Annotated in this window: 42 protein-coding genes, 1 tRNA gene and 1 rRNA gene (1 of these 44 only partly in view); 17 read left to right on the top strand and 27 right to left on the bottom strand. The window is 39.1% G+C overall.

Annotation, left to right across the window (positions count from 1 at the left end; all coding sequences use genetic code 11):
• Window positions 1-84 (bottom strand): 16S ribosomal RNA (locus tag FAZ15_RS12570); the annotation flags it as partial.
• A 669-nt stretch (window positions 85-753) separates the two neighbouring features.
• Here FAZ15_RS12570 and FAZ15_RS12565 point away from each other — a divergent pair.
• Window positions 754-1,179, top strand: coding sequence for a hypothetical protein (locus FAZ15_RS12565; RefSeq protein WP_136901647.1), 426 nt, complete (start codon window positions 754-756; stop codon window positions 1,177-1,179).
• A 250-nt stretch (window positions 1,180-1,429) separates the two neighbouring features.
• Here FAZ15_RS12565 and FAZ15_RS12560 read toward each other — a convergent pair whose 3' ends face one another.
• From FAZ15_RS12560 to spt, 5 genes are read right to left on the bottom strand one after another with little or no spacing between them, the layout of a single operon-like run.
• Window positions 1,430-1,825, bottom strand: coding sequence for a GtrA family protein (locus FAZ15_RS12560; protein WP_136901646.1), 396 nt, complete (start codon window positions 1,823-1,825; stop codon window positions 1,430-1,432).
• Window positions 1,826-1,828: 3 nt separating this feature from the next.
• Window positions 1,829-2,515: a CDP-alcohol phosphatidyltransferase family protein gene (locus FAZ15_RS12555; protein WP_136901645.1), complete on the bottom strand. Its 687-nt coding sequence runs from the start codon at window positions 2,513-2,515 to the stop codon at window positions 1,829-1,831.
• 12 nt (window positions 2,516-2,527) lie between these two features.
• Window positions 2,528-3,526 carry an NAD-dependent epimerase/dehydratase family protein gene (locus tag FAZ15_RS12550; protein WP_136901644.1) on the bottom strand — a complete coding sequence of 333 codons (999 nt, stop codon included), beginning with the start codon at window positions 3,524-3,526 and terminating at the stop codon, window positions 2,528-2,530.
• Window positions 3,523-4,644 carry a GNAT family N-acetyltransferase gene (locus tag FAZ15_RS12545; protein WP_136901643.1) on the bottom strand — a complete coding sequence of 374 codons (1,122 nt, stop codon included), beginning with the start codon at window positions 4,642-4,644 and terminating at the stop codon, window positions 3,523-3,525. The genes FAZ15_RS12550 and FAZ15_RS12545 overlap by 4 nt, the downstream gene beginning before the upstream one ends.
• A gap of 5 nt (window positions 4,645-4,649) precedes the next feature.
• Window positions 4,650-5,858 (bottom strand): serine palmitoyltransferase, encoded by a 1,209-nt coding sequence (gene spt / locus FAZ15_RS12540; RefSeq protein ID WP_136901642.1) that lies wholly within the window; start codon window positions 5,856-5,858, stop codon window positions 4,650-4,652.
• Window positions 5,859-6,219: 361 nt separating this feature from the next.
• On the opposite strand from spt, the gene smpB reads away from it, so the two are divergent.
• On the top strand, window positions 6,220-6,675 hold the full coding sequence (gene smpB, locus FAZ15_RS12535) for an SsrA-binding protein SmpB (RefSeq protein WP_136901641.1): 456 nt from the start codon (window positions 6,220-6,222) through the stop codon (window positions 6,673-6,675).
• Between the two features lie 49 nt (window positions 6,676-6,724).
• Here smpB and FAZ15_RS12530 read toward each other — a convergent pair whose 3' ends face one another.
• From FAZ15_RS12530 to FAZ15_RS12520, 3 genes are read right to left on the bottom strand one after another with little or no spacing between them, the layout of a single operon-like run.
• A complete protein-coding gene (locus FAZ15_RS12530; protein WP_136901640.1) occupies window positions 6,725-7,129 on the bottom strand; it encodes an acyl-CoA thioesterase in 405 nt (134 codons plus the stop codon).
• A 13-nt stretch (window positions 7,130-7,142) separates the two neighbouring features.
• Window positions 7,143-8,960: a MutS-related protein gene (locus FAZ15_RS12525; protein ID WP_136901639.1), complete on the bottom strand. Its 1,818-nt coding sequence runs from the start codon at window positions 8,958-8,960 to the stop codon at window positions 7,143-7,145.
• A 23-nt stretch (window positions 8,961-8,983) separates the two neighbouring features.
• Window positions 8,984-9,640, bottom strand: coding sequence for a protein-L-isoaspartate(D-aspartate) O-methyltransferase (locus tag FAZ15_RS12520; RefSeq protein ID WP_136901638.1), 657 nt, complete (start codon window positions 9,638-9,640; stop codon window positions 8,984-8,986).
• A gap of 153 nt (window positions 9,641-9,793) precedes the next feature.
• On the opposite strand from FAZ15_RS12520, the gene blaOXA reads away from it, so the two are divergent.
• From blaOXA to FAZ15_RS12505, 3 genes are all read left to right on the top strand, one after another.
• Window positions 9,794-10,612, top strand: a complete 819-nt coding sequence (gene blaOXA, locus FAZ15_RS12515; RefSeq protein ID WP_136901637.1) for a class D beta-lactamase — start codon at window positions 9,794-9,796, stop codon at window positions 10,610-10,612.
• Between the two features lie 71 nt (window positions 10,613-10,683).
• Window positions 10,684-11,541, top strand: coding sequence for a DUF4886 domain-containing protein (locus FAZ15_RS12510; protein WP_136901636.1), 858 nt, complete (start codon window positions 10,684-10,686; stop codon window positions 11,539-11,541).
• A 50-nt stretch (window positions 11,542-11,591) separates the two neighbouring features.
• The gene (locus FAZ15_RS12505) at window positions 11,592-12,455 is read left to right on the top strand and encodes a DUF6265 family protein (RefSeq protein ID WP_136901635.1); all 864 of its coding nucleotides are present in this window, start codon (window positions 11,592-11,594) and stop codon (window positions 12,453-12,455) included.
• A 3-nt stretch (window positions 12,456-12,458) separates the two neighbouring features.
• On the opposite strand, the gene priA is transcribed toward FAZ15_RS12505, so the two are convergent.
• Together priA and FAZ15_RS12495 are read right to left on the bottom strand one after the other, a co-directional pair.
• Window positions 12,459-14,939: a replication restart helicase PriA gene (gene priA, locus FAZ15_RS12500; protein WP_136901634.1), complete on the bottom strand. Its 2,481-nt coding sequence runs from the start codon at window positions 14,937-14,939 to the stop codon at window positions 12,459-12,461.
• 89 nt (window positions 14,940-15,028) lie between these two features.
• Window positions 15,029-15,418, bottom strand: a complete 390-nt coding sequence (locus FAZ15_RS12495; RefSeq protein WP_136901633.1) for a DUF423 domain-containing protein — start codon at window positions 15,416-15,418, stop codon at window positions 15,029-15,031.
• 133 nt (window positions 15,419-15,551) lie between these two features.
• Between FAZ15_RS12495 and FAZ15_RS12490 the strand changes: the two genes are divergently transcribed.
• From FAZ15_RS12490 to FAZ15_RS12465, 6 genes are all read left to right on the top strand, one after another.
• Entirely contained in the window at window positions 15,552-18,179 is a 2,628-nt protein-coding gene (locus FAZ15_RS12490; RefSeq protein ID WP_136901632.1) for a PQQ-binding-like beta-propeller repeat protein, read from the top strand.
• Between the two features lie 48 nt (window positions 18,180-18,227).
• Window positions 18,228-19,238 (top strand): DHH family phosphoesterase, encoded by a 1,011-nt coding sequence (locus FAZ15_RS12485; RefSeq protein ID WP_136901631.1) that lies wholly within the window; start codon window positions 18,228-18,230, stop codon window positions 19,236-19,238.
• Window positions 19,239-19,257: 19 nt separating this feature from the next.
• The gene (locus FAZ15_RS12480; RefSeq protein WP_136901630.1) at window positions 19,258-20,241 is read left to right on the top strand and encodes an FKBP-type peptidyl-prolyl cis-trans isomerase; all 984 of its coding nucleotides are present in this window, start codon (window positions 19,258-19,260) and stop codon (window positions 20,239-20,241) included.
• A gap of 143 nt (window positions 20,242-20,384) precedes the next feature.
• Entirely contained in the window at window positions 20,385-21,164 is a 780-nt protein-coding gene (locus FAZ15_RS12475; protein WP_136901629.1) for a TatD family hydrolase, read from the top strand.
• A 3-nt stretch (window positions 21,165-21,167) separates the two neighbouring features.
• Window positions 21,168-22,190, top strand: a complete 1,023-nt coding sequence (locus FAZ15_RS12470) for an asparaginase (RefSeq protein WP_136901628.1) — start codon at window positions 21,168-21,170, stop codon at window positions 22,188-22,190.
• 17 nt (window positions 22,191-22,207) lie between these two features.
• Entirely contained in the window at window positions 22,208-22,552 is a 345-nt protein-coding gene (locus tag FAZ15_RS12465) for a DUF4180 domain-containing protein (protein WP_136901627.1), read from the top strand.
• Here FAZ15_RS12465 and FAZ15_RS12460 read toward each other — a convergent pair.
• The 10 genes from FAZ15_RS12460 to FAZ15_RS12415 form a co-directional block, all read right to left on the bottom strand.
• Window positions 22,544-23,839: a bifunctional folylpolyglutamate synthase/dihydrofolate synthase gene (locus FAZ15_RS12460; protein WP_136901626.1), complete on the bottom strand. Its 1,296-nt coding sequence runs from the start codon at window positions 23,837-23,839 to the stop codon at window positions 22,544-22,546. The genes FAZ15_RS12465 and FAZ15_RS12460 overlap by 9 nt on opposite strands.
• 6 nt (window positions 23,840-23,845) lie before the next feature.
• Window positions 23,846-24,670 (bottom strand): energy transducer TonB, encoded by an 825-nt coding sequence (locus FAZ15_RS12455; RefSeq protein ID WP_136901625.1) that lies wholly within the window; start codon window positions 24,668-24,670, stop codon window positions 23,846-23,848.
• Window positions 24,671-24,735: 65 nt separating this feature from the next.
• Entirely contained in the window at window positions 24,736-25,143 is a 408-nt protein-coding gene (locus FAZ15_RS12450; protein ID WP_136901624.1) for an ExbD/TolR family protein, read from the bottom strand.
• A gap of 1 nt (window position 25,144) precedes the next feature.
• Window positions 25,145-25,846, bottom strand: coding sequence for a MotA/TolQ/ExbB proton channel family protein (locus FAZ15_RS12445; RefSeq protein WP_136901623.1), 702 nt, complete (start codon window positions 25,844-25,846; stop codon window positions 25,145-25,147).
• A 40-nt stretch (window positions 25,847-25,886) separates the two neighbouring features.
• Window positions 25,887-26,948 (bottom strand): HU domain-containing protein, encoded by a 1,062-nt coding sequence (locus tag FAZ15_RS12440; RefSeq protein ID WP_136901622.1) that lies wholly within the window; start codon window positions 26,946-26,948, stop codon window positions 25,887-25,889.
• A gap of 41 nt (window positions 26,949-26,989) precedes the next feature.
• Window positions 26,990-28,714, bottom strand: a complete 1,725-nt coding sequence (locus FAZ15_RS12435; RefSeq protein WP_136901621.1) for a porin family protein — start codon at window positions 28,712-28,714, stop codon at window positions 26,990-26,992.
• A 79-nt stretch (window positions 28,715-28,793) separates the two neighbouring features.
• Window positions 28,794-31,823 (bottom strand): tetratricopeptide repeat protein, encoded by a 3,030-nt coding sequence (locus FAZ15_RS12430; protein ID WP_136901620.1) that lies wholly within the window; start codon window positions 31,821-31,823, stop codon window positions 28,794-28,796.
• Window positions 31,824-32,187: 364 nt separating this feature from the next.
• Entirely contained in the window at window positions 32,188-33,120 is a 933-nt protein-coding gene (locus FAZ15_RS12425; RefSeq protein ID WP_136901619.1) for an aspartate carbamoyltransferase catalytic subunit, read from the bottom strand.
• Between the two features lie 30 nt (window positions 33,121-33,150).
• The gene (gene pyrR / locus FAZ15_RS12420; protein WP_136901618.1) at window positions 33,151-33,696 is read right to left on the bottom strand and encodes a bifunctional pyr operon transcriptional regulator/uracil phosphoribosyltransferase PyrR; all 546 of its coding nucleotides are present in this window, start codon (window positions 33,694-33,696) and stop codon (window positions 33,151-33,153) included.
• A gap of 200 nt (window positions 33,697-33,896) precedes the next feature.
• Window positions 33,897-36,926: a glycosyltransferase family 117 protein gene (locus FAZ15_RS12415; RefSeq protein ID WP_136901617.1), complete on the bottom strand. Its 3,030-nt coding sequence runs from the start codon at window positions 36,924-36,926 to the stop codon at window positions 33,897-33,899.
• Between the two features lie 257 nt (window positions 36,927-37,183).
• Between FAZ15_RS12415 and FAZ15_RS12410 the strand changes: the two genes are divergently transcribed.
• Both FAZ15_RS12410 and FAZ15_RS12405 read left to right on the top strand, forming a co-directional pair.
• Window positions 37,184-37,254 (top strand) — tRNA-Gln (locus FAZ15_RS12410).
• Window positions 37,255-37,470: 216 nt separating this feature from the next.
• Entirely contained in the window at window positions 37,471-38,427 is a 957-nt protein-coding gene (locus FAZ15_RS12405; protein WP_136901616.1) for a ribose-phosphate pyrophosphokinase, read from the top strand.
• A gap of 138 nt (window positions 38,428-38,565) precedes the next feature.
• On the opposite strand, the gene FAZ15_RS12400 is transcribed toward FAZ15_RS12405, so the two are convergent.
• Window positions 38,566-41,958, bottom strand: coding sequence for a DUF1080 domain-containing protein (locus FAZ15_RS12400; protein WP_136901615.1), 3,393 nt, complete (start codon window positions 41,956-41,958; stop codon window positions 38,566-38,568).
• A 13-nt stretch (window positions 41,959-41,971) separates the two neighbouring features.
• Window positions 41,972-43,237 carry a Gfo/Idh/MocA family oxidoreductase gene (locus tag FAZ15_RS12395; RefSeq protein ID WP_136901673.1) on the bottom strand — a complete coding sequence of 422 codons (1,266 nt, stop codon included), beginning with the start codon at window positions 43,235-43,237 and terminating at the stop codon, window positions 41,972-41,974.
• Between the two features lie 380 nt (window positions 43,238-43,617).
• On the opposite strand from FAZ15_RS12395, the gene FAZ15_RS12390 reads away from it, so the two are divergent.
• From FAZ15_RS12390 to pth, 3 genes are all read left to right on the top strand, one after another.
• On the top strand, window positions 43,618-44,856 hold the full coding sequence (locus tag FAZ15_RS12390) for an ROK family transcriptional regulator (RefSeq protein WP_136901614.1): 1,239 nt from the start codon (window positions 43,618-43,620) through the stop codon (window positions 44,854-44,856).
• 157 nt (window positions 44,857-45,013) lie between these two features.
• Complete coding sequence (locus FAZ15_RS12385; RefSeq protein ID WP_136901613.1) at window positions 45,014-45,616, top strand: 50S ribosomal protein L25/general stress protein Ctc; 603 nt, start codon at window positions 45,014-45,016, stop codon at window positions 45,614-45,616.
• A 106-nt stretch (window positions 45,617-45,722) separates the two neighbouring features.
• Window positions 45,723-46,286, top strand: a complete 564-nt coding sequence (gene pth, locus FAZ15_RS12380) for an aminoacyl-tRNA hydrolase (RefSeq protein ID WP_136901612.1) — start codon at window positions 45,723-45,725, stop codon at window positions 46,284-46,286.
• Window positions 46,287-46,375: 89 nt separating this feature from the next.
• On the opposite strand, the gene FAZ15_RS12375 is transcribed toward pth, so the two are convergent.
• Window positions 46,376-48,427 (bottom strand): M56 family metallopeptidase, encoded by a 2,052-nt coding sequence (locus tag FAZ15_RS12375; RefSeq protein ID WP_136901611.1) that lies wholly within the window; start codon window positions 48,425-48,427, stop codon window positions 46,376-46,378.
• A gap of 5 nt (window positions 48,428-48,432) precedes the next feature.
• Complete coding sequence (locus tag FAZ15_RS12370) at window positions 48,433-48,795, bottom strand: BlaI/MecI/CopY family transcriptional regulator (RefSeq protein WP_136901610.1); 363 nt, start codon at window positions 48,793-48,795, stop codon at window positions 48,433-48,435.
• Window positions 48,796-49,168: 373 nt separating this feature from the next.
• Here FAZ15_RS12370 and FAZ15_RS12365 point away from each other — a divergent pair, with 373 nt between their 5' ends.
• Complete coding sequence (locus tag FAZ15_RS12365; protein ID WP_136901609.1) at window positions 49,169-50,455, top strand: citrate synthase; 1,287 nt, start codon at window positions 49,169-49,171, stop codon at window positions 50,453-50,455.
• Between the two features lie 108 nt (window positions 50,456-50,563).
• Here FAZ15_RS12365 and FAZ15_RS12360 read toward each other — a convergent pair whose 3' ends face one another.
• Window positions 50,564-51,619, bottom strand: a complete 1,056-nt coding sequence (locus FAZ15_RS12360) for an Ig-like domain-containing protein (protein ID WP_136901608.1) — start codon at window positions 51,617-51,619, stop codon at window positions 50,564-50,566.
• 36 nt (window positions 51,620-51,655) lie between these two features.
• On the bottom strand, window positions 51,656-52,279 hold the 3' portion of the coding sequence (locus FAZ15_RS12355; protein ID WP_136901607.1) for a BT_3044 domain-containing protein. It continues 345 nt past the right edge of the window; 624 of the gene's 969 nt are visible here — the last part of the coding sequence; the start codon falls outside the window, past its right edge; its stop codon occupies window positions 51,656-51,658.

Here is a 52,279-nt window from a genome sequence, read left to right as displayed (position 1 = left end):
CCGAAGTCCCGAATCCCGTCCGACTTGCATGTATTAGGCCTGCCGCTAGCGTTCATCCTGAGCCAGGATCAAACTCTCCATAGTAAAATGAAGTGTAAGACCAAGACTATTTATAATATAAACAGAACTGTCTTGTTTTTATATCTAATTCCGGACTGACCTGGCTGGTCAGTTATTGCTAACTTTATTGTTCTTAACTTTCGCCAAAAACTTCAGCTACTCGTTACGTTACATGATCATTTCCTTAAAGAACTTTCTCCGCATCCGCTTCGCGCTTCTGCTTCTATTTCTTGGCCCGAAGGCCATTTTTATCTCTTTTAAAACCCCCTTCGTTTCCGACGGGACTGCAAAGGTAGAAATCTTTTCCGAACTTCCAAAATAAATGTGAAATTTATTTCTTCGGCCCCTCTCCGGTTTCTGCGTCTAATTATTGTTAAACCCTCCTTTTTTCAGGTGACGGACCATCCGGCCCGACCGTTCCTCCCTTGCGGAGTGGTGCAAAGATAGGAACTTTATAATATTACCTCCAAGTAAAATAAACGTTATTTTTATAACTTTATTATAAACCGCTGATGCAGATAAAGATAAATTTGATTTTTTCGGAATCTAACTCCTTTGTACAATACAGATTCGATAATACCCAACCCCACGGCTATCGTTATATCCCCGACACAAAAAGGCGTATTCCTCGTGTGACATGCAATACACCCTGCGCGAAATGATGTGCGTCTACATCCACGAAGTGTACATCTTATGTCAGGAAGTATACATCCCACGCGAGATGACGCATACTTTAAACCAAATGATATACCGCATTTAAAAGAAAGCATATGCCATAATCCAGCGGGCATATCCCCCGAGCGAAATGAGGTACGTCCAAACACAGGAAGCGTACTCCTAAATCGATCAGATGCACCGCCTATACCACGAAGCATACACTTCCTACGGAATGACGTACCCCTTAAACGAAATGAGGTACGTCCTAAAGCACGGAATATATTTCTAAATACACCAAGTGTACGTCATATGCCACAAAGCATATACTTCGTGCGAGTTAACGTACATCATAAACGAAATGACGGAAGCCTAAATGCAGGACGTGTATTTCTAAATCCACCAAGTGTATGTCATATACCACAAAGCATATATTTCGTGCGAGTTAACGTATATCATAAATGAAATGACGTAAGCCTAAATGCAGGAAGTGTATTTCTAAATGCAGGAAGTGTATGTCATATACCACGAAGCATACACTTCCTACGGAATGAAGTATCCCTTAAATGAAATGACGTAAGTCTAAATGCAGGAAGTGTATGCCTAAATAGGCGAAATTTAGGCCCGATAGGAGGAATAGTATGCAATAAACTAACGGTAGTATGAGGTAAACTCAGGACAATAGGTATCAAAACAGTCTGTAACTGGCCCTTTCCTACGTGTCGATTTTTCTAAAAACCCAATATTTCTGTAGTGTAAAATTGAAACCTAATGACACCACAAGCTCTACCATCAACCGTGTAATTCTATAATCAATACCTGTTAATGTTGACAACAAGGGAGTTCCCTGGGATTTTAATATGATACTTCCAATGACAACTATTATGAATTTCCATAATTGATTCGCGACAGGAGCCTCTTCCTTTTTAAAGGTCCAAAAACGGTTAATGGCAAAATTAACTATCGCTCCTATTGCTCCTGAAATTACAATAGATGTGCTGATGGAAAAATTTAGAATCTCTTTACAAAAGAGCATAATCCCATAATCAACCATTCCACCGACAAAAGCAGATAACTGGGCTTTAAGGAACTCTTTTAATTTTGGAAGCATTTTTTATTGATTGTTCAATTTATTCTGTTTTTCATTAGCATCTCTAATGTCTCCCAAATCCAAAAGCTTTTTGGTGTCACCAAGGTTTATAAAAAACAAGGCAATGCAAATCAAAATCACTAAATAATTCATCGAACCAGGAATGATTACTTCCAAAAGCAAAACGATAGAAATTATAACTCTAACTTCCGTAGGACCTAAGATCCCAGCATCTATCGTATACTTATCTGTAATTTTATAACGCAATTGAGAAATAATCATCGCCCATCCGTACAATGCGACCAATGCAAATCCAGAATACTTAAAATCTCCGGGCGCATAAAATACATAACCCAGACCAATGAACACCGTACTTACCCAGTCCATAATAATGTCCAGCGCAAAGCCGTACCATTTGCGTGACTTATTTCGATAAAAGGCGATCCTCCCGTCTAATGAGTCCCCAAACCATTGCACAAAAAATCCAACGATACCAAACAACAGATAGGTCAAATGAACATACTCTGCTAGCAGAAAACTTGCTAAAATCATAAGCGACCCTAAAAAACCAATAGCAGTCAATCCATCCGAAGACAGCGAATTGGGAATACGCGGCACCAGATATGAAATAAATTTTTGTTCGGGATTACTCAATATATTCGTGCGCTTCCTATCTTGAAAAAGCTTCTTATTAATCTTCTGACCACTCATTATTTAAAGTTCTTACAACCAACTATTTTTCTTGTACCAAAGAAGACTTTCTCCTAGCCCCTCTTTAAGATTATATTTAGGATTAAAACCTAGTTTATTTTTAGCCTTCGATATATCACAACCCCAATTTTCCGCGGTCAACTCATTCAACCGTTCGGGATAAATAACAGGCGTTCTCTTCGAATTCTTATAAATGGTTTCGGATATTTGAGCAACTTTTTTAACTATGCCAAAGGGGATATGAATACGAAGCAGCTTTCTACGTAGTGTCTCCTTGAAAATATCCGCCATTTCATATTTAGAATAGATGTTGCCATCGGTAACATTATAAAACTGTAGTCCCTCCTGAGGCACCACACACCCTTTCAGCAACACATCCACTAAATCCTTCACATAGATAAAACTGAGCTTTTGTGGCTTTCTTCCAATATACGGATCCAACCCTTTATTCATCGTATCAAAAAGAATAAATAAATCTTTTTCGCGCGGACCATACACAGCAGTCGGACGAAATACAGACAGCGGTTTATCCGAAAAATCCGCTTTGATCATCTGTTCTGAAGTACACTTACTGCGGCCGTATACCGTTACGGGGCTGTAAGGTGTTGATTCATCAATAAGTCTATCGCTAGTATAAGCAATAGGGCCTACTGCGGCAAGACTGCTCACGTATACCAACCTTTCCAACGGCATATCTGCAGCGAAGGCCGCTTGAAGAATATGTTGTGTATACCCCACATTAACGTCTAGCAACATCGCTTCCTCTTTTGCTTTGGTCAATGCAGCAGCGTGAATGATATAGTGATATTGATATTCTTCGAATAACTTCTTCAATTCGATGACAGAAGAAAAATCAGGAAATACAAATTGATCCACAAAAGATTCAATTTCCGTGATATTACTCGAACGTCGAACTGCAGCATGCACTTCGAAATCCAGATTCTTTGCTGCTTCGACTAGATGAGAACCAACAAAGCCACTAGCCCCCGTTATTAAGATTTTTTTCCTCATATCGCTTTTTCATAGAGGCGATACTGCTTATATAATCTTCCGTTTATTTGCTCAATAGCATGATTCATCATGTAATTATGCTCCAGCATCCATGAGCACTCCCCTCTTTCTATTCCGTAAAGACCCGCATTTTTGATAATTCTACCATATAAACAGGCTTCTATTCCCATTTTCCGGTAGTCTTCTAGTACCCCTAACATCATCACCCGCAAGGACTTTATTTTCTTTTTACCAAATAGAAGTTTAAAAATTCCTGTTGGGAGTAACCTTCCTCTTTTTATATTAATTAATATCTCATTAATATTCGGAATACCTACCGCAAAACCAACAATTTCATTATCCTTTTCTGCAATAATACAAAAACGAGGGTCTACGATCATTTTCAAATCCTTTGCTACATAAGCAAATTCCTCATCGGTCATCGGCACAAAACCAAGGTTTTTATCCCAAGCTTTATTGTACACCGATTTTATCTTTTCAGCTTCATTCTTAAAATCTTTTAAATTAATAAGTCGCAACCTAATGCCCGATCTGTTTAAACGCTCTTCAAGACGTTCCATTAACTGGACAGAACGCAAACTAGCCTGAGCTGTTGGTATATCATAAGCTCTTAAGTCTACTTTCTTAGCGAATCCAAAGTTTGCTATCAGCGCTGTGTAATATGGATAATTATATGGCATCATCGCTACCGGAGGCATTTCAAACCCTTCAATCAAAAGACCACAAGTTTCATTTGTAGATTGGTTAATGGGTCCGACCACAGTATCTCCTCCCTTTCCTTTTATCCATGTAATTGCAGCATCAAATAAAGCATCCGCAACTCGTTGGTCATTCACACTATCAAAGAAACCGAACTGACCTTCATTCACCTGGTTAAATTCATTGTGATTCACGTTCCAAAATGCGCCAATCCTACCTACGATTTTATGCTCTTCGTAAGCTAGAAACAGTTGTGCCGAAGAATGCTTATAGAAAGGATGCTTATCCGGGTTCAGCAAATCGTCTTGACCCATAAACAACTCAGGAACATAATTAGGATCCCCCTTATACAAATCATGCGGAAAATCTATAAATTCCGCACGTTGTTTTTTAGTTTCGACTGGGATGATTTCAATCATAGCCATTAGCTAATAAAAGTTTCAACCTCTAATGTTTTAAACACCTTAGCCATTTTATCAACAGCTTCATCTATCTGATCGAACGTATGTGTCGCCATCAATGAAAAACGTATTAAAGATTCTTCCGCCGGCACAGCCGGTGCAACAACAGGATTCACAAAGATACCATCATCCTGAAGCATCTTGGTAACATAATAAGTTTTATCGTTGTTACGTACAAAAACAGGTAGGATAGGACTTTCTGTAGCTCCCAAGTCAAATCCATTTTCTAACAGAAGCTTTTTAGCATAATTTGTATTCGCCCACAATCGCTCAATATGCTCCGGTTCTGTTTGAATAATCTCTAGCGCCTTTAAAGTCGAAGCAACAGAAGCAGGTGTCATACTCGCACTAAACATCAATGAACGCGCGGAGTGCTTCAAATATTCTATCGTATCTCTATCTGCGGCCACAAAACCTCCCAAAGAAGCCAAAGATTTACTAAATGTCCCCATGATCAAATCAACCTTATCTGTCAATCCGAAATGACTTGCCGTACCCGCGCCCTTTTCACCGATCACCCCCAAACTGTGCGCATCATCACAAAGGATTGCCGCATCGAATTCTTCGGCAATATTTACTAATTCGGGAAGCTTTACAATATCACCTTCCATACTAAATATACCATCAGTAGCAATAAACTTTAAGCTATCTTCCGGTAATCGAGAAATCTTAGCACGCAAATCTCCCATGTCATTGTGTGCATATTTTATAACTTTAGAGAATGACAAACGGCTACCGTCAATGATGGAAGCGTGGTCTCGTTCATCCAATAAGATATAGTCATTTCTACCTGTAAGACAGGAAAGGGGACCTAAATTAGACTGAAATCCAGTACTAAAAAGTATCGCAGCTTCTTTTCCAACAAAATCTGCCAGTCGCTCTTCCAGCTCTACGTGAATATCTAGAGTTCCATTTAAAAAACGGGAACCGGCACACCCTGTACCATATTTCGCGAGTGCATCCTGGGATGCTTGGATAATTCTTTTATCCGTAGTCAATCCTAAATAAGAATTTGACCCGAACATCAAAACCCGTTTTCCATCAATCAGCACTTCCGTATCCTGCTTAGACTGAATAGGTCTGAAATAAGCATATAAATCATTCGACTTAATACGCTCTAGTTCCCCATTTAGAAACCTTGATGTTCTTTCACTTAACTTTCCCTTGCTCATGCTATAGGTGTTTCTTTTTGTTGTGATAATACTAAAAAGCTTATTCTTTTTTTACTTTTTGACTAAATCTTATCAAATGTCAAAATTAAAAAAAACAAAACAACATATACAATTTTAGCTTCTAAAATACGTTAATACTACAATAATCCACTAACGGTCAACAATTTAAAGTAAAACATGCACATCTTGTACAGTATAAAAATCGGTGCAAACATACAAAACTTCAAGATATTTCGCATAACCGAAAAACCATATAAATATCATAAAATTAAATTATTGTTAACATAACTCCAATAGAATAATGAATTAAAAGTGAATAAATTTCGAAAATCATTACATTTGTCGTCATTTGCAACAAAACATGGCTATATCTTCACAAATCAACATTAAGAATAAAAGAGCATCGTTTGAATATCACCTATTAGACAAATATGTGGCGGGCATACGATTATTGGGAACGGAGATAAAATCTATACGCGAAGGAAAAGCAAATATCAATGATAGCTTTTGCGCCTTTTTTGAAAACGGACTGTATATACGCAACATGCACATCGCAGAATATTCGTTTGGATCCTTTTATAATCATGAGTCAAAGCGAGACCGTCAATTGTTATTGAACAAAAAAGAGTTAAAAAAAATTAAGGAAAAGGGAGAAGAAAAAGGATTCACCATCGTCCCATTACGCATATTTATCAATGAAAGAGGATTTGCAAAAGTAGAAATCGCCTTAGCGCAGGGTAAAAAAGATTTTGACAAGCGTGATACAATTAAAGAACGTGATAGCAAACGGGAACTTGACCGCGTAATGAAACGATAACAAGATATTTAGAAGAAGTTTCCTTTTCACATTATTCATCGAGTTCACATTATTCATCGAGCGCAAGTCCTTCCAGAACCGGAATCGGTTGTTTATTTTGATCTAGCGCCACAAAGGTAAACATGCCTTGAATAGCTAATTCACGTCCTTCTTCGTCCATCTTTTCTAAATATATTTCTACCTTTACCTTTAGGCTTGTGCGTCCGATACTATCCACTCGCGCAATAGCTTCAATGATACTTCCCGAGGGTATGGCCTTTTCGAAATTAATCTTATCTGACGACACGGTTACCAACGTCTTTCTACAAAATCTCGTGGCGGCCATAAAAGAGACTTCATCCATTATCGCCATTGCTTTGCCACCAAATAAAGTATCATGATGATTGGTTAAAAAAGGAAATACGGTTGTACAAACACGGGTCTCAGACTGATCAATCTTCTCTTCTAATGTCATTACGTTAAAAATTTTAGGTAAAGTTAGTGTTATCCACATCAATCCCAATACCTTTCAGAAGTAGCGAAGCATTAAAAACCGTACACTGCCCATCTTTCAGTTTATAGTCAAATAACATTTCACCTTCCTTTATCTGAATATCAAAATGATAATTTTGAAGAATAGATGGATATTCACCTTCTAAAGTAGCCAATTGCAAATCATGCGTCGCGACCATCCCCTTACCCTTCATCGCAATCAACTTCTTAATAACGGCACGAGACCCCAAATACTTATCGACTGAGTTTGTACCGCGCAGCATTTCATCGATCAAAAAGAAACTATCATCAGCAACCTCCACAATACCCAGAATGAATTTCATTCTATCCAACTCTGCTTTAAAAGTGGAGGTACTTTCGTTCAGACTGTCTTTGATACGCATATAAGTAACTAACCTATAAATCGGCAATTTAAATCGCTTAGCACACACCACTGCCCCAGCATATGCCAATACTGCATTAATCCCAATTGTCCGCAAGAATGTGCTTTTTCCGGCCATATTGGATCCCGTTACCAACGCTACGCGGTGTGTCCTTGCATCGTAGTTATTTGCTACCGCTTGGTCAACAGGAATCAGCGGATGATTAATATCCTCTGCGTGCATCCCTTCTTCCAAATAATTATCCAAAATCACAGGCGTAGTCCAATCAGGCATATTTCTTTTTAGTGCAGACAGTGCCAATAAAGCTTCAAAATCCGCTATAATATCAAACGCGTGAACGATATTTCCTTCATAATTTTCTTTCCATTTTACAATGGATAAGACCTGACGAAAGTCCCAAAGAAAGATAATATTGAGAATCGCCCCAACTAAAATATTGTTTCTGGCATCAAGTTTATCCACCAAATTACCCAGCTCGCGAAAAGCTTGTGAAAGTTTCTTTTCGGCATGGTCTGTTTTCAGTTCTTCCTGAAGGTTAATGGTTAATTCTGCTGAGAATTTCTCTTTTTCGATAAGCTGTATGGCATCTGAATACGCAACCAACGTCGTTCCTATCTTATCAATCCTGCTTGAAAAATAGCCTACTTTCCCTCCCAAAGCCATTGCCCAGCACAGATGTACCAAGCCCAAGATCGCGAGGGATCCCCAAATAGGGTGCAAAAAAATTGACAACACCCCGCCCACTAAAAATAGCAAAGGCGCAATCGGCACATAGATCTTCATGAACGATGAACCGAAGTTTAAAGACTTGTCGCCTAAATATGTTGTTAAAAATGTTTTGATATTTATTTTTTGTCCAAGATTGAAAAGTAATTTTGTTTGAAGGTGTTGCGCCCATTCTTTCTTCTCCGCTATTTCAGCACTAGCCTTTTGGCGACTGCATATAATTTCCTTATTTGCGCTCTTCAAAAACCAAGAAGCTAACCGTTCCACACCATCTGGAGTAGCCGAACGATTTATTTTTTCAAACAACGAATGCGGTCCAAAAATATCTAAGTCTGAAATATAGGGATGCTTTCCATCGTCAAACTGTTCTCCATTGCTATATATATTAACATGACCTTGTACAAGATCAATTTCATTTCTATTCACACGAAGAAACGCTCTTTTTTCTTCCCTTTTCTTCTCTAATTTGCTTTGACGCAAAATCAGATATGAAAATAGTAGAATAATAGCAATCACCGTTACGAACAGTAAAAGAACATCATTGAGTTGGAATATTTTAAATAGGATTGTTCCCCCTACTAATATCACTGCCAGTCGAAATAAACTGTTGGCGTTCACTTTTTTTTCAATGACCACCAACTCCGCTTCAGTAGTGGTTATATTTCGGTTGTAAAATTCTTTCATTTCTGCCTTAAAGATAGCATTTTTTACCAGGCCTTATCACCTACCAAAGGTACAAATCGGAACGTGTCCAATTCAATCCGCTCAAAATTATTTTCGCCAACACGTAAAATCGTAACCATCTTTTGCGAATTTTCATCCCCAACAGGAATAACTAAAAGACCTCCCAGTTTCAATTGTTTGAGCATTACATCCGGAACAAACGGAGCTCCCGCAGTCACTATAATTTTATCATAAGGTGCATGTTCAGAAATTCCTTTCGACCCATCACCGAGAAAAAAATGCGGTTTATATCCTATATATGGCAATACCTGTATCGTACGGTTGTAGAGATTTTCTTGACGCTCAATTGTATACAAATCGGCACCCAATTCCAACAATATGCAAGATTGATAACCACACCCCGTTCCGATTTCTAAAATCTTATCCCCCCTTTTTACGTGTAATAATTCAGATTGATAAGCTACCGTATAAGGTTGTGAAATCGTTTGACCATCCCCTATTGGAAAAGCAATATCTCTATAGGCCTGATTCCAAAAAGTTTCATCAAAGAAAAAATGACGTGGCACCTTTCCGATTGCCCGCAATACATTTTTATCTTCAATACCTCTTTTCTCCAGATGTTTTACAAGTTGCTTTCGCGCGCCTTTTTCTCGGTAGTTATCTACAAATTTGTATGCCATTGTTCCTCAAAAATACCATTGTTGAGGCATATTATCGCTATTTAAATGCAAAATGTTTTAGCTCAGGAGATTTGTTATTGAGGAAGTTTAGACAATGTATATTAGTATCCTTTTCTAAAGATTTTGTACCTTCCCCTCTTAAATAAAACCATCATGATTAGACTATTCTTTCTCGTCTTTCTTATTGCACCTTTAATTGGGTGCGACAATCCGAAAAACAACAGTAAACTGGATGAAAGCTACAAAACTATATTCAACAGTATATTAGACAATCACAATGTAAAAGGATCGATTTTAATCTATGATCCACAAAAGAAAACTTATTACTCAAATGATTTTGACTGGGCTAATACGGGATTTCTTCCCGCTTCCACATTCAAAATACCAAATGCTATCATTGCGCTAGAGACGTCTACCATTAGCAGTGACGGTACCGTCATTAAATGGGATGGAAAAAAACGAGCATTTGAGAGCTGGGAAAAAGATCTTACATTTAGGGAAGCATTCCAAGCCTCTTGCGTGCCTTGCTTTCAAGAAATTGCCCGTAATATTGGCGTAGAAAACATGAAAAATTATCTCAATAAATTACGCTATCCTACCATGGATGTAAGAGTTGAAACACTAGATAACTTTTGGCTATATGGTGACTCTAGAATAACACAGATGCAGCAAATTGATTTTCTGCAACGTTTCTATACCAAAAAGTTGCCGATCCTAACCTCGACACGTGATAAAATGCTAAAACTCTTCGAAATCGAAAAAACAACGGATTACACATTAAGTGGAAAAACAGGATGGTCCTATAATGAAAAAGATAACAATGGGTGGTTAGTAGGCTTTTATGAGAAAGGCAAGCGTGTTTATTACTTCGCGCTAAACGTTATTCCAAAAGATATCAATCATATGGAACAATTCGCTCCCTCCCGTTTAAAGGCAATCCGCGAAGCATTGCATCAGATGCAACTTTTATAGCAAATCGTATAAAACTCAAAATATTACTTAGATAACATACAACTGCATATTCATCAAAAAAACATAAAATAATGAAAAAAATTGTTTTCTATCTTTTAGTTACCGTATTACCTTTTCAAATCGCCTTAGGACAGAAAGTAAATCCCGATGACGATGGAATTTTAAAAATCCTAGCTATTGGAAATAGCTTTTCAGAAGATGCCTTGGAAAACTACCTTTACGAACTTGCCGTCGCAACCGAGAAAAAGATCATTATTGGCAACATGTATATTGGCGGTGCTTCGTTGGAGCTTCATGTGAAAAATGTCAATGCAGATAAAGCAAGTTACAGTTATCGAAAGATTGCGCTAGATGGTGTAAAGACAACAACTAAAGACGTGAGCATATCGGATGCGCTTACAGATGAAAACTGGGATTACATTAGTCTACAGCAAGCCAGTCCCTATTCCGGCCAATACGACGTTATCATGAAGAACCTTCCAGCGTTATTGGATTATGTAAAAGGAGTCGTACCTCACGACACCAAGATCGTATATCATCAGACATGGGCATATCAACATGACTCCAAGCATGGAGGATTTAAAAATTATAACAGGAACCAAATGACAATGTACAAAGGTATTATAGCTGCCACTAAAAAAATCCATAAATCCAAAAAGTTCACTTTCGTCACTCCAGCGGGCACGGCTATCCAAAATGCACGCACAAGTTCTATCGGCGACCATTTCTGTCGCGATGGTTTCCATTTAGATTTAACGTATGGACGATTTACCGCGGCTTGTACCTGGTATGAAAAATTATTTGGGCTTGATGTCCGCGAGAACCGTTATAAACCAGAAAATGTAACAGAATTACAGGCAGGTATTGCGAAAGATGCTGCACACAAAGCGGTAAAAAAACCTTTTAAAATTTCTAAGGTTAAGCTTTAATAACTGATAAAAATGAACACCTTAGTATCACTCACCAGAGACAAAAAATTATGAAGTACTTATTCCTGTTTTTAACCATACTGCTTACCCAACAAAGTATATCGCAGACCATATCTCCAGATTTTCTTGAAGGGACCTGGAAAAGGAAAGATAAAAACCATTACGAACATTGGGATAAATTAAATCCACGTACTTTGAAAGGATTTTCTTATATGTTAAAGAATGGCAATATAACGGTTACAGAATATGCAGCTATTCATCAAACTAAAGGCAAGGAAGTGGTATATTCCGCCACTGTAAAAGGGCAAAATGCGGGGAAAACGATTCATTTTAAACAAACTCTTTCTGATACAGCTCTGGTATTTGAAAACCAAGCGCATGATTTCCCTAAAAAAATTGTTTACAAAAGACTTACCGACTCAGAGATTTTGGTTCAAATTTCGGATGGAGGCCAAAAAATTTATACTTACAGTTTACTGAAGCAACAGACAAAAAGCACAGTTATAGATTCCACTAACGCCAACCCCAATTACAATGCTATACTCGCCCAAAAGTTAGGCGCAGACGATTATGGAATGAAAAAATACGTTCTTGTTATACTGACGACAGGAAACAATGAGACAGATGACAAAGAGTTTATAAACAATACTTTCAGAGGGCATTTAGATAACATCAATAAACTTGTAAAGCAAGGCAAACTGATTCTAGCGGGCCCCTTGGAAAAAAATGAACGAACCTATCGTGGAATTTTCGTTCTAAACGTAACATCCCAAGCCGAAGCAGACGAAATATTAATGACAGACCCGGCTATTCACGAAAATCTCCTTACTTATGAATTATTTAATTGGTATGGTTCGGCGGCACTACCGGAGTATCTTCCTTCGGCTGATAAAGTATGGAAGCTAAGTCCCTAATTCTTAATAGGGGTCCACATCAATTTGAATACGGACACCGGTATTGTACTTATCCAATTCAAACAGTGCAATCGCCTGCCGAATAAAATCTTTCACTTTATGGATACTGATGTTCGCCCGTTCAATCTTTAACGTAATCGTTTGGATATAGTGGTTTCGTACGCGCGCTACCAGTGGTGGCTCAGGACCTAATACCCGACTTCCCAAATGGGAACGAAGTGCAGAAGCCAACCTATTGGCAGAATCTAAAGCTTGTTGTTGGTCTGCATGCTTGACATCCATTTTTATCAACCTACAAAATGGTGGATATTGAAAATTTTTACGTTCGGTAATTTCTTTCATAAACATCCCGTCGTAATCATGATTCACCACCTGTTCGATTACCCGATGCTGCGGGGTATAGGTCTGGACAATTACTTTACCTAGAGATTGTCTTCTTCCTGCGCGCCCTGCAACCTGAGAAAACAACGAAAAAGCACGCTCGTATGCCCTAAAATCAGGAAAATTAATAATGGTATCCGCATTGATAATTCCGATTAGACTAACACGTCCAAAATCCAGCCCCTTGGCTACCATCTGCGTGCCAATCAACACATCAAATTCGTGATCGTCAAATGCACCTATTATTTTATCAAACCCATACTTACCCTTTGTTGAATCCAGATCGAGACGACCAATCCGAAGTTCCGGCATTAAAATCTCTAGCTCTTCTTCCACCCTCTCGGTACCGAATCCCTTGCTTTCCATGTGCGGCATACCACAGGCTGGACATACATTAATCGGCGACTCAGAATGTCCACAATAGTGACAATGCAATAAATGGGATGTTTTATGATAGGTCAAACTAACGTCGCAATTGATACATTTGGCCACATAACCGCACGTACTACATTGGACAAACGGAGTATGTCCGCGACGGTTCTGAAACAATATGACTTGTTCCTTTCTACCTACTGCTTCCGATATACTCCTTAAAAGATCAGCACTAAAATAGGAATGCATCTGTTCTTTTCTGCTCTCTTCTGGAATATTTATAATCTGAATATCCGGCAACTGTGCCTCTCCAAAACGCTGTAGTAGTTTGACGAAACCATATTTACTTGCTTTGGCATTATAATAACTTTCAATAGAAGGTGTTGCAGATCCCAATAAAACTTTCGCCTGATGGAGATGGGATAAATATATGGCCGTATCCCTTGCGTGATAACGGGGTGCCGGATCATATTGCTTGTAAGAATTCTCGTGCTCTTCGTCAACAACAATAAGACCAAGGTCTTTGAAGGGCAAAAAAATGGAAGAACGAGCTCCGATCACGATCTTGAATTCATCTTTGATAATTTTATGCCAGACTTCGGCTCGTTCATTATCGTTAAATTTCGAATGGTAAACGCCCAATTGATTACCAAAATGCAACTTGAGCCGCGCCGTAATTTGTGCAGTAAGCGCGATTTCCGGCAGCAGGTACAATACATTTTTACCTTCAGCCAATGCTTTCTCTATTAATCGAATGTAAATTTGCGTCTTACCGGATGCGGTTACACCATGCAATAACACCACTTCTTTATCTTCAAACTGCGCTTTAATAGCATCGTACGCTTTCTGTTGACTTTCACTAAAGAAAAAATCTTTCGTAAGAAAAACGTCTGTGCCATCGAATCGGCTAACCAGCTTTTCTTTTACATCAAACACTCCCTTGTCGATCAACGCCGTCACGGCCCCCGCCCCACAGCCCGAAGTCTCCATGACATCCTGACGTGTGATATCTTCCTTTGTTTTTGACAATTGCATAAAAGCAAGAAAAGCGTCCTGTTGTTTAGGGGCGCGATTAAGACTGTCTAATAGTAGTCGTTTACCTTCCGCATCACCATACTCCGATGCCAAACGCAAAAACGCTTTTGTTTTCGGTTTATATCGTTCCTTAATTTCCTCTGAAATTAAAATATAGCCTTTCTCAAACAAGGATTTTAACAGAGGAAATACGGATTTCTGTCCCAATATCTTGACAACATCACTCACTCGCAATTCACCGGCTATATCCAAAGCTTCCAAGATCAAATATGCTTTATCAGAAACATCAGACCTGTCAAGATTGGGATTTTCGGCTAAAACAATTTTAGTTTCCGAAGCCATTTTCAAGGCGGCGGGAAGGGCAGCTTGCATAACCTCTCCCAAATGGCACATATAATATTCTGCCATCCACTCCCATAACTGCAATTGCGACCCATCCACAATGGGCTCTTCGTCTACAATATCCAGTAGATATTTCGCTTCGTATTTGATAGGAGCTTCTATAGAAAAGGATCTTATTATGGCCGAATAAATTTTATTCTTTCCAAATTGCACAATTACACGAACACCTATTTTCACACGGTCATTCAAATCATGTGGTACACGATATGTATACGTTTTGGCGATTGCCAAGGGGAGGATAACTTCTACAAATAACGTTTTACGCTTTTGATTGAACAGCTCGGAATTGGACATACAACAAACTTAGATAAAATGCTTCGCATTCACCAGCGCCTGGCCGTAAAAACACGATTCGCAATTGGCTTTTTTACTATACTTGTGACCTAAGCACGATGTCGTATTGCCGCCACGAACAGCCCTATCCATCCCGTCATAAAAAACAATCCGCCTATCGGAGTAATAGGCCCCAACCACGATGCGATTTCTATATCGAATAAAGATCTTACGCTCAATATATACAACGAACCCGAAAAAAATAAGATACCAACTGTAAATGCAATAAATGAAACGCGTATGGAAGGACTTTTAGCCCTTGAAAATGTGGACAAAAACAATAATGCTAAGGTGTGATAAAAGTGATATTGATTAGCAGTTTTCCAGGTTTCCAAATGGTATTCGCTTATTTTCCCTTCTAAACCATGCGCACCAAACGCACCCAATATAACAGCGACCAACCCCAAAAAAGAGGCCGTCAATATAATCTGTTTATTCATCTAATTTCTAAAAATTCAAACTTATTGAAATATTGCTTATAAATGTAAAAAATATCCATTAAAAGCAATGATATTTTTACTTTTTTATTTAGCTAAACTTTATTTTCGCATCATAATTAAGTAGGTTTGTAGTATGAGGAATACGATTATCGTAACGGCTATTTTGTTTATAGCTGTAGTTGGCGCTTCTATTTATTACTTCAGTGATCTGAATAAAGATCATAAAGAGGCGGTCAAACCTTTGAAATACCTGCCCAAAAATACGTTATTGATCTTATCCATTCGAAATGACGAAATAACAGATAATATCTTTAAAGATTTTGAAGTGTTTGATGCTATTCTCGGCTTTTCCGAAACGGAAAAACTAAGGGAATTCAAGAAAAAATTACTCCGTAATGATGCGTTAAAGACATATGTGTTGGACGCTGACATTTACATTTCATTTCATCCGGATGATAAAAAGTCACTAGCCACACTATTTACCATCCCAACTTCCGGAAAAATAGCCACTGATGATCTGCCCGCTATCATCCAGCAGATGGGAAAAGATTACGAAGTAAACGTGCAAGACACCCTAAATCAGCAAATATTTTCCTTTAACAGCGGAAATATCGACTCGATATTATATGTTACTTACTACGAAAGCATTCTCTTCGCCTCCTATGCCAAACCTCTTTTGGCTACTATAATGAGCAAAGAAACAAAGTCCCTTTCGGATGCTCAAATTGATTATTTCATTAAAAATAACTCCCGAAACACACCACTAAGTGTCTTTTTTCCTCATCAACAGCTTCCTTCCGCTCTACAACTATTTCAACGCACGAGCTCAGGTCCTTTTTTAAACCAGTTTGAAGGACTAAAAGGACAATCTGCCTGGAATATCAATTTCAAGCAAGAAGCCTTAATGTTAACCGGTGAAAGTGAAATCAAAAATACAGATGGAAATTATCTTGCTTTATTCCGCAATCAACGGAAAAAGACACAATATTTATACAATTTTTTTCCATCAGCTACGTCGTTATATATAGAATACAGTATCAGTGATCAACGGCAGTTCACTAGGGACCTTAATGACTTACTTGCGTTCCGCAAGGAAAAAGAAAAAATCTATAACCAATTCAAGTCACAACGAGACACGACCATCATATTTGAATTTCAAAAAACCTTAGGGTCGGAATTTGCATTGATCGAACAGTCAAACCAAACCCATATGGGTTATATCAGTCTAGCTGACACAAATTCGTGGAACCGGCTTAAATACGAGCTGTTTGAAATTTTAGGAGATTCCATCTATAGATTCAAGAATTCAAATCTACTCTATGCATTCTACGGAGATGCATTCAAAGTTTTCCCACGTCCGTATGTGACACAGGTAGGTCATGTACTCGTTATAGCAAATAGCAGCAATACGCTTCGCGAATATCAAAAAGATTGGAAAAACAGGAACCTGCTGACCGGAAACTTAGGCTTTAAAAACTTTGAAAAGCTCCAGGGAAATGAAGCAAATATTACCTTTTTTGCACATACAAAAAATGCAAATTCAAAAATTCTAAACTCATTACCACAGCACTATCAAAAAAACTTCAGGAATAACGATAACTTCGGCTACCAAGATTTTTATTCCTGGTCAGCTCAGCTATCAGGCAACAATGGCGGTTTCCTATCTCGTGTATATGCGGTTTATAAAAGTAAAACTGCTCTCGGAACCACACCCGAGTGGATCTATCCATTGGAAAATAATGTGATTACAAAACCTTATATCTTTGAGCATTCTGACACAAGCCAATTCATTTTGTTGCAGGAACTAGATCACACCTTGCATGCGATCAGTCCATCCGGAAGAAAAATATGGTCAAGTGTTTTTTCCGGGCGACTAGTGGGAGATATGATGCAGATAGCCGACAGATCCATTATTTTAGTAACAGATAGGAATAGATTGTACCGTTTTGATACTTCTGGAAAACCGATGAAAGGATTCTCCACAGGCATACCAGAAGAACCCATAGCCTCCCCTACCCTCGTATCTATAGCTGGTCAATCCTTGATATTAGTGCCGACTAAGAAAAAAATATACACGTACAATATGGAAGGCGCTCGCATTGATCTTTTTCAAGATGACACCATTGCGGGAGAAATAATTGGCTCAATACAAGTAGTAGGCGACTATTTTGCGATAGGAACCTCCTACGGACGGATCTACTTATTTGACAAAGAAGGCCGTATTGCCAAGCATATCGATGCACCGGGAAATGTTGTATTTCGGAATCCAATTGGAACAATCGAGGTCGGAAATGGTGAATTCACTGTGCTGGCTACAGATACAACAAGTAACCTTTATAAGTTTTCGCTGGACAAAGCGCCCGTTATCGCGCGACCCGAAAAATGGAATGCTAAATTTTATGCTGACTTTGTAAATATTATCTCTTCAAGTGCACCTGAGATGATCGTAGTCGATGGCAGTCGATTACGCGCCTATGACATCGTTGACACCACGAAACTGCTTTTCGAATACAGCTTCACAAAAGATATCTCAGACAGACCTCAATATTTTAGATCTGCTACCGGATTGCCTCTTATAGGTATTGCGGCCAAATCAACTAACCTAATTTACCTCTTCAATGAGAATGGATCGATAACTGATGGTTTTCCGGTAGAAGGACAACCTTTATTCTATTATGGAAAAATAAACTACAACAGTGACACGTTCTTATTGTGTATGCGACGAGATCACAAACTTTATGCTTTCCGACATCAAAAATAATTTTACAAGAACGTTATTTATTAGTACGTTTGTACCCATAATAATACTATGCTACAAGGAGAAGAGAATTTAAAGTTACTGACCGAACCTAAGAAAATTGTAATCACGACTCATCATAAGCCCGACGGTGATGCTTTAGGCTCATCTTTAGGTCTTTACCACTGGTTAAAAAAGAAAAACCATGAAGTAAGTGTCGTTGTTTCATCAGATTTCCCTACTTTTCTAGATTGGTTACCGGGACGTGATGTCGTTATATCTTATCCCGAAAACCCAGAAAAATGTAAACAACTACTGGATGAAGCAGAGATTATTTTCTGTTTAGATTACAGCGCACTCTCCCGTACTAATATTTTAGAAGAATACATTTGTGCGGCTTCAGGACAAAAATGGATGATAGATCATCACCTGGATCCCGAAGATTTTGCCCAATTAACCTATTGGGATTCAAACGCAGCCGCCACAGCACAGTTAATTTACACTTTCATTGTGGATATCCTGGGAGGGAAAGAATTAATCGATGCCAACATTGCAACCTGTCTATATGCAGGTATTATGACAGATACAGGTTCTTTTCGTTTCCGCTCTACCACATCAGCCGTACACTATATTATCGCTAACCTGATAGAAGCCGGCGCCCGCAATTGGGAAATTCACGAACAGATTTACAACAGCTCCACCGAGAGACGTTTGAAGTTTTTGGGATATTGCCTTTTAAATTGTTTAGAAGTAATTCCTGAATACAATACAGCACTATTTTCCATTAGCAAAGATGATCTGGCACAATTCGAAATCAGCACCGGAGATACGGAAGGCTTGGTCAATTATGCCCTCTCGGTGAAGGGCATCCGACTCGCTGCACTAATTGTTGACAGAACTGAATTAATTAAACTATCTTTGCGGTCGATTGGCGACATACCATGTAATGAAATATGTAAAAAATATTTCAATGGTGGTGGACATCTGAACGCCTCTGGCGGAAGCTCTAGCGAGAAACTAGCGACTGTAGTAAACACATTTAAATCTATTTTACCAGAATACAAAGAACTATTAACAACGTAAATAAGTAGTATAAAATAAAATGAAGAAATCAATTCTATTTCTATCAGCAGCGGTATTATTAACTGCTGCTTCATGCCAAAACTTTAAGAAAGGTGATGGTGGTCTTGAGTACAAAATCGTCAAAGACGCAGGCGCTGAAAAAGCTGCTTCTGGCGATTTGTTGTCAGTCGATATGACAATAAATTCTGACAGAAATGACTCATTGTTAAATAGCACCTACGACATGGGCTTACCTCAAATCGTAAATATTGCCCCAGACTCAATTCCAGGACTATATGCCGGAGATTACAATTCCATGTTCAAAATGTTGGGCGAAGGTGATAGTGCGGTATTTCGTCTAAACCTAGACACGATGGCAGCAAAAACTGGCCAACCAAAACCAGAGTTTGCAGATAAATTTGTAACCTTTACCGTAAAAGTTAGAAAACACTTTAAAAAAGGACAATTAACAGATTCAGCGATTTATGCCGAAGTAAACAAATACTTCGAAGGTGAAATAGAAGGTTTGAAAAAAGGTGAAGAAGGAAAGATTACCGCTTACATCTCGTCAAACAAATTAGAGCCTAAGAAAACAACTTCTGGATTACAATACATTGTTACAGAAGAAGGTAAAGGTGAAAAACCAGCTTTAGGAGACACAGTAGTCGTTAATTACACTGGTAAATTAACTAACGGAACTATCTTCGATACAAGTGATCCCGAACTAGCTAAGAAAGAAAATCAATTTAATCCGATGCGTCCGTACGAACCTATCCGTTTCAGTATCGGGAATGATCCAGTTATTCAAGGTTGGACAGAAGGTATTCAATTATTAAATAAAGGTGGTAAAGCTACTTTGATCATCCCTTCGTCGTTAGGATATGGTGAGCGTGGTGGCGGTGGTAAAATCCCTCCTTACGCACCATTGGTATTCGAGATCGAATTAGTAGACGTAGTAAAAGGTACAGGAACTGCAGCAGCGCCGTCACTTCCAGAGCAAATCCCTGCCGAACCTTTAAACTAAGTTTTAAAAAAACTAGATAAAACGGTTTTATCTTAACAATTTTCAAATAAAAAAGCGGTTCCGTTAGTGGAATCGCTTTTTTTTGTGTCGATTAGGTCAATATAACGCAAAACACTATTTTTGAAAAGTACAAACACAATATAATGACACCTACATATCAACTTACCGATACCCATACCCATATTTACTATCATGCAAATTCGGAACGTTTGGATGTACAATTGAAGACCTGCTTTGCTAAAAACATCTCCCGCCTTTTTCTTCCCAATGTAGACAGTCAGTCCATTCAACCCGTATTTGATACGGTAGCAGCTTATCCCGAAAATTGTTTTGCCATGTTAGGTCTACACCCATGTAGTGTAAAGGCTAACTATAAGTCCGAATTAACCATCATCGAAAAAGCGATAAGTAATCATAAGATCTACGCCATTGGTGAAATTGGATTAGATCTTTATTGGGATAAGAGTACGCTGGATATACAGAAAGACGCCTTCCGTACGCAGGTAAAATGGGCGAAAGAACTTGGACTGCCGATTGATATTCACTGCCGGGAAGCATTTGATGAGATATTCGAACTGTTAGATGAGTTAAAGGATGATAGGTTATTCGGGATTTTCCACTGTTTCACAGGAAATCTGGAACAAGCCCATCGGGCTATTGATCTAGGTTTTAAATTGGGCATCGGAGGTGTGGTAACCTACAAAAAAGCAGGATTAGACCATGTGGTAAAGGAAATCGATCTAAAGCACATTGTTTTAGAAACAGACGCGCCCTACTTAGCCCCCACTCCATTCAGAGGAAAAGAAAATGAAAGCGCATATTTATATTATATAGCAGAAAAAGTCGCTGATCTACATCAAATCAGTATAGAGAAATTAGCAGAAATCACAACTAACAATTCTAAAACCATTTTTGGAATCTAATATATGAACAATATTTTTATAATATACACCGGAGGAACCATCGGGATGGTACAAGACCCAGAAACGGGCACTTTTGTTCCTTTCGATTTTGAACTCATAGCCAACAATCTACCCGACCTAAGCCGTCTCAACTACAAACTCACCGTGCATTCCTTTACCCCTATCATCGACTCGTCGAATATGAATCCATCCATTTGGTTAGAAATGGCACAATTAATTAAGGATAATTATGACAACTATGATGGATTTGTCATATTGCACGGTTCGGATACAATGGCCTTTTCAGCATCTATCTTAAGTTTTATGCTTGAAGGGCTACAAAAGCCGGTGGTATTTTCCGGTTCACAATTACCTATTGGTGAAATTCGTACAGATGCGCGTGAAAATTTAATGACTGCTCTGGAAATTGCCTCCGCAAAAAGAGAGGGCCGATCTATTATCCAAGAAGTCTGTATTTTATTCGATAACAAATTGTTTCGGGGTAATCGCTCCTTCAAGTATAATTCCGCAAAATTTGAGGCTTTCCGTTCCCCAAATTATCCTGTACTTGTAGAGGCTGGCATCCACTTGAAATATAACGATGATGCGCTGCTAGACAACAGCAACAAAGAATTTATCTTGCATACCGAGCTTGATAATCGTGTAGCGGTGCTTAAGTTATTTCCTGGAATTAGTAAAGTCACCGTTGAAGCCATTTTAAATTCTGATGTAAGAGGGATTGTGATGGAAACATTCGGTTCTGGAAACACGATGACGGACGCTTGGTTTCTAACTTTATTAGAAGCGTGCATTCAACAAGGTAAAAACATTGTAGACATCTCACAATGCAAAGTAGGGTCTGTCGAATTGGGGAGATACGAAACATCCCAAGGACTTAAAGCGATAGGCGTACTGAATGGCTATGATATGACTTTTGAAACCGCGGTAACCAAGTTAATGTATTTACAGGGAGAACTCGCTGATCAACAAGAAGTAGCTTATTGGATGCAAAAAGACATCCGTGGAGAATTAACCATAAACGATTAGAAAAACAAACATTTAACATGCAATTCATCGCGCACGAAATAAATAACAAAAAGATAGTAGAACTCACTACTTCGGAAGAAATTTTTAAGACACTGGAAGAAGCGACCGATCTAATTGGCAATGTATATTACCAAGGCTTTGATAAGCTAATTGTTTATGAAAAGAACATAAGTCCCGATTTTTTTGATTTAAAGACAAAATTAGCGGGAGACATTCTTCAAAAATTCGCAACTTATAATCTACAGCTTGCTATAGTGGGCAATTTTAATTTTGACAGCAAAAGCCTAGCGGATTTTATATATGAAAGCAATAAAGGGAATTTGATCAACTTCAAAAGCACGTTGCAGCTTGCACTAAGCTAAGGATTGCAGCACCTCAGCAACAACAAAATTACTCCCTCCTACGAATATAAGGTCACCACGTTGAAAGGCGCTCTTCGCCGCTTCCAATGCATGATGTACAGAACCTAACGATTTACCCAATAATCCGTAATTCGCGGCCTTTTCCTGCAATTCCTCAGCTGTCATCGCACGGGGTATATCTGGATTCGAAAAATAATAGATAGCATCTTTGGGTAAGAAAGGAAGCATATGATCCAAGTCCTTGTCTTTCATTGCACCAATTACGACATGTAATTTTCTGTAAGAGACTTCCTCCAAATTTTTAACAACCTCTCGGATACCATCTTCATTATGTCCGGTATCACAGATTATTAAGGGATCTATCGAAATGGTTTGCCAACGACCTTGAAATCCGGTAAGCCGCTGTACATTAGCTAAACCTGTTTCTATTGCATCTATAGAAACATCGAATCCTATTTTACGGATTTGGTCTACAATGGCCAATACCCCAACAATATTCTTTAATTGATAGGAGCCGGTTAAGTCTAGCTTTACTATATTGCTCATGGAAGGGCCGGTGATGAGTATAGACTGATAGTGATGTTCTTTGGATGTTCTTTCAGCTTTGTAAACCTGATCTGCAAATAGTAGTGGAGCCTGAAACTCTTGCGCTTTAGCTTCAAATACCGGAGCTGTCAATGGATCAAATTCGGAAATGACAATAGGTGTATTTGCTTTGATTATACCGGCCTTCTCGTACGCAATCTCCTGAATGGTATCACCAAGTAGGTTCATGTGATCCATTCCGATATTGGTAATTAACGCAACTTCGGGAGAGATAATATTTGTACTATCCAATCTACCTCCCAATCCAACTTCAATAATTGCGATATCGACACTTTCTTGGGCAAAATAATCGAAAGCCATAGCAACTGTTACTTCAAAAAAAGAAGGCTTTACAGCCTCTATCAGATTTCTCTGCGTATTTACGTAATCAACGACAAATTGTTCAGATATCATTTCGCTGTTAATCCGCACGCGTTCCCGGAAATCAACTAAATGCGGGGAAGTGTATAACCCTGTCTTGTATCCTGCAGAAGATAAAATAGCTGCCAGCATATGGGAAGAAGAGCCCTTGCCATTCGTTCCGCCGACGTGAATGGTTTTAAATTTATGTTGCGGATTATCCAAAGCGGCACACAATTCCAGTGTACGATCCAAATCTTTTTTATAAGCGGAAGCACCATCACGCGTAAACACAGGCAATCGACTATATAAGTACTCGATTGCTTCTGTATAGGTATTCATAAATAACTATCTAAGTTTGAATTCTATTCGGATCTGAACGGTTCGTCGATCCGGAGCATTCGGGATAGCATTAAACTTTCCTTTCCGCAACTCTCTATTCAACATTTCGTTGACCGTCGAAGATGCATACGTAGTCCCTCGTAATCCCGATCTCACGCTGATAACGTTCCCATTCTTATCAATGGTCAATTCGGATACAACAACACCGCTAAATTGACCTTCATCGTTTATATTTGGTCTTACAGCCCAATGTCTACTACTTAAAGAAAGAGGTTCATTACCAAAACCTGAACCACCTTCACCGTAGTTGCTAGCCAATGGATCTCCCAGTTCTGAACCTTGATTTCCTGGACTAGTTCCTGTACCATCACCCGATCCACTGGCATTATTTTTTTTACCTTTATATAAGGCGTTCGTATTGACAGCAGGCGTACTATTTTTCTTTTCGACCGTTGTCTCGACAGCGGCTGTTTTTACCGGCTTTTCAGCCTTTGTAATAGCTGGGGCATCATCCATATCTTGAGTGGCCACTACTTTATCTGCTGTTTGCTGCGTAGGAGTGGGAATCGGTGTTTCTGCCGGATTTATTTTATCCGGTTTCACATTGTTTGCATTCTCGTCCATAGATGGCTCTTCGATCGACATGTAGTCTTCTCCCATTCCCTCTTCGGCAGTACCATAGTTCACAATAATACCTCCCATACCATATTCAGGCAAATTGTTTTGACCAAACACAATAAAGAAGCCAATAACGACTAATATAACCATGACGAGGGACGAATAGCCCAATGCCTTTGGCATATTATTTTCTTCTTTAAGATGATAATACATACACTTCTATTTTTGAGTATGACCCGTAATTCTTTATTAAGTTTAATACAAGCCAACCTTATTTATTAATCTCTTTTAGGTTCTGTCGCCAGCACCAGTTTTATTTTCAATCTATTCGCAACATCCATTACTGAGATCACATTTTGAATCGGCACCGTACTATCCGCATACAACATGATGGTTACTTCTTCTCCTGTATTCATCTGGGATTGTAACACCTGCTCCAATGCCTCATAGGGTACCACCTGCTTATCCACATGATACACTAGATCACTTGTTACAGAAACCGTAACGGTTTTTTTCGCTACAGACTGCTCTCCCGCGCTTGACCGTGGTAATAACAACTTTACGACCTGTGGGTTGGCAACTGCTGACGCCAACAGAAAGAATAACATCAAAAAAAACATGATATCATTCAATGCTGCTGTATGTACCTCAGCAACAGGTCTATTTCGTCTATTTCGTATATTCATATTATGATCCTGGCTCGTCTAATAAATCAATAAACTCCACAGCCTCTGTTTCCATACGCAAAATCAGACGCTCTACCATCATATTTAAGATATGGTAACCGATATATGCCAAGATACCTATCGTTAATCCTGAGGCAGAAGCAATCATCTTCACATAAAGCCCTCCAGATACCGTACCAATATCGATACCTCCGGCAATTTCCACCTCACGGAAAATTTGGATAACACCAAAGATCGTTCCTACGAAACCCAACATCGGTGCGATACCGGCAATAATACCCAAAATATTAATATTCTTCTCCAGTTTAGATACCTCTAATTTACCCACGTTTTCAATAGCACCTTCAATATCTTTGATGGGGCGTCCGACACGTGTTAAACCTTTTTGCAACATACGTGCTAACGCCGAATTACTCGAGCGACACACTGCGATGGCAGCATCCAGTTTACCCGACAACACATTGCTTTTTACCTGCGCCATCAATCCACCATCCAATCTTGAAGCATTCCTAATCGTAATATATCGCTCAATAAAGATTACCAATCCGAGAAAGAAGAGTAACAAAATAGGGATCATGATCCACCCGCCCTTCATCAATAATTGAATCAAGTTCAGGTTTTCTTCTTGTGTAGCTAATTGTACAGACTGTTGTTGAACTTGGTTCAAAGTGTCTACTGTTAGATTGTCTTGTAATAATGACATAGTAATCTATAAAATTTATTGTAATGGTTTTTATTTTAATCTATCTAATTTTATCCGGCCAAGCATCTGCAATAATATGCTTTTGCACATAATTCAATGCTGAGTCCATTTCCGCTTTTGTCGCATATGTATCCCATACCACCTTCTTGCGATTATGAGCAAGATTAGGAGAAACTACTTTTACACTTTTATGCCCGTCTTTATGAAAAGCCTCTGCCTGTTCATAGGCCTGGGCCAAAGTCCGATGTGAGCCAATCACGATTTGATATTCGTGCTTAACCGTAGGTGCTTCAACCACTTCAGTAGGAACCTCAGTTGTATCCACTGATATCAACGTATCCCGACTCAATATTTTTGTATTCGTGTCTATCAAAGTCGTAGAAGTCAACGTATCAGGACTAACCGGGGTAGTAACAGCTACAGTTTTCTTTTTCTCATTCGGATTCAACGTGTTGTAATAATAAAGTCCGCCTACTAGTGCGAATGCCACGATAGCCACTAAACCATACCACACCGCATTGTTGGAACGTTGAGATTCATCTTCTATCTCTGGTTCGATGGGGTCAGCTTCAATCGGAAGAATTTCCTCCTCGTCAACTTCATCTTCCCCCTGTACAGCTATGGGTTCCTCGACAGGTGGATTGGTAATTACAATCTCATCATGCGAAAGCTCTTCAATAATTAATTCGGGTTCTTCCTCTGCCGGTGAATAAAATTTATCCTCCATGGATTCATACTTGAATCCGCTCAGATCGATAGCCTTGAATACGTAGCTATCGCCGTAACTTACTAAATACCCTAAATCATCCAGTCTAGCCTGGCCTTTTTGGTTTAGTTGCTCAACAATAGCACGTACAGCAATATCTACCTCTTGTTCGGCATCCAGACGGTCATTTTGTTTCATCTGCTGTAAGTATGACACAAAATCATAGCCTTCAACAGACCTCGAGTCAAACTCAATAAATGTAATAGGTGGCAAGAACACATTTCTTTTAGCATCATAAGTCGCCGGGGTATGTATTCTTTTGAATACCCCCAAGCCTTTGACATATACTTCTGTCTGACGCTTTAATAATGTATGTATAAGTTTACCTAAATTCATTTACTATTGCTTTTGACCTGCAAATTTATAACCTTATTTCGTTAAAACGAAAAATTAAGTCCACCGATCATTCCAAATCCCAGTTTAGGATAATATAAGTAACGTTGGTATTCATTATTGAAGATATTATTTGCTTTTACAAACACACCTAAATTCTTCGTTGCTTTATACTCTGCACCTGCGCTTAAGTCAAAAAACGCTGGAATACTTTCTTTACGGTATGAATTTGGATCCGGTACAAAACCTGGACCATCATAATCATAGGATTTTGCGTACGATATCCCGTGGAATAAAGCTTCTGCATCAATAAACAATTTCTCTGATATGTTAAACCGTGCATTAGCCCCCAGACGCATCTTTGGTGTAAACCATGCTTCCTCTTCAGTAGCCGTAGTATATTGATCAATGTTCAGCTTTCCGCCTAGGTTAATCAATTCTGAAAGCCGGATATTAATTTCTCCTTCCAAGCCAATGTATTTGACAGTATTGTCTTCATTGCCATCATAAATCAAATCAAACTGAAAAGGGTTATTCAGGTTATTCACAAATAAAGGCAGCCCTTCCAAAGTCTTGTACATTACTTTAGCCTTATATCCAAAGGTAGCGCCTGCATTTCCTTTGATCCCTCCAAAGAAACTAAGGCGTTCCACGACATTTCTAAAATCTTGCTGAGGAGCTAGGTAAGGATTTTGTTGGGTAAATGATTTATAAGAGGCGCGTTGTACTCCTCCATTGATCCCACCGAATAAATGAATATAAGTAGGTACCAAAGAAAAATCAACTTCAGCAGAAGGAAAAATATTAAATCTGCTACTATCTCCAAACTCAGAAACTAAATTGGCGCCTAGTGTAATTGCATAGTTATCCCCCTTGAAACTGATGTATGGGTTAATATTCGCTAATGAATTATTAATCTTACCGTCGTTTAACGTGTTAGCCGTTCCTCCAATAGAGTTGACGTCTACAGCTACATTCGCACCAATATTAAACGCGCGCACGCGCTTATTCAGATAAGCGGAGAGTGCTACGGAGTTTTCATTCGCATCAAACTTATCCTTGTACGTATATGCATCTACTTTGGCTGAATACGAAAGTGCATCTTCATTCAGTGGATCGAAATTACTGGTTAATTCACCTGTAAAATAGATGTCATTGAAACGTTGTGCTTCACGGGCAGGATTTAGTGAATTACCATATAAATCTTGCGGTATGCCGTAAAAACGCGTACCATATCTATTGTAACCAATCAAACCATCCACTGTAAACGCCGGAAGTACTCTTCTACCGAAGACACCTATCTCCTGTCTCGAAAACTTCTGGTCTTCCAAACTCCCTTTTTGATTGAGATGTTTTACAAAGCCTCCAAAACGAATATCTTCATAGTCTTCAACGGCGATGTAAGCCTCACCAAGTATCGTACCTAAGTTACCAATTCCTAATTTCACATAATTGCTCGTGATATCTTCTATTCTCGTGAATGGCATCTCCTGCACATCCAATTGTTTCAAACCCGTATTGATATCCAATTTTTTATCCACCACATTGCCGTATGACAATTTTGGCATATAGCTACGCTTATTGGTCATATCCGGACTACGACGGATCTTTACCGCATCCGCAAGAATAGGCTTATAATCACGTACGACATTAAAAGAATCTATAGTAACGGGTTTGTCCGGATTCTCTTGCGCGAGCCCCTGTGAACCAAAACCTACTAACAACGCTACTATAGCATAATTTTTGAACCCTGTTTTATACAATTTCATCTAACTATTTTTCTTTAAGGATGATGAAAACTCTCCAGACGATATCGGGCTTGGTTTCATCATTATTTCCTATTTCTTGTTATTTAAGTTTTTGTAAGCGATCTTTTGCATCCTTGATCACACCATCTTCTTGATTTTCGTAGTTTTCAATGACACTTTCTAAAGTTGCTTTTGCCTGAAAGTTGTCGCCTTTCCCTTTGTACGCATCCGACATCAAGATAAACCCTCTACCGACCCAGTAATCGTAAGAAGAGAATGTATTCGAAATATCAAACGCAGATTCAATGGCTTTGTCAAACTGCTTCGCTTTTAATTGTTGCTCGGCTACTAAATATCGAGCCTCAGCACCTGTAGCAGTTTTACTCTTCAATGCAGCCAGATTCAGCTCCTTAGTCGCATCTGCAGCTTTGTTGGTCGCTAAATAGGCCTTTGCTGCATATAGATGCGCTAAACCAATATCTTCTTGAGAAGATTTCTCGTAATTTTTAACGAGGTTAGCATAATTTAACGTCTCTATATAGTCACCAATATTGAAATAACTAACCAATAGATTTTGGATTGCAAAGCCATAATTCTCTTTGTATTCCGAAGTCAACTCCAGCTTTTTCAACACCTGCACAGCTTCATTATATGCTTTATTACGCAAATGCAGTTTAGACACACTCACCAATGTCCGTTCCGTATATGCACTTGTCCAGTCGTTCATAATAATATTATAATCGTGGAGCGCCTCTTTGTCCTTACCTAGAGCTGCATAGCTTTCTGCGCGGATAAATCGTGCATATTTTTCTTGGATAGGCTTAGGAAATTTATCAAAGTAAGCATTTATAGCTTCAACAGCGCCTTGCCAACTTCCTCTATCAAATAAATTACGTGCAATACCGAATGTATGTGCATCCTGCTCCGCCTTACTTAGATCCCCAATATTGGTACTCGTTGCATATCGGATATAACCAGTCGCATCATTATTGTCCAAATAGATATTTTCGATAGAGCGAATAGCCTGTTTTGCCTCATCCGTAGTGGCGTACTGGTTTACGACACGTTGGAAAGTTGCCAAAGCCGCATCGTTGTTGTCCTGATTATACTGCACGAGGCCAATTGTTACCAAAGCACGTGGAACGTAAGAGCTACGCGGATATTTCTCTACCATGGATTGAAGTCCGGCAATAGCCAGATCATGTTGTCCCATCAAGAAGTAGGTGTATGGTACTTCGAAAGCCACGTCATCGGCATAATTGGAGTTCGGATATTTCGCGATTACTGAATTCAATGTGGCAATTTTAGCTTGGTTGTTTCCTTGTAACCCCTGAATAATTCCCCGTTGAAACAAGGCATAATCCTGGCTTTGTGCATTTGAGCTGATCAAACGATCGTAATACGTCATGGCCTTACCGTAATTTTTGGCCCCGAAATAGGAGTCGGCCAAACGTGCAATGGCATCATTACGTGTATTTAACTCAATACCATCTTTTCCACCAGTTGACAGAAAACGTTCGAAATAATTGGCAGCAGTTGTATAATTATCATTCCGGAAAGCTGCGTATGCAAGCGCATAATTAGCGTAACTGTACACGTCCGTGTTCCTTGCACCAGGTAGTTGTAAGAATTTATTGAAATTAGCTACGGCTTCACGATACTTACGCACCTCATACATTGCCTCGGCCTTCCAATAGGTTGATAAAGCATAAATTTCCTCATCATAACGATTTGCTTCCGACCGCATGAACATGGAAATTCCATTTTCAAAGGCCCGCTCATTATAATATTCTAACCCGCGATAATACGTTACCTTTTGATAAGCTGCTTTAGATTCTCTGGTCGTTCGATCAATAGATTCCAATACATCTACCGCAGCACGGTAACTTTTTGTACTCAAAAGTACCTCCGCCAACAGCGTTTTGGCCTCTTCGGTACGTGCAGATCTGGGATAGGTCTCCAAATATTCCTGTGTTGCATCAAGCGCAACCTGATGAAAATCCAATTCATAAGAAAGTTTGGCATAATTAAACAATCCTTCTTCTTTGAGTAGAGGATCAAATTCCAGCTTCGATGCCCTAAAGAATGCATTACGTGCACTCTGCTTATTATCCGTTTTCAAGAATGCGTCACCCAAAGTAATCATTGCTGATTGATAGTACGCATCCGGCTCGTCCATTTTCTCTAATTCTGTGATTGTTTTTTCATAATCGCCTAATTTATACGCAATATATCCGATCTGATAGCTATCCTGATTATTTTGCGTTTTTCCTTGATCTTGTGCTTGAAACTTATCGTAGTAGGTTTTTGATTGTTGCAAATCACCTTTTATAAAATAAGTTGCACCGATAATACGGAACATTTCTGTTTCGTTTTCCTGTTTCGTAGTCTGCAAGATAGGCAAGGCATAACTCAGAACATCATCGTAACGCTTGTCCAAAAAGTAAAGCGCAGTGATATAGTACGGATAACTTGTTTCGTATGTTTTAGATCCATTCAGCCGTTCAAACTCATTTAATGCAGTTTTATATTCTGCATCCAAATAAGATAGGTAAGCATAATAGTAGATCGATGCTTCCTGATACTGACTTTTTTCATCTTTCAGTCTTTCAAAGGTTGGCTTAGCTGAAGTATAGTCATCTGTCATAAATTGCGCATAAGCCAATTTAAAACGGTATTCTGTATTCTCTGCTCCTGCAAGATTTTTCGAATCTATTTTCAAAAACCATTCTATCGCTTTTACATAATCTTTCTTTGCATAATAAGACCGTCCAATTTGAAAGTAAGCTGCTTTAGCATTAGCACTAGCTGGGAAATCCTTGATATATTTTAAAAATTGCGCCTCAGCATCGGATTCACCCAATTCCAATGCACATATCGCTTGGTAGAAACGAACATTCTCTTTTATTAATGTCAGTTCCTCTGTTTCATCCAATTGGAGCGTAGATTTGGTACGTAACGCATCAACTTGATTAAACTGTTTAGCAGCTGAACTATACTTCCCTCTTTCAAATAACTCTAGCCCGGATTTATATGCCTTGTTAATGTCCTGCCATGCCGTTTGTTGTGCAAAAATAGGAGTTGATAATAAACTTAAGGCGACACCTAAACCGTAAATTTTTTTGTACATAGTGGTGTGTAATCTATTATGTATTATATAAATTCTTTAAAAACTTACTACTAAATCTGCCGTCATTAAAACATAGGTAAGTTTCGGCATGACCTAGCTTCAGAATACGAAAATAATCGTTCAAAAGCAAGTTTTCCTCAAAAGTTTTTAACATCTGTTAATAACCATACTATTTAACGAAGATTTAACAGAAATTGTATGAATCCCAATAAAAAAGATGTATAATTCGGCTAGGAAAGTCAAAAAAAAACACATCATTGCCTGCCGGTGGTCAATGTCTTTAAGATAGCGAATAATCCGGGACAGGCATCAAAATCGTTCCTTCTATTCATAATAAACGTTGATATCGTATCGTTCAAACAGTTTACCCCCTCTTACCTGCAAGAAGATACAAGACGGCCATACGTACGGCTACGCCATTTTCTACTTGATCTAAGATGATCGCGTGTTTGCTATCAGCAACGTCCGATGTGATTTCCACGCCTCTATTGATTGGGCCGGGATGCATAATAGTGATCTCTTTATCCAGAGAATCTAATATTTCTTTGTTTAGTCCATAGAGCATGGAATATTCACGAAGTGATGGAAAATAGGCTATATCTTGGCGTTCTAATTGAATACGAAGCATATTTGCTACATCACACCAGTTCAATGCTTTCATTAAATCGTGTTCTACTTTCACACCCAAAGAAGTAATGTATTTGGGAATCAGGGTCGTTGGTCCGCAGACCATCACCTCTGCTCCTTGCTTTTGAAGGCAGAGTATATTCGATAGTGCGACCCTAGAGTGCAAGATATCACCAATAATAGCTACTTTTCGTCCTGCGACATCTCCATGGCGCTCACGAATCGAAAAAGAATCTAATAAGGCCTGTGTAGGATGTTCGTGTGCACCATCACCTGCGTTCACAATTTGCGCATCTACGTGTCTGCTCAAAAACACACCGGCTCCGGCATACGGATGACGCATGACAATCATATCGACTTTCATCGCCAAAATATTATTAACCGTATCGATCAGCGTTTCTCCCTTGCTTACAGAGGAAGATGAAGCCGCAAAATTTATGGTATCCGCAGAAAGCCTTTTTTCGGCTAATTCAAATGATAATCGTGTACGGGTTGAATTTTCAAAAAAAACATTCGCAATAGTAATATCTCTTAAAGATGGTACTTTTTTAATCGGACGATTTAAGACATCTTTAAAATTTTCGGCTGTATCCAAAATAAGCTGAATATCTTTTTCAGTCAGATCTTTAATGCCCAATAAGTGACGTGTACTTAACTGTTCTGTTGACATTTTATCAGAAAAATTTATCTGTTTAAAGCTTTATTTCTTTTCCGTAATGAGTACTATGCTATCCTCCTGATCAACCTCCTCCCAGCTGACAATCACTTTTTGAGAATCAATAGAATCGACTTGAATGCCGATATAGTCGGGTTGAATAGGAATTTGTCGCGAAAAACGTCGATCCACTAATACCAGGAGTTCGATTTTCCCAGAACGACCAAATGCCTGCACGGCATCCATTGCTGAACGAATCGTGCGCCCGGTCCATAACACATCATCCACAAAAATTACATCCTTACCTTCGACAATAAAGTCTATCTGTGTACTGTTGGCGAGCAAGGGAGAGCTGCCCTTCATTCGGAAGTCATCTCTATAGAATGTAATATCCAAAATACCAGTACTAACATCTTTCCCGATCATCTCTTTCAATTCTTTAGCTAAGCGTTTTGCCAAATATGTACCACGTGGTTGGATGCCAATTAAAGCAGCATTACTAAAATCACCGTGATTTTCAATCAATTGCTGACAGAGCCGTTTGATTGTAATCTGAAACTTGGGACCGTCTAATAAAATAGATTGTTTCATATGGGAATAATCTAACTTTTAATGTCCATATGGAATATCCGAACCCTATTATTCGTATTTGTGCAGTTCGTGCTATATGGATATTTCATCTGGGAATATTTAAGCAAAAATACACTTTTTATCGAAAAATAGAACGACAAAAGGGATATCTTTCTAGACAAAAAAAAGCAGCTTATTCTATTAAGCTGCCTTTCTATATTTTATTGTTCTTGTTGGAACAAATACGCATATTCCTTAAACAGTTTATCGACTTCCGCTTTCATCTCCTTATCTCCACTTGATTCCAATACCTGTTGATAACGTTGTATACTTGCGAGTCCAAAACGGATATTGCGGTATTCAAAATTATTTTTGGTTTCCGAAATGTTCATATAATATTTCAAATTTTCACCAATGTATTTCAGATTGCGTGCCACTATCTCTTTCGCTTTAGCAGATTCGCCCACTTTATACATCGCATCGACCAATGGCGTATAACTCATCGCTTCGGACATCTGAAAAGTTTTCTTTGGCATACTTTCATATGCCTTCAAAACCACATTACGCGCTTCTTCATTTTTATTCTGCGCAATTAAACTCTGGGCCGTTTCACCAAATATTGAACTTACATACAAACTGATATACCGATAAGAATCCGGGTCTAAGAAAGCAGAGTTCGCTATATTTCCCCATTGGTATTTATTGATAATATGATCGTATACCGCATCGGTATTTACGATTGCGCTTGGATCACCTTGATTCAAGCCGGTATTAATCGGCATTAGGCGCAAAGCAAATCCTTCCGAGACCAGAAAACGATCTAACCCGATGTAATTTTCCTCTGGCGTAGTTGTTGTAAAATAGATTGGTCTTTTCCAATTGTTATTTGCCAGAATAGCCATGATGGAAAGTTCAGCTCGACTTACATAATTCATCGAATAATTCCATTGCATGGTATCGACAATAGATTCTTCCCATTCCTGAGGAACAACTTTGTTGGAAATCACTGCATTTCTATCTACAACGAGCTGCATGTTTTTTGTTGGCAGTAAGTTTACATATTCACCGCTTTGTAACTGTGCTTTATTCTGTGAATTGTCAGATAGCATCACGTTCAACAAATCCTGTACATTAATATATCCTGGAATTTGCATATCCTGATAATAGATTACATCGCGTACCCCATCTTTCACCTTTTCTGGATCGATATTGATAGGTAGTGCATCTGCATCATTTACTTTTTGCATCATCTGGCGCATGTACCAATCCGAACTTAATAAGCTTAGGTTGACTACACGCACATCGGTACGGAAACCTTCCACTTCTTGCACGTACCATAATGGATAGGTATCATTATCGCCATAGCTAAACAAAATTGCATTAGGTGCACAAGACTCCAGATAATTGCGGGCCATATCACGGGCCAAGAACTTTTCCGAACGGTTATGATCATCCCAATTCTGTGAAGCCATTAACACAGGAGCCGCTAACACCCCTATTCCTATTGCAGCATATCCAGCTGTCTTGGTATTTATTTTTTTACTTAAAGCATCTGCGATAGCCAATACCCCCAACCCGATCCAGATGGAGAATGCATAGAATGATCCTGCATAAGCATAGTCGCGCTCACGAGGCTGAAGTGGTGTTTGATTTAAATACAGCACAATCGCTAACCCTGTAAAGAAAAACAGCAATCCAACTACACCTGCATCACGCTGATTCTTACCAAAATGCCAAAAAGCACCAAATAAACCAATAAGCAACGGCAAAAAGAAATACGTATTTCGAGCCGGATTTTCCTTTTCAGAGTTAGGTAAAGCACTCTGTCCGCCTACCAGTACGTCGTCAATAGGTTTAATACCGCTAATCCAGTTCCCTTCCGTCAATGAACCATGTCCCTGAATATCATTTTGACGACCTACGAAATTCCACATAAAATACCTTCCATACATATGTCCAATTTGATACCCGAAGAAAAATTTCAAATTATCGGCAAACGTTGGAGACTGATTCTCTCCTAAGCCCAAGTATTCGCGGTAAAAACCTGGATGCCCTCCTTTTTCACTGTAAATTCTTGGAAAAACAGTCTCTTTATCGTATTTATAAGCTGTTTTCTTTTTAGCAACGACGTATTTATCGTTATCCTTGCGGTACACTTTTCCCGACTCTACCAGATCTACTGGTCTAGCATCGAAAAACCGTCCTTTAAATAACGGTTCATCACCATATTGTTCACGATTCAGATAGCTTAAAAAAGTAAAAACGTTATCCGGATCGCTATTGTTTAATGTCGGATTGGCCTTTGCACGAATAAGAATCATCGCGAATGAACTATATCCCAAAATTATGAAACCCAACGAGATTAATGCAATATTAAGTATAGGTTTGATTTTTTTGATAGAGTACCATATACCATACACCAGACCTCCGATAACTAAAAGTGCAAAAAAGGTAACACCTGTTCCAAATCCCAACCCAAGGGTATTCACAAAAAATAGATCCGTGAACGCAGCAAATTTGATTAAATACTGAATGACTCCCCACAGAATCAATGCCAACACTACTACTCCGATCAATAGCGCTTTTATAGCTCCGCTTGTCGTTACTTCTCTGGACCTTCTAAAATAGATAACCAAAGCGATGGCGGGTATCACAAGCAAATTAAGTAGATGGACACCGATGGACAAGCCCATTACGTAAGCGATAAGTACCAGCCATCTATCCGCCGCAGGTTCATCGGCACGTACTTCCCATTTTAGGATAGCCCAAAATACGACTGCAGTACATAAGGACGACATTGCGTATACTTCGGCTTCCACGGCAGAATACCAAAAAGTATCAGAAAAAGCATACGCCAATGCACCAACCAGACCAGCTCCCATAATTTTGACAACGACAGTGTCCAAAAGTTTTTCAGCGAGCGACGCCTTTCCAGCAAAAACCTTTCTGGCAAGAGCCGTAATCGTCCAGAAAAGGAACATAATTGTTAAACCGCTGGAAACAGCAGATCCTATATTCATCCAAAAAGCAATCCGCGTACGGTCTCCCATCGCAAAATTTGAAAACAAGTTTTCTATCATTAGGAAGAGAGGAGCTCCGGGTTGGTGTACGATCTGCATCTTGTAAGCGGAGGCAATAAATTCACCACAGTCCCACCAGCTGGTAGTTCTTTCTGCTGTAATAACATAAGTTAAAGTCGCAATAATGGCACAGAACCAACCAAGTAGATTGTTTATTTTGTTGTAGTTCATATATAATGTTTCGGTTATTCTTAAATAATCCCGCCCCGAAAATAAGGATTACATCCTAAGAAAAGAACAATATTGAAATATTTTAACACAAAAGCCACACATTCCCATCCCTTTTAAATCCATCCCGATGGCAGAAATAAAAATATTTTATTGAGAATCAGCTCCTATCCGAAAAATAACCAAAAAAGTTTTGGAGAAATAAAAAACGGATGTATATTTGCATCGTCAAAACAATCAAACACGGTTTGACAGTTGCTTGCCCGATAGTATAAGGGTAGTACGACAGTTTTTGGTACTGTTTGTCTTGGTTCGAATCCAGGTCGGGCAACATAAAAAGAGAATTACGAAAGTAGTTCTCTTTTTTATTTTTAAAACAATTTCATCGCCATTCATCTTATTTTTTATATTTCAATTTCATTTCTATAAATTTGCCAAACATTTAGAGATACCAGATAGTCAAATACTATACTGATATTCCGTTTAAATGACTTGATGGTGAATATAATTTCTTTTATAAAAATCTCATACATAAAATAGACACAGCATGCCTTTGCAATTTAACACGGTTAAACTATTCGCTGGTTCGGGCACTTTGGAATTAGCAGAAAAAATTTCAAAATCCTACGGAAAACCGCTTGGCGATAAAACGCTATCCAAATTCAGTGACGGCGAAATTCAACCGCATTACAATGAATCTGTTCGTGGTAGCGATGTATTCTTGATTCAATCTACAAATCAGCCTACTGACAATCTTTTCGAACTACTCTTGATGATCGATGCTGCGAAAAGAGCTTCCGCGCACTACATTACTGTAGTTGTCCCTTATTTTGGCTTTGCCCGTCAAGATCGGAAGGACAAGCCCCGTGTTGCTATAGGTGCCAAATTGATGGCTAACCTTATCACTGCAGCTGGTGCACACCGCATCATGACAATGGACCTTCATGCTGCTCAAATTCAAGGCTTCTTTGACATCCCCGTAGATCATTTAGATGGCTCAATCATTTTCGTGCCGTATATTAAATCGCTTAAGTTGCCGAATCTGACAATTGCATCTCCGGATATGGGAGGCTCGTATCGCGCTCGTACGTTTGCAAAATTCTTTAATGCAGAGGTAATTATCTGTGATAAACGGCGTAAACGCGCCAATGAAATTGAGTCCATGTCAATTATAGGTGATGTAACGGGTCAAGACGTTGTATTAATCGACGACATATGTGACACTGCAGGCACCTTATCAAAAGCTGCAGCATTGATCATGGAAAATGGAGCCAATTCCGTAAGAGCTGTTTGTACACATGCCGTATTATCCGGTAAAGCTTACGAAACAATAGAAAATTCTGTGCTTACAGAAATGATCGTTACGGATACCATTCAATTGAATCCTGAAAAAACAATACAATGTAGTAAAATCAAAGTTCTGTCTACAGCAGATTTGTTTGCCAACGCTATTAAAAACATAAATGAGCATAGTTCAATCTCTGATTTATTTCAGGTTGACTAACAAAACTTTCATGATCCATTGAATCACCAACAGGCATGAAAGTTCTTGATGGCCTTTGAGAATAGACACTTTCAGAAAAAAGGGGTGTTTAAAAAGCAAAACAACCTTTTTAAACACCCCTTTTACTATAAGTTCTACTTATATCCGCTTTATTCGGATATTTCTCAAGAACACTTCCGTTCCATGACCTAAAAAGCCGATATGACCTGAAGTACGTTTCAGTCCAGGGTGATCCTTTTTATCCAATGTACCATTTTTAGAAGCCTCGCTTAAATCTCCATCAACGATCACCACACCATTCAGGGTTATCTTGATCTTATGCCCTTTCACACGAATCTCTTCTTGGTTCCACTCACCTAGCGGCTTCAATGCTCCTCGCTTAGCAGCAAGCACACCGTACACCGAGCCGTGGTACTGATAAGGCGCTAACTTTTTATACACATCAGCATCATCATCCAAAATCTGAATTTCCATGCCTTGATATGCAGCATCTCCCTCCAGTGGTGTACGAATTCCCACCCCATTATTAGCTCCCGGAGTTAACTTAAATTCGAAGCGATATACGAAGTCAGCATATTCATCTTTCGTGTATATATTTTTTCCAAACTTGGCGTCAGGATTAGAACGTATATAGCCTTCTTCCGTTATTTCATACGCAGTTGAAGCCGTCCATTTGCCTAAGTTAGTGCCGTCAAACAGCACCTCAAACCCTTCGTTACGTTCTTGATCGCTTAATGAGTAAACTTCTTTACGGGGAATTTCCTTTATAAACACATCCCTATACCATACCTGAGAACCATGTGCCTGCAATTCAATCTGCTCTTTTGGAAAAATCGATTGATTGCGGTCCCAATAATTTTCCAAAGCTACATTATCGACTACCAGTTCTCCATTCAACCATACCCACACCTGCTCACCAATCATCCGAATCTTGAAGGTATTCCATTCCCCCAATGGATTATCCGCAACTTTAAGTGGCTTTGAATTGGATTTATTGTTATACAAGCCGCCAGATCCTACTTCTGCACCTACATCTGTACGCGAAATATCCCAAATCTGAACCTGAGGTGTACCCCTCAAATAAATACCTGCATCTGGTTCTTTTCCATTTCTATCCAATTTCCAGTCCACCAACATTTCGAAATCAGCATATTGTTTTACTGTAGCAATATTATCGCCATGGCCATTGAAAACTAAATCTCCATTAATAGCTGACCAGCTCTCCCGCATTTTCTTATCGGCATCCGCCTGTTTCTGGGTCAACTCCTGTACAGACATCTGTGCTCTTTTGATCGGATTTTCGACCAACCCTTTCCATCCGGTGAGGTCTTTCCCATTAAAAATTGAAACGTAACCTTCTTTCTGTGGCATCTCAGCCAAATGACGTACGATTGCTTCACGCAGATAAGAACTCTCACTGCCAGATAGATTATCCTTCGCTACAGTCAATAAAGAGCGTACATCATTCCCTACAAAGCCTCCATTATCCATGGCAATATTCATCACCACATTTGTAGCCGCATCTTTTAAATCGGGATCGGACAGATATCTACCTGCAAAAACCAGTGCTTGATACGTCCCTGTGGATTGAAGAGCAGACAATGCGCTCTTCTTTTGCTCCGGAGTCTGTGCCAATTCAAAGGCATCTCTCAACAACAACGTTTTTTGATCGGCCGGAAGAGCACTTGCATTTAATTGTTTTACAAACCCCTTAAACACCATATTAAAGTTTGCAGGTTCTTTCTCCGTACGCAACAGTGACGTGAGCGCATCTAAAGATTCCGGATTAGTCCAATTCGCTAATGCAGAAATGGCCTGAGACTTATTTACATTACCATCACCAAGGTAGTTTTTGACAGATTCCAAGGCTTCATTGCCACCCACTCCACCAAAAACAGGAAAATATTTTGCTGCCGAAGGTGCTGCTGCACGGGAGATATTCGCTGATAAACGTTTAATTTTAGCATCTTTATCCGTATTATTCCGTAATGCAAGTATAGCTGCTTGTTGAACGGAATTTGCCTCCTTTTCAGAAGCAGCGCTTAATAATTCGATGATGGCATCAAAATCTGCATCATTCGCAACATTTGGCAATGCATTGAAAGCAGCTAGACGAACCGCTTCATCGGGACTTTTTGTAAGTGCAAACACAGCACTTGACGAATTGGGATTAGCACGCTGCTTTAAAACTTCTAATAGCGCCAATTGCGTCTTGGTATCACTTGATGCTAACGCAGTATTTACATCATCCATGGTACGACCACCTTTAGCCGTCAGTAGCAACGTTTTTAAGGTCTTCAATTCTGCTTCGTTGGCAGCGGGGATCTGTTTTATTAAAAATGCTGCGTTTTCACCTTTTGATAGAATTGACAAGGTATTGTATGCTGCAATTTTAGCTTCAGAATCTTTTAAAGTGGTCAGATTTTTCTCAATCACCGGAATAGCTTTATCCGCTTCTTTCGTACCCAAAAAATTCAGTACACTTTCTTGTGCATCTGGATTCAGTTTCTTCAAAGAGGATGCTAATTTCACTATATCCGACGCCGACGCATTTTGTGATAGCAGGTTGAGTGCAACATTCCGGACAACAGCATCTTCTGCAGATGCTAATTTCAGCAATTCCTTCTTTTGTTTCGTCGGGTTGATACCGGTCAACAATGCCAGTGCACCTACCCTTATCGTCGAAACCTGCGCCTTGGTTGCTTCTTGATAGAATGTCGATGCTAACTTCCCTGCCAACGCCGGATGCTTCTTCGCCAATGTATGGGCATAATCCAAGGTTAATCCCGATACATTGGATTTATCAAATCCATAGTTTACTGCACGGGCACTATTTAAAAAGGTATCATAACTCGCAATGCCTCCAATTTTACTTAATGCAGTAAGTGCATTACGTTGAAAATTTGGAGATTCAAATTGTTTAATGAGTTCAAGAATCCGCGCTTCGGAATTCTCATCCATTAGATCGCCCAATGCAGCAATGATCGCTACAGTAGCTTTTTCGGATCTCGTCGTATTTAGAGCGTTATTCAACGCGGAAGCAGCTTCCGGTGTACGGATTCCATTCAGCACGCGTGCCGCCTTTTCGGTCAAATAGTCATCGGCTAAGTAAGTAGATACCTGCTGGATTGCCTCGTTTTTAGCACATTGTTTTAACAATTCGAGAACGAACCCCATATTGTCTTTATCCTCAATTCTGTCCAGGGCCAAAAGTAGACCATTTACATAAACAGTTCTCTTAGTTTCAAATCCGGGCTGCATCACATAAAATGCATAGGAATTGGACGCATATTCTATCGCCGCATTGTTTCCGCCCTGCGGTTTAAGGCCTGTCAATAAGTTGGCAATATCTTCAGCGGAAAAGTTTTCCAGTTCCTTCATTGCCATGATGAATTTAGCTTGTTCTTCTGCTGGTTGTTGCGCTAACACGTCGGCAATCTTTGTATCGGAGCTACGGCCTGTGGGCTGCTGTGCGTAAGCCGCTACTTGAAATAATAATAAAACGGATAGTGTATTAAATACTTTCTTCATGTCAATAGTTAGATTAAATAGTCCAGGGGCCACGCATAGGTTGGTTAATCAATCGATTAGCAGCTTCATCATTCACAAATTCCTGTTTTTGCGAATCAAAATGCAAAGTACGGTTGAGCCGTAAAGCGGCCAATCCCAAATTAACCAGCGTGCAGGAATAATAGCCGTTCTCTTCGTTCAGTGCAAATTTTTGGCGGGTGCGCACCGCTTCAACAAAATCTGTCATCTGCGGACTAGGTTCAGGATATTGAGCCAGTTTACGTTCTAAATCTGGAATATCCGACACAAACCCCCTAAACAACTTACCATCAGGACCTTCTATATACGCCTTACCTTCTTCAGTTCCTGCACCATCTAATATAATCTGGCATCCGTCAGCATACGTATATACAATCTTACGCCAAGTCCCTACTGCATCGGAATGCTGCTGAGGTGCATCCACTTCAATTTTGACTGGACTTTCATTGTCTTTTCCCAAAAAGTACTGCACGGGATCTAAATAATGCTGCCCCATGTCTCCTAATCCACCTCCGTCATAATCCCAATATCCCCTAAATGTAGTATGAACACGATGTGTACTATACGGTTTATAAGGTGCAGGACCTAACCACATTTCATAGTCCAGCTCACTTGGCACCTGTTCAACAGGAAGATTCTCTTTTCCCACCCAATAAAATTTCCAATCAAAACCGGTATGCTTGCTAATTGTTACTTTCAAAGGCCATCCTAGCATCCCCGTATCCACTACCTTCTTGATTTTTTTGACCGGAACATTCATGCCATAAAAGTTGGCATCAAATCTGAACCAGGTGTTCAATCTAAAAATATTTCCGTGCTGTGCTACGGCTTCTTTTACTTTCTTCCCCTCTCCTATTGTTCTGGTCATCGGTTTTTCGCACCAGATATCTTTTCCGGAACGAGCCGCTTCTACAGCCATCAGTCCGTGCCAATGCGGAGGAGTGGCAATATGCACAATATCAACTTCTGGATTTTGAATTAATTCTCTAAAATCTCTAGATTCTTTGACTCCACCTCCAAGCGCCTTCTGAGCAATTGCAAGATGTCTGCTATCTACATCACAGATCGCTACAGTCTTCGTTCCGGCATAGTTAAAATGCCCCCTCCCCATGGAACCTACTCCAATGATTCCTTTCGTTAAGTGATCGCTTGGCGCCAAATAACCTTTACCTAATACGAAACGCGGCACAATAGTAAATGCAGCGGCCCCAATCAGCGATTTCTTAATAAAATCACGTCTCGAAGTATTCTTTTCTTTCATATGTATATTATTCATTATTGATTTGTTTATTGATCTGTGTTTGTCTCTAAGGAATCAATGAACTCGTTCCTGTCGGTTTTTAATGGTAGGAATAGATCCTTAACCTTAAATAGCGTGTATGTCCCGAAAACACAGGTATCTCTTTGTTGCTTTGCATCGATTTTAATCATAATTCATACATTGTTAGTAACCTCATGGGACAAATCCAGATATCTGTCTTTAAAATATCATCTAAAATAATGTTATTTTTCAGAAATCAAAAGACTTTATTAAAAAATTTAACAAAGTCTTTTTCATTAAGTTAATTTTCACTATTTTCGAAAGTTAGAATAGTGTCGCTACTTAGATGATAGCTTATGCGATCCATTTATTAATTTGTTATGAGCCCAATTGATCAGATCTATTTAAAACACGAACATCATTCATCGAAAGAGCGAAAATCACATGCTTTGCGATTACGTATCTTAAAAACAATTTTTGAAAACCGGACAATAACGATAGGTGATATTGCGACTAAGATCAATCTCAGCTTTCCAACCTTAAATGGAATTATTTCGGAACTTACACAAGAAGGATTAATCGAGCAAAAAGAAAAAGGTGAATCCATCGGTGGGCGCAAACCCAATCTCTACCAACTTTGTAATGGCGTCTTCAACATCCTCTCGGTCGAAATCGAAAGGTTTAACATCCGATTGATTGTATTGGATAATAACCATAACATTGTATATGCATCTCGATCCTATCCAAACCTTTTATCCAAGAATTCGGCTGATATAGCACATCTCACTGATATTATCCAAAATTACATTGAACAAGAAAGCATAAGCTGGAGTAAGATAACAAGTATAGGAATATTAATGCCCGGGTTGATCAATTCATCTACAGGAGAAAACCGCACCTTTTACACCGGCCCCGAATTCAATCTACAGTCGCACCTTGAACATGTATTTAACAAACATGTGTTCATCCTGAATGATGTCAAATCGGCGGCGCTCAGCGAACTAAACTATGGGGCAGCGCGAGGGCTACAAAATGTCTTGATTATTCAAATGGATTGGGGGATAGGCCTCGGCATTATTATTAATGGTGAGGTTTATATGGGCAGTGAAGGTTTTTCTGGAGAAGTAGGCCATATGGTATTTGTAGAAGATGGACAACTGTGCTACTGTGGTAAACGCGGATGTTTAGAAACCGTCGCCTCGGGAGTTGCCTTGGTTAGTAGGGCCCGTGAAGATATTGCTCAGCTTACGCCAACTTTATTGAGCACGAATTATAACATTGAAACCTTATTGCCGCAAGACATTATAGAAGCAGCACATTTAGGCGATCAGTATGCGATCGATTTGATTTATAATCTAGGAAAGAATTTAGGGAAGGCGATATCTCATCTGATACAGCTGTTTAATCCGCAGCTGATCGTTATGAGTGGCAAGTTTGCCGCAGCCGGTTCCCTTATCACCTTACCGATACAACAGGGAATCCAGACCTATACCATGAATGCGCTCAAGAATAATTGCAAGTTACAGGTCTCAACACTAGGCGAAAATGGATTTACCAAAGGAATTGTGTTATATACAATAAATAGGCACTTCGATAAGCTGATCGAGACATTTGAGTAAACTATAAAAAGTGATTTACTTATAATACATTGATTATTTAATTTTTATCATTATCTTTGCACCTCAAATTATTATAATAAAAAGATAGGTTGTAAAATGAACGTTTATCAATACGTTTTACACAATCTCATCAACAATTAAAAACAAAATCATAAAGATGAAATCAATTGCTATTAGCGGTTCTGCAAGACAGAACGTAGGGAAAAGAGATGCAAAGGAATTGCGTTACCAAGGTCAGGTGCCAGCAGTTCTTTATGGTGGAAAAGAACAAACCCACTTTTCAGTATCCGCAGCTGATTTGAAACCAGTTCTTTACACTCCAGAGGTTGTATTCATAGAATTAGAAATCAACGGAACTAAAACAAGAGCTATCGTTCAAGACGCGCAATTCCACCCATTAACTGACTTAGTTAATCACGTTGACTTTTTAGAGTTGTCGGATGACAAAGAAGTTTCTATCAACATTCCTGTAAAATTAACAGGTACATCTCCAGGTGTTAAATTAGGGGGTAAATTAGTTCAAAAATTACGTAAACTTCGCGTTAAAGCGTTACCTAACAACTTGCCTCAAGAGATTGAAGTTCCTTTGGAATCTTTAGAAGTTGGTAAATCTTTCCGTGTAGATCAAGTAACAGTAGAAAACGCTAAAGTATTGAACAACGGTGACGATACTATCGTATCTGTAATCATGTCTCGTGCATTACGTCAAGCAGAACAAGAAGCAGCTAAGGCAGCCCAAGGTAAAGGCGGCAAAAAATAAGTTAGCTTTTCAGCTACCCCGAAAGGCATCGAGTAGTCGATGCCTTTTTTAGTTTATCTTTTTTCTAATTTCTAATATCTAATATCTATTTTTTACTTTTGCACACATGAACTTTTTAATCGTCGGACTGGGCAATATTGGAAGAGAATACGCGGATACGCGTCACAATATCGGGTTTATGGTAGCAGACGAACTGGCGAAGCAGGCAGGATCGACTTGGTCTACCCTTAAACTGGCATTTTATACCGAATTCAAACAGCGTGGACACAACGTGTATGTGATTAAACCCACTACCTATATGAATCTAAGCGGGAAAGCAGTAAACTATTGGATGCAACAATTAAAAGTGCCAATCCAAAATGTATTGGTGATTGTAGACGACTTAGCGATTCCTTTTGGCTCCTTACGCATCAAACCGAAAGGGAGTGCTGCAGGACACAATGGATTGAAATCCATCGAGGCGCTATGTGGTGGACAGGTTTATCCACGCCTTCGCTTCGGTATTGGAGACAATTATCAGAAAGGCCGTCAGATAGATTATGTATTGGGGCCATTTGACAAAGACGAACAAAAAGACCTACCTGCTTTAATCGAACACGCCGTAAAGATGTGTCACAGCTTTATCAATATCGGCATTGAATTGACGATGACGAATCTGAATACGAAGTAAGGTAATTAGGAGTTAGATAGATTTGAGATATTAGATTTTAGACTGAGAAAGCAGCAGGTTGCATATACAATCTGCTGCTTTCTTAAATATTATTTGCCCTTACTAATAATTTCAACAACCCCATCCTTAGCTCGCTCACCGTATTTCTCTACAGCTGCGTCATTTTTCAGTACAGTGAAAGACTTAATAGAATCTGTACTAATAGTGTTCAAATCACCCTGCCATTCCTTTCCATCCAAAAAAACGAGTGGTGGCATAGCTGAAGAACCTTGCGCGCTTCGGAGTCTCAATGTAGTTAAGGCCCCTTTATCACCCCCTTTTATTTCCGACCCAGTAACTTCCCCTTTTAAAGTAACTGCAGAAGAATCCTTAACACCGTAACCTCTAACCACAACTTCCGAATTCTTCCTAAATGTTAAATTATGCGTCGAATCCACATTGCTTCCCGTTTTTAACTTTATTTGGATCGCCCCGTCTTTTGCTTTTTCGCCATACAATGAAGTAGCTGAACCATCCTTCAGAACATCTATCGATTTAATATCATTGGGATTAAGGTTATTTAATTCAAAGCTTCCTTGTTCCATAATTTTGCCGTCAATGACATAGAGTGGTTTTTTAGCCTTATTAATACGGTACTGTTCCGCCGAGACAGCCCGTACTGCACCATCAAGCCGTTCCACTTCAGGATATTTGGCTTTATACAGCGTGGAGGCCGCCTGTTTATCGAGTAACAAAATACTATTCACTTCACTCTCCGGCAATGCAAGAAAATCCCCTTTTGTAATCATCTTATCATCATATAAATATAAGTAGCTTTTAGATTGATCAATGTCGGCACGTGTCTTCAATGCCTTTGTGCTTCGATCGGATACTGTAATCTTTGGGGGTTTAGTCGTCACCAATATAACCCCATCTTTCCCTTTTGCTCCGTAGAGCACTTCCGCACCCTTATCTTTAAGAACACTGATAGTTTCGATACGTTCAGCAGCTAGCTTTTTTAGATTGACTTGATCAGATTCCACGCCGTCGATAATAATTAATGCGTTTTCTGGTATCCCCTTGATGAGACTATCTGAAGAGACCTTGCCAGCATCTTTAGCAATCACTTTACCATAGGCCTCCCCATCAATCTTAATATCAATGGTATCCGACCCAAAAGCCTCTTTAAGAACTTCTCCAGCTTCACCACTCATTTTTACAGACAATACAGAATCAGGTTGAAAAACCACTTGAAAATCTGTTTTTTTCGCAGTCTGCACCACTTCTTCAATTTTAGCTTCCGTCTTATCTACTGTAAATGCTCCTGCTGTAAAAATCACGATCGGTAGCAGAAAAGCATACTTGCTCAATTCCAGTTTGGAAGAGCGCTTTTTGTTCATCATCATAATGCGCTTTTTTAAAGTTTTAAAATTAAATTGATTACTGATGCCAACTGCGGCACCCTGCTTGCTCACATGCAACAAGCTATATTGGTAGGTTTGTCGATCCACACCCTTATTTAGTACCTGTTGATCAGTTAGGAATTCTAAATTTTGACGTACGGCTTTGCGCATCAGCCATACGAAGGGATTATACCAACTACCTATCAATACCATTTCAAACAGCAGGATATCCAAGGTGTGAAGGCCTTTCACATGTATACCCTCGTGCTTGAAAATATCGTGCAGCTCCGGCTCCTGGTGCTGCTTTTTATGTATGTATATCTTATTGAAAAATGAAAACGGAACAATCGGAAACACCACGTTACGATACAGGTAATCTTTCCATAATGCAGGATTAGAAAAATAATGGATACGCAACAAACTGGCAATCTGGAAAACAAATTTCAAAAACAACATGACCACACCCATACCTATCACTCCAAGCAAGCTATTTTCTAACGTGAAAACCGAAAGAGATTTCTCCTCAACAACCACATAGGGCATATAACCCCACAGATCTATCACAGGCATACTAACTTCTTCTCTCAGCCATTCTTTGATATCCAGAAAGGGGTATATCAAAGCATATATTGCCCCCGCGATAAAGTAAGTTCTATTCAATTGGTAAAAAGTCAATCCCCTTAAGAGAAAGACATACCCTAGATATATTATACTGAGCAGTATATTGACCTGTACGATATAGGTTAGTACATTTTCCATAACAGTTAAGATTTATTATTCTTAATCATATCCATAATCTCTTCCAGTTCTTTACCACTAAGCTTCTCTTCTTTCACAAAAAAAGAGACCATGTCTTTGTATGAGTTTTTAAAATAATCTCCCACAAAGTTGTTCATGAATTTAGCCTTATATTCTTCTTCCGATATAACTGGTTCATAGCGTTTCGCGTTAGCATATCGTACGGGTTTTACATAAGACTTTTTCTCCAAATTTTTTATTGTAGAAGCCAATGTCGTATAAGGCGGCTTCTCCCCTTTCAGGTTATCCAATATCTCTTTTACAAACCCTCCATTCAATTGCCAGATCGATAACATCGCTTCCTCTTCCTGTATAGTTAACTTTTCCATTTTGATTATCAAATTACTAATTAATCACAATTCTACGAATTATTCGTAAACAAACAAATGTTTTTAACATTTTTTTATTTTTAATCTAATACCTTCTAGTTTGACAACTAGCGAACTTCGGATCCCTCTATTCCGCTATACGCCAAGCGGGATGTCGATAAAACCATCACCAATCACCAACGACCAGTCACGAATCACGCGCCACCAAAATATTTCATATAAAAGTCACGATGACATCGATTGCATGAAAAAAATTGGTAATTATATGGATTTTAATTAAGTTAGCGAGATCAAATCTAGGCAGGCTTACCTCCTGGATTGTTAGGATAGAATTAGTTATTACACAACAAGTTCATAATACACATATATACTTATGTCGGAAACAGCATCTATTACACTGAATGGCACGTCTTTTGAATTTCCTGTAATTACAGGAACAGAAAACGAACAAGCAGTTGACATTTCAAAATTAAGAGACCAAACCGGGTTTATCACATTAGACCCGGGATATAAAAACACAGGGGCAACCAAAAGTGCCATTACTTTTTTGGATGGTGAACAAGGAATATTAAGATACCGTGGGTATCCTATTGAGCAACTCGCCGAAAAATCAACTTTTATAGAAGTGGCATATTTATTAATATATGGCAAACTTCCAACAAAAGAAGTATTAGAAAAATTCAGGGCAGATATTAGAGCACAAATGATGATCCACGAAGATATGAAAAACTTCTTCGCCGGATTCCCATCCAAGTCGCATCCAATGGGACAGCTGTCCTGTTTAGTTGGTGCACTTTCCGCATTCTACCCTGAATCATTAAATCCGAACCAAACCGAAGAAGAAGAAAACAAAACCATCATTAATTTATTGGCTAAAATGCCAACGATTGTATCTTGGATTCAAAAGAAATCATTAGGACATCCCGTTGTCTATCCAAAAAACAATTTGGGTTATATAGAGAATTTCCTAAACATGATTTTTGGGGAAGTAAATAGCGAAAAAACATTCGATCCGGTAGTAATTGATGCCATGCATAAATTACTGATTTTACATGCAGATCATGAGCAAAACTGTTCCACTTCTACTGTACGGATCGTAGGTTCGTCAAATGCTAATTTATATGCATCCATCTCGGCTGGTATCAATGCCCTTTGGGGCCCGCTTCATGGCGGTGCCAATCAAGCCGTAATTGAGATGCTTGAAGATATCAAGAACGACGGAGGCGATGCCGATAAATACTTAGCAAAAGCAAAAGATAAAAACGATCCTTTCCGCTTAATGGGTTTCGGTCACCGTGTGTACAAAAACTTTGATCCACGTGCTAAAATAATCAAAAAAGCATGCGACGACATCTTAGAAAAATTAGGTGTTAACGATCCGGTTTTAGATATTGCAAAACGTCTAGAAGAAGCCGCATTAAAAGATCAATATTTCGTAGACAGAAAACTATACCCTAACGTTGATTTCTATTCGGGTATTATTTACCGGGCATTAGGTTTCAATTCGGATATGTTTACGGTACTATTTGCCTTAGGTCGTCTTCCGGGCTGGATAGCACAGTGGAAAGAAATGCGCGACAACAAAGAACCTATTGGTCGTCCAAGACAGGTTTATGTTGGCGAAACAACACGTGACTATATAGATTTTGACAAGAGATAAGTTTTGATAAAAGAAAAGGCTGTCTGTGCCCCCAAAAAAGTTAGACATTTTGGGGGCACAGCATTTTGAGGCAGCCTTTTTGACTATTAATCTAACGACTATGAATATCTATTCTTTGGTAAAGCGTAATGCTCGCAGATTGAAGTTTGCTTGTTCTGCAACAAATTTAATTTTACGGTCACCTACAGCTAAATTTAGTATAATCGGAGTGTGGAATACCCAATTCGACCAACCACCATTCGAAGCGACGTCGACAGAACCCGCAACATTTACATCGTCCACTTCGACCCGGTATTTACTAGCAGCAGCAGCCGAAAGTAAAACTTCCAACTTATAAATTCCAGCTTCCTTAACGGTTACAGTATATTGATACCATTCACCGTTGTCGATATAACCTATATTATCACCATTACCTTCAATCTCCACAGCACCACTTTGGGTATCTCCTTTTCCACGTCGGTAGTTGTCGTTACCGACATTGTTACCCGAGTCATCATTGAAGGCATAACCAAGACCCCCGAAATCAAAGTCAGCAGCCATCACTAAAACAGCAGGCCCGGTCTGAAGGTTATGCGGCCCGTTGAAAGGACGAGTATAAGACACAACGACCTGCACCTTTTTAACCACTGCACCAACTCTATAACTGATATTAGTTGTTCCTTCAGAGACCCCTATAATCTCGCCCTTTTCATTTACTGTAGCTACTTTATCATTTTCGGTAGACCACACAGGCGTTGGAATATCGTTCGCCTCCTGAGGTAAAATCTGAACGGCAATGGTTTTTTTTGCCAGAGGAATCAGTTCGATGGAAGTCTCGCTTAAAATGATATCTTCTACAGGGATCCGCATTAAAGAGGTCACCAGAATCCTTTGCTTGATATCTCCGGCGCTAAGGACAACAGTTGTGGAGCCCTCGCTTATCAGTTTAACGAGCCCTGTGCTAGTCACTGTCGCAATTTCGGGATCTTCCGAAGTCCATTGAAAGGCGTAGGTACCATCAGTGGGGCTTGCCGTCAGCTGAACCTCTAACCCCACAAACCCGTTGATCAAAGATTTGTTAGCGTATATTTGAGGGACGACTTCAGTACGCTCATACTTATTGCATCCTTCTATCAGAAGGACAAGTACTAAAACTACACTATATCTTAAAATATGCTTATTCATTATTTTATATTTAGATAACGCGAATTGTTTATTATTTTATTGAATGATTTCATCTTCAGGAGAAAATTCCAACCTTAGTTCTTCTTTCATTTCTACAACGGTGCTTCCTGAAACATAGTTATAGCGCAAAAGAAACGTTTTATAGGTTTTGAAACCATCATCTTCGATCCTAAATGTGTTATTAAAATCAGTATCGTCGTCCACTTGGGTAACGTCCACATTTCTATATGATGAAATGGTTATCTTATTGTCCTCACCTACAGTCAGCACAATGGCCGCGCGATTGAAAGTGTTCACATCTGAAGCATACGCTTCGTTTCCTGCCATTATTCGAACACTGTTTTTCGTTAGTGGGTGCATGACCTTGGTACCCGGCATTTCCAGTTCAGAATTTGATCCCTGTTCCCGGTATTTAGCCCTCATATTATAAATTGTACTACCATCAGATAAAGCATAATAATTTTTGGTCTTCACACGGTAAAGGACATAGCTTTTCTCGTGATTTACTTCATAAGATGAATACATATCTACGCGAAGTGGAATGAAATAAGAGGAATCCGGAGACAAGCCATCAGGGCGAATCTTAATAGGTAGCCTTCCGCCAATTTGTCCTGCAGGGATCTTAAATACATGACTTTCCATATCATATTTATCCACCGG

Origin of the sequence: Sphingobacterium olei, from assembly GCF_005048855.1 — a bacterium.
GTDB classification, from domain to species: domain Bacteria; phylum Bacteroidota; class Bacteroidia; order Sphingobacteriales; family Sphingobacteriaceae; genus Sphingobacterium; species Sphingobacterium olei.
The sequence above is the reverse complement of the archived record's forward strand: the minus strand, read 5'-3'. Positions and strand labels throughout refer to the sequence as shown.

What these genes read in the sequence shown, in the direction of transcription:
- FAZ15_RS12565 (WP_136901647.1), top strand. Translation starts at nt 754, where the DNA reads ATGTCAGGAAGTATACATCCCACGCGAGATGACGCATACTTTAAACCA.
- FAZ15_RS12560 (WP_136901646.1), bottom strand. Translation starts at nt 1,825, where the DNA reads ATGCTTCCAAAATTAAAAGAGTTCCTTAAAGCCCAGTTATCTGCTTTT.
- FAZ15_RS12555 (WP_136901645.1), bottom strand. Translation starts at nt 2,515, where the DNA reads ATGAGTGGTCAGAAGATTAATAAGAAGCTTTTTCAAGATAGGAAGCGC.
- FAZ15_RS12550 (WP_136901644.1), bottom strand. Translation starts at nt 3,526, where the DNA reads ATGAGGAAAAAAATCTTAATAACGGGGGCTAGTGGCTTTGTTGGTTCT.
- FAZ15_RS12545 (WP_136901643.1), bottom strand. Translation starts at nt 4,644, where the DNA reads ATGATTGAAATCATCCCAGTCGAAACTAAAAAACAACGTGCGGAATTT.
- spt (WP_136901642.1), bottom strand. Translation starts at nt 5,858, where the DNA reads ATGAGCAAGGGAAAGTTAAGTGAAAGAACATCAAGGTTTCTAAATGGG.
- smpB (WP_136901641.1), top strand. Translation starts at nt 6,220, where the DNA reads ATGGCTATATCTTCACAAATCAACATTAAGAATAAAAGAGCATCGTTT.
- FAZ15_RS12530 (WP_136901640.1), bottom strand. Translation starts at nt 7,129, where the DNA reads ATGACATTAGAAGAGAAGATTGATCAGTCTGAGACCCGTGTTTGTACA.
- FAZ15_RS12525 (WP_136901639.1), bottom strand. Translation starts at nt 8,960, where the DNA reads ATGAAAGAATTTTACAACCGAAATATAACCACTACTGAAGCGGAGTTG.
- FAZ15_RS12520 (WP_136901638.1), bottom strand. Translation starts at nt 9,640, where the DNA reads ATGGCATACAAATTTGTAGATAACTACCGAGAAAAAGGCGCGCGAAAG.
- blaOXA (WP_136901637.1), top strand. Translation starts at nt 9,794, where the DNA reads ATGATTAGACTATTCTTTCTCGTCTTTCTTATTGCACCTTTAATTGGG.
- FAZ15_RS12510 (WP_136901636.1), top strand. Translation starts at nt 10,684, where the DNA reads ATGAAAAAAATTGTTTTCTATCTTTTAGTTACCGTATTACCTTTTCAA.
- FAZ15_RS12505 (WP_136901635.1), top strand. Translation starts at nt 11,592, where the DNA reads ATGAAGTACTTATTCCTGTTTTTAACCATACTGCTTACCCAACAAAGT.
- priA (WP_136901634.1), bottom strand. Translation starts at nt 14,939, where the DNA reads ATGTCCAATTCCGAGCTGTTCAATCAAAAGCGTAAAACGTTATTTGTA.
- FAZ15_RS12495 (WP_136901633.1), bottom strand. Translation starts at nt 15,418, where the DNA reads ATGAATAAACAGATTATATTGACGGCCTCTTTTTTGGGGTTGGTCGCT.
- FAZ15_RS12490 (WP_136901632.1), top strand. Translation starts at nt 15,552, where the DNA reads ATGAGGAATACGATTATCGTAACGGCTATTTTGTTTATAGCTGTAGTT.
- FAZ15_RS12485 (WP_136901631.1), top strand. Translation starts at nt 18,228, where the DNA reads ATGCTACAAGGAGAAGAGAATTTAAAGTTACTGACCGAACCTAAGAAA.
- FAZ15_RS12480 (WP_136901630.1), top strand. Translation starts at nt 19,258, where the DNA reads ATGAAGAAATCAATTCTATTTCTATCAGCAGCGGTATTATTAACTGCT.
- FAZ15_RS12475 (WP_136901629.1), top strand. Translation starts at nt 20,385, where the DNA reads ATGACACCTACATATCAACTTACCGATACCCATACCCATATTTACTAT.
- FAZ15_RS12470 (WP_136901628.1), top strand. Translation starts at nt 21,168, where the DNA reads ATGAACAATATTTTTATAATATACACCGGAGGAACCATCGGGATGGTA.
- FAZ15_RS12465 (WP_136901627.1), top strand. Translation starts at nt 22,208, where the DNA reads ATGCAATTCATCGCGCACGAAATAAATAACAAAAAGATAGTAGAACTC.
- FAZ15_RS12460 (WP_136901626.1), bottom strand. Translation starts at nt 23,839, where the DNA reads ATGAATACCTATACAGAAGCAATCGAGTACTTATATAGTCGATTGCCT.
- FAZ15_RS12455 (WP_136901625.1), bottom strand. Translation starts at nt 24,670, where the DNA reads ATGTATTATCATCTTAAAGAAGAAAATAATATGCCAAAGGCATTGGGC.
- FAZ15_RS12450 (WP_136901624.1), bottom strand. Translation starts at nt 25,143, where the DNA reads ATGAATATACGAAATAGACGAAATAGACCTGTTGCTGAGGTACATACA.
- FAZ15_RS12445 (WP_136901623.1), bottom strand. Translation starts at nt 25,846, where the DNA reads ATGTCATTATTACAAGACAATCTAACAGTAGACACTTTGAACCAAGTT.
- FAZ15_RS12440 (WP_136901622.1), bottom strand. Translation starts at nt 26,948, where the DNA reads ATGAATTTAGGTAAACTTATACATACATTATTAAAGCGTCAGACAGAA.
- FAZ15_RS12435 (WP_136901621.1), bottom strand. Translation starts at nt 28,714, where the DNA reads ATGAAATTGTATAAAACAGGGTTCAAAAATTATGCTATAGTAGCGTTG.
- FAZ15_RS12430 (WP_136901620.1), bottom strand. Translation starts at nt 31,823, where the DNA reads ATGTACAAAAAAATTTACGGTTTAGGTGTCGCCTTAAGTTTATTATCA.
- FAZ15_RS12425 (WP_136901619.1), bottom strand. Translation starts at nt 33,120, where the DNA reads ATGTCAACAGAACAGTTAAGTACACGTCACTTATTGGGCATTAAAGAT.
- pyrR (WP_136901618.1), bottom strand. Translation starts at nt 33,696, where the DNA reads ATGAAACAATCTATTTTATTAGACGGTCCCAAGTTTCAGATTACAATC.
- FAZ15_RS12415 (WP_136901617.1), bottom strand. Translation starts at nt 36,926, where the DNA reads ATGAACTACAACAAAATAAACAATCTACTTGGTTGGTTCTGTGCCATT.
- FAZ15_RS12405 (WP_136901616.1), top strand. Translation starts at nt 37,471, where the DNA reads ATGCCTTTGCAATTTAACACGGTTAAACTATTCGCTGGTTCGGGCACT.
- FAZ15_RS12400 (WP_136901615.1), bottom strand. Translation starts at nt 41,958, where the DNA reads ATGAAGAAAGTATTTAATACACTATCCGTTTTATTATTATTTCAAGTA.
- FAZ15_RS12395 (WP_136901673.1), bottom strand. Translation starts at nt 43,237, where the DNA reads ATGAAAGAAAAGAATACTTCGAGACGTGATTTTATTAAGAAATCGCTG.
- FAZ15_RS12390 (WP_136901614.1), top strand. Translation starts at nt 43,618, where the DNA reads ATGAGCCCAATTGATCAGATCTATTTAAAACACGAACATCATTCATCG.
- FAZ15_RS12385 (WP_136901613.1), top strand. Translation starts at nt 45,014, where the DNA reads ATGAAATCAATTGCTATTAGCGGTTCTGCAAGACAGAACGTAGGGAAA.
- pth (WP_136901612.1), top strand. Translation starts at nt 45,723, where the DNA reads ATGAACTTTTTAATCGTCGGACTGGGCAATATTGGAAGAGAATACGCG.
- FAZ15_RS12375 (WP_136901611.1), bottom strand. Translation starts at nt 48,427, where the DNA reads ATGGAAAATGTACTAACCTATATCGTACAGGTCAATATACTGCTCAGT.
- FAZ15_RS12370 (WP_136901610.1), bottom strand. Translation starts at nt 48,795, where the DNA reads ATGGAAAAGTTAACTATACAGGAAGAGGAAGCGATGTTATCGATCTGG.
- FAZ15_RS12365 (WP_136901609.1), top strand. Translation starts at nt 49,169, where the DNA reads ATGTCGGAAACAGCATCTATTACACTGAATGGCACGTCTTTTGAATTT.
- FAZ15_RS12360 (WP_136901608.1), bottom strand. Translation starts at nt 51,619, where the DNA reads ATGAATAAGCATATTTTAAGATATAGTGTAGTTTTAGTACTTGTCCTT.